Annotated in this window: 53 protein-coding genes and 2 tRNA genes (2 of these 55 running past the window's edge); 14 read left to right on the forward strand and 41 right to left on the reverse strand. The window is 70.6% G+C overall.

Features of this window, described 5'->3' with window-relative positions; all coding sequences use genetic code 11:
- Positions 1-561, forward strand: partial view of an MBL fold metallo-hydrolase gene (locus ACYVJJ_RS13115; protein WP_460834199.1) — the final stretch only. Its footprint begins 618 nt before the window's first position; 561 of the gene's 1179 nt are visible here — the last part of the coding sequence; the start codon falls outside the window, past its left edge; the stop codon is at positions 559-561.
- 98 nt (positions 562-659) lie between these two features.
- Positions 660-1148, forward strand: coding sequence for a GNAT family N-acetyltransferase (locus tag ACYVJJ_RS13120; RefSeq protein WP_460834201.1), 489 nt, complete (start codon positions 660-662; stop codon positions 1146-1148).
- Between the two features lie 15 nt (positions 1149-1163).
- On the opposite strand, the gene ACYVJJ_RS13125 is transcribed toward ACYVJJ_RS13120, so the two are convergent.
- The 9 genes from ACYVJJ_RS13125 to ACYVJJ_RS13165 all read right to left on the reverse strand — a co-directional run bounded on the left by ACYVJJ_RS13125 (position 1164) and on the right by ACYVJJ_RS13165 (position 7625).
- Positions 1164-2330, reverse strand: a complete 1167-nt coding sequence (locus ACYVJJ_RS13125; RefSeq protein ID WP_460834202.1) for a glutathionylspermidine synthase family protein — start codon at positions 2328-2330, stop codon at positions 1164-1166.
- Positions 2331-2397: 67 nt separating this feature from the next.
- Complete coding sequence (locus ACYVJJ_RS13130; RefSeq protein WP_460834204.1) at positions 2398-2967, reverse strand: DUF1190 domain-containing protein; 570 nt, start codon at positions 2965-2967, stop codon at positions 2398-2400.
- Positions 2968-3028: 61 nt separating this feature from the next.
- On the reverse strand, positions 3029-3682 hold the full coding sequence (locus tag ACYVJJ_RS13135) for a DUF1190 domain-containing protein (RefSeq protein ID WP_460834205.1): 654 nt from the start codon (positions 3680-3682) through the stop codon (positions 3029-3031).
- A complete protein-coding gene (locus tag ACYVJJ_RS13140; protein WP_460834207.1) occupies positions 3679-4086 on the reverse strand; it encodes a DUF350 domain-containing protein in 408 nt (135 codons plus the stop codon). Before ACYVJJ_RS13140 ends, ACYVJJ_RS13135 begins: the two co-directional genes overlap by 4 nt.
- A 71-nt stretch (positions 4087-4157) precedes the next feature.
- Positions 4158-4829, reverse strand: a complete 672-nt coding sequence (locus tag ACYVJJ_RS13145) for a YjfK family protein (protein ID WP_460834208.1) — start codon at positions 4827-4829, stop codon at positions 4158-4160.
- Positions 4826-5821: a potassium channel family protein gene (locus ACYVJJ_RS13150; protein ID WP_460834210.1), complete on the reverse strand. Its 996-nt coding sequence runs from the start codon at positions 5819-5821 to the stop codon at positions 4826-4828. Before ACYVJJ_RS13150 ends, ACYVJJ_RS13145 begins: the two co-directional genes overlap by 4 nt.
- A 64-nt stretch (positions 5822-5885) precedes the next feature.
- Positions 5886-6659, reverse strand: coding sequence for a PspA/IM30 family protein (locus tag ACYVJJ_RS13155; protein WP_460834212.1), 774 nt, complete (start codon positions 6657-6659; stop codon positions 5886-5888).
- An 8-nt stretch (positions 6660-6667) separates the two neighbouring features.
- A complete protein-coding gene (locus ACYVJJ_RS13160) occupies positions 6668-7087 on the reverse strand; it encodes a YjfI family protein (protein ID WP_460834214.1) in 420 nt (139 codons plus the stop codon).
- 453 nt (positions 7088-7540) lie between these two features.
- Positions 7541-7625, reverse strand: a tRNA-Leu gene (locus ACYVJJ_RS13165).
- A gap of 218 nt (positions 7626-7843) precedes the next feature.
- Here ACYVJJ_RS13165 and parC point away from each other — a divergent pair.
- From parC to ACYVJJ_RS13180, 3 genes are all read left to right on the forward strand, one after another.
- Positions 7844-10087, forward strand: a complete 2244-nt coding sequence (parC, locus tag ACYVJJ_RS13170; RefSeq protein WP_460834215.1) for a DNA topoisomerase IV subunit A — start codon at positions 7844-7846, stop codon at positions 10085-10087.
- 224 nt (positions 10088-10311) lie between these two features.
- On the forward strand, positions 10312-10968 hold the full coding sequence (locus ACYVJJ_RS13175; protein ID WP_460834217.1) for a thiopurine S-methyltransferase: 657 nt from the start codon (positions 10312-10314) through the stop codon (positions 10966-10968).
- Positions 10969-11019: 51 nt separating this feature from the next.
- A complete protein-coding gene (locus ACYVJJ_RS13180) occupies positions 11020-13371 on the forward strand; it encodes a penicillin acylase family protein (RefSeq protein ID WP_460834218.1) in 2352 nt (783 codons plus the stop codon).
- 210 nt (positions 13372-13581) lie between these two features.
- Here the strand turns inward: ACYVJJ_RS13180 and ACYVJJ_RS13185 are convergent, their stop codons facing one another.
- The 12 genes from ACYVJJ_RS13185 to ACYVJJ_RS13240 all read right to left on the reverse strand — a co-directional run bounded on the left by ACYVJJ_RS13185 (position 13582) and on the right by ACYVJJ_RS13240 (position 27876).
- Positions 13582-16902, reverse strand: coding sequence for an EAL domain-containing protein (locus ACYVJJ_RS13185; protein ID WP_460834220.1), 3321 nt, complete (start codon positions 16900-16902; stop codon positions 13582-13584).
- A 153-nt stretch (positions 16903-17055) separates the two neighbouring features.
- On the reverse strand, positions 17056-18732 hold the full coding sequence (gene asnB, locus ACYVJJ_RS13190) for an asparagine synthase B (RefSeq protein ID WP_460834222.1): 1677 nt from the start codon (positions 18730-18732) through the stop codon (positions 17056-17058).
- 259 nt (positions 18733-18991) lie between these two features.
- Positions 18992-19363, reverse strand: a complete 372-nt coding sequence (locus ACYVJJ_RS13195; RefSeq protein ID WP_460834223.1) for a VOC family protein — start codon at positions 19361-19363, stop codon at positions 18992-18994.
- A gap of 115 nt (positions 19364-19478) precedes the next feature.
- Positions 19479-20897: a UdgX family uracil-DNA binding protein gene (locus tag ACYVJJ_RS13200; protein WP_460834224.1), complete on the reverse strand. Its 1419-nt coding sequence runs from the start codon at positions 20895-20897 to the stop codon at positions 19479-19481.
- A 1-nt stretch (position 20898) separates the two neighbouring features.
- The gene (locus ACYVJJ_RS13205) at positions 20899-22131 is read right to left on the reverse strand and encodes a putative DNA modification/repair radical SAM protein (RefSeq protein WP_460834226.1); all 1233 of its coding nucleotides are present in this window, start codon (positions 22129-22131) and stop codon (positions 20899-20901) included.
- Positions 22132-22217: 86 nt separating this feature from the next.
- The gene (locus tag ACYVJJ_RS13210) at positions 22218-22934 is read right to left on the reverse strand and encodes a UdgX family uracil-DNA binding protein (protein ID WP_460834227.1); all 717 of its coding nucleotides are present in this window, start codon (positions 22932-22934) and stop codon (positions 22218-22220) included.
- Positions 22934-23767, reverse strand: coding sequence for a DUF3298 and DUF4163 domain-containing protein (locus tag ACYVJJ_RS13215; protein ID WP_460834228.1), 834 nt, complete (start codon positions 23765-23767; stop codon positions 22934-22936). The genes ACYVJJ_RS13210 and ACYVJJ_RS13215 overlap by 1 nt, the downstream gene beginning before the upstream one ends.
- A gap of 84 nt (positions 23768-23851) precedes the next feature.
- Positions 23852-24598, reverse strand: coding sequence for a pseudouridine synthase (locus ACYVJJ_RS13220; protein ID WP_460834229.1), 747 nt, complete (start codon positions 24596-24598; stop codon positions 23852-23854).
- A gap of 48 nt (positions 24599-24646) precedes the next feature.
- Positions 24647-24916: a GNAT family N-acetyltransferase gene (locus tag ACYVJJ_RS13225; protein ID WP_460834231.1), complete on the reverse strand. Its 270-nt coding sequence runs from the start codon at positions 24914-24916 to the stop codon at positions 24647-24649.
- Between the two features lie 64 nt (positions 24917-24980).
- Positions 24981-25577 (reverse strand): rhomboid family intramembrane serine protease, encoded by a 597-nt coding sequence (locus tag ACYVJJ_RS13230; RefSeq protein ID WP_460834232.1) that lies wholly within the window; start codon positions 25575-25577, stop codon positions 24981-24983.
- Between the two features lie 3 nt (positions 25578-25580).
- Complete coding sequence (locus ACYVJJ_RS13235) at positions 25581-27137, reverse strand: POT-type proton-dependent oligopeptide transporter (RefSeq protein ID WP_460834233.1); 1557 nt, start codon at positions 27135-27137, stop codon at positions 25581-25583.
- A gap of 106 nt (positions 27138-27243) precedes the next feature.
- Positions 27244-27876: a glutathione S-transferase family protein gene (locus ACYVJJ_RS13240; RefSeq protein ID WP_460834235.1), complete on the reverse strand. Its 633-nt coding sequence runs from the start codon at positions 27874-27876 to the stop codon at positions 27244-27246.
- A gap of 93 nt (positions 27877-27969) precedes the next feature.
- On the opposite strand from ACYVJJ_RS13240, the gene ACYVJJ_RS13245 reads away from it, so the two are divergent.
- Together ACYVJJ_RS13245 and ACYVJJ_RS13250 are read left to right on the forward strand one after the other, a co-directional pair.
- Complete coding sequence (locus ACYVJJ_RS13245; RefSeq protein WP_460834237.1) at positions 27970-29730, forward strand: M14 family metallopeptidase; 1761 nt, start codon at positions 27970-27972, stop codon at positions 29728-29730.
- A gap of 54 nt (positions 29731-29784) precedes the next feature.
- The gene (locus ACYVJJ_RS13250; RefSeq protein WP_460834239.1) at positions 29785-30819 is read left to right on the forward strand and encodes a YbaY family lipoprotein; all 1035 of its coding nucleotides are present in this window, start codon (positions 29785-29787) and stop codon (positions 30817-30819) included.
- A 233-nt stretch (positions 30820-31052) separates the two neighbouring features.
- On the opposite strand, the gene ACYVJJ_RS13255 is transcribed toward ACYVJJ_RS13250, so the two are convergent.
- On the reverse strand, positions 31053-31808 hold the full coding sequence (locus ACYVJJ_RS13255) for a DUF72 domain-containing protein (protein WP_460834241.1): 756 nt from the start codon (positions 31806-31808) through the stop codon (positions 31053-31055).
- On the reverse strand, positions 31805-32365 hold the full coding sequence (gene thpR / locus ACYVJJ_RS13260) for an RNA 2',3'-cyclic phosphodiesterase (protein WP_460834242.1): 561 nt from the start codon (positions 32363-32365) through the stop codon (positions 31805-31807). Before thpR ends, ACYVJJ_RS13255 begins: the two co-directional genes overlap by 4 nt.
- A gap of 92 nt (positions 32366-32457) precedes the next feature.
- Between thpR and ACYVJJ_RS13265 the strand changes: the two genes are divergently transcribed.
- Entirely contained in the window at positions 32458-33309 is an 852-nt protein-coding gene (locus ACYVJJ_RS13265; protein ID WP_460834243.1) for an SDR family oxidoreductase, read from the forward strand.
- An 81-nt stretch (positions 33310-33390) separates the two neighbouring features.
- Here the strand turns inward: ACYVJJ_RS13265 and ACYVJJ_RS13270 are convergent, their stop codons facing one another.
- Positions 33391-34014 (reverse strand): alpha-ketoglutarate-dependent dioxygenase AlkB, encoded by a 624-nt coding sequence (locus ACYVJJ_RS13270; protein WP_460834694.1) that lies wholly within the window; start codon positions 34012-34014, stop codon positions 33391-33393.
- A gap of 130 nt (positions 34015-34144) precedes the next feature.
- Between ACYVJJ_RS13270 and ACYVJJ_RS13275 the strand changes: the two genes are divergently transcribed.
- The 5 genes from ACYVJJ_RS13275 (at position 34145) to dxs (ending at position 40475) form a co-directional block, all read left to right on the forward strand.
- Positions 34145-34624: an LEA/WHy family protein gene (locus ACYVJJ_RS13275; protein ID WP_460834245.1), complete on the forward strand. Its 480-nt coding sequence runs from the start codon at positions 34145-34147 to the stop codon at positions 34622-34624.
- A 12-nt stretch (positions 34625-34636) separates the two neighbouring features.
- The gene (locus ACYVJJ_RS13280) at positions 34637-36430 is read left to right on the forward strand and encodes an acyl-CoA dehydrogenase C-terminal domain-containing protein (protein ID WP_460834247.1); all 1794 of its coding nucleotides are present in this window, start codon (positions 34637-34639) and stop codon (positions 36428-36430) included.
- A gap of 63 nt (positions 36431-36493) precedes the next feature.
- Complete coding sequence (locus ACYVJJ_RS13285) at positions 36494-37150, forward strand: HNH endonuclease (protein WP_460834248.1); 657 nt, start codon at positions 36494-36496, stop codon at positions 37148-37150.
- A 124-nt stretch (positions 37151-37274) separates the two neighbouring features.
- A complete protein-coding gene (locus ACYVJJ_RS13290) occupies positions 37275-38510 on the forward strand; it encodes a hypothetical protein (protein WP_460834249.1) in 1236 nt (411 codons plus the stop codon).
- Positions 38511-38573: 63 nt separating this feature from the next.
- Complete coding sequence (dxs, locus tag ACYVJJ_RS13295) at positions 38574-40475, forward strand: 1-deoxy-D-xylulose-5-phosphate synthase (protein WP_460834251.1); 1902 nt, start codon at positions 38574-38576, stop codon at positions 40473-40475.
- 3 nt (positions 40476-40478) lie between these two features.
- Here dxs and ACYVJJ_RS13300 read toward each other — a convergent pair whose 3' ends face one another.
- The 17 genes from ACYVJJ_RS13300 to moaA all read right to left on the reverse strand — a co-directional run bounded on the left by ACYVJJ_RS13300 (position 40479) and on the right by moaA (position 54952).
- The gene (locus ACYVJJ_RS13300) at positions 40479-41501 is read right to left on the reverse strand and encodes a TraB/GumN family protein (RefSeq protein WP_460834253.1); all 1023 of its coding nucleotides are present in this window, start codon (positions 41499-41501) and stop codon (positions 40479-40481) included.
- Between the two features lie 180 nt (positions 41502-41681).
- Positions 41682-41758 (reverse strand) — tRNA-Pro (locus ACYVJJ_RS13305).
- A 195-nt stretch (positions 41759-41953) separates the two neighbouring features.
- A complete protein-coding gene (locus ACYVJJ_RS13310) occupies positions 41954-42310 on the reverse strand; it encodes a MerR family transcriptional regulator (RefSeq protein WP_460834255.1) in 357 nt (118 codons plus the stop codon).
- A complete protein-coding gene (locus ACYVJJ_RS13315; RefSeq protein WP_460834257.1) occupies positions 42303-42608 on the reverse strand; it encodes an integration host factor subunit alpha in 306 nt (101 codons plus the stop codon). The genes ACYVJJ_RS13310 and ACYVJJ_RS13315 overlap by 8 nt, the downstream gene beginning before the upstream one ends.
- A gap of 20 nt (positions 42609-42628) precedes the next feature.
- Entirely contained in the window at positions 42629-45010 is a 2382-nt protein-coding gene (gene pheT, locus ACYVJJ_RS13320; protein WP_460834259.1) for a phenylalanine--tRNA ligase subunit beta, read from the reverse strand.
- A 61-nt stretch (positions 45011-45071) separates the two neighbouring features.
- On the reverse strand, positions 45072-46067 hold the full coding sequence (gene pheS, locus ACYVJJ_RS13325; RefSeq protein ID WP_460834261.1) for a phenylalanine--tRNA ligase subunit alpha: 996 nt from the start codon (positions 46065-46067) through the stop codon (positions 45072-45074).
- 247 nt (positions 46068-46314) lie between these two features.
- Positions 46315-46674 carry a 50S ribosomal protein L20 gene (gene rplT, locus ACYVJJ_RS13330; RefSeq protein WP_460834263.1) on the reverse strand — a complete coding sequence of 120 codons (360 nt, stop codon included), beginning with the start codon at positions 46672-46674 and terminating at the stop codon, positions 46315-46317.
- Positions 46675-46688: 14 nt separating this feature from the next.
- Entirely contained in the window at positions 46689-46886 is a 198-nt protein-coding gene (gene rpmI / locus ACYVJJ_RS13335) for a 50S ribosomal protein L35 (RefSeq protein WP_460834264.1), read from the reverse strand.
- A 608-nt stretch (positions 46887-47494) separates the two neighbouring features.
- Positions 47495-48022, reverse strand: coding sequence for a translation initiation factor IF-3 (infC, locus tag ACYVJJ_RS13340; RefSeq protein ID WP_460834695.1), 528 nt, complete (start codon positions 48020-48022; stop codon positions 47495-47497).
- Positions 48023-48082: 60 nt separating this feature from the next.
- Positions 48083-49981: a threonine--tRNA ligase gene (gene thrS, locus ACYVJJ_RS13345; RefSeq protein ID WP_460834265.1), complete on the reverse strand. Its 1899-nt coding sequence runs from the start codon at positions 49979-49981 to the stop codon at positions 48083-48085.
- 194 nt (positions 49982-50175) lie between these two features.
- Positions 50176-50499 carry a hypothetical protein gene (locus ACYVJJ_RS13350; protein ID WP_460834267.1) on the reverse strand — a complete coding sequence of 108 codons (324 nt, stop codon included), beginning with the start codon at positions 50497-50499 and terminating at the stop codon, positions 50176-50178.
- Positions 50496-51035: a molybdenum cofactor guanylyltransferase gene (gene mobA, locus ACYVJJ_RS13355; protein WP_460834269.1), complete on the reverse strand. Its 540-nt coding sequence runs from the start codon at positions 51033-51035 to the stop codon at positions 50496-50498. The genes ACYVJJ_RS13350 and mobA overlap by 4 nt, the downstream gene beginning before the upstream one ends.
- Positions 51032-51484 carry a molybdenum cofactor biosynthesis protein MoaE gene (locus ACYVJJ_RS13360; RefSeq protein WP_460834271.1) on the reverse strand — a complete coding sequence of 151 codons (453 nt, stop codon included), beginning with the start codon at positions 51482-51484 and terminating at the stop codon, positions 51032-51034. Before ACYVJJ_RS13360 ends, mobA begins: the two co-directional genes overlap by 4 nt.
- 1 nt (position 51485) lies before the next feature.
- On the reverse strand, positions 51486-51746 hold the full coding sequence (locus ACYVJJ_RS13365) for a MoaD/ThiS family protein (protein ID WP_460834272.1): 261 nt from the start codon (positions 51744-51746) through the stop codon (positions 51486-51488).
- Positions 51743-52987 (reverse strand): molybdopterin molybdotransferase MoeA, encoded by a 1245-nt coding sequence (locus tag ACYVJJ_RS13370; protein ID WP_460834274.1) that lies wholly within the window; start codon positions 52985-52987, stop codon positions 51743-51745. The genes ACYVJJ_RS13365 and ACYVJJ_RS13370 overlap by 4 nt, the downstream gene beginning before the upstream one ends.
- A complete protein-coding gene (gene moaCB / locus ACYVJJ_RS13375) occupies positions 52984-53970 on the reverse strand; it encodes a bifunctional molybdenum cofactor biosynthesis protein MoaC/MoaB (RefSeq protein ID WP_460834275.1) in 987 nt (328 codons plus the stop codon). Before moaCB ends, ACYVJJ_RS13370 begins: the two co-directional genes overlap by 4 nt.
- A 1-nt stretch (position 53971) precedes the next feature.
- Positions 53972-54952 (reverse strand): GTP 3',8-cyclase MoaA, encoded by a 981-nt coding sequence (gene moaA / locus ACYVJJ_RS13380; RefSeq protein ID WP_460834276.1) that lies wholly within the window; start codon positions 54950-54952, stop codon positions 53972-53974.
- A gap of 163 nt (positions 54953-55115) precedes the next feature.
- Here moaA and ACYVJJ_RS13385 point away from each other — a divergent pair, with 163 nt between their 5' ends.
- Positions 55116-55272: the 5' portion of a hypothetical protein gene (locus ACYVJJ_RS13385; protein ID WP_460834277.1), read on the forward strand. The gene runs 143 nt beyond the window's last position; the window shows 157 of its 300 coding nt (coding positions 1-157); the start codon lies at positions 55116-55118; its stop codon lies beyond the right edge, outside the window.

Below are 55272 nucleotides of genomic sequence, written 5' to 3' on the forward strand. Positions count from 1 at the left end.
ATCCGGCAGTTCGACTGGTGGCAGGGCGCGACGATCGACGGGCTCGCGCTCACCGCCACGCCCGCACAGCATTTCTCGGGGCGCACCCTCGCCGACCGCGACCGCACCCTCTGGACCTCCTGGGTGATCGAGGATGGCGACTTCCGCCTCTTCTTCAGCGGCGACACCGGCTACTTCAGCGGCTTCCGCGAGATCGGCGAGCGCTTCGGCCCGTTTGACGTCACCTTCCTCGAAACCGGTGCCTACAACGCCAGCTGGCCCGGCGTGCACATGCAGCCGGAGGAGACCGTCCAGGCGCACCGGGACCTGCGCGGCCGCTGGCTGCTGCCCGTCCACAACGGCACGTTCGACCTCGCGATGCATGCCTGGCAGGAGCCCTTCGAGCGCGTCACCGCGGTCGCGCGCGAGCGCGGCGTGCGGGTGACCACGCCGGCGTTCGGCGAGCGGCTGCAGCTCGACGCGCCGCATGCGGGTCGTCCGTGGTGGCGCGAGCCGGGCACCGCCAGCGACGTGGCGTCTCATGCGTCACCGGCGGTCGCCCCGCTGCGGGACGCGCGCTGAGGAACCGAGCGCCTCGCCGAGCGTGCCACGACGTACCCTTGGAAGCCCGACAAGGCGTCGACGCGAGCGACGCGAACCCGCATCGCGACGGAGCGAGCATGCCGAACGACCTGATCGTCCACCCCTTCAGCGACGCACTCGCCGCGGACTTCCGCGACATCAACGCCGAATGGATCACGTCGATGTTCCGGCTGGAGGACACCGACCGCGACGTCCTCGACCATCCGCGCGAGCGCATCATCGACACGGGGGGCGACATCCTCTTCGTCGAAGCCGCCGGCCTCGGCATCGTCGGCGCCTGCGCCCTGCAGAAGACAGGCCCCACCAGCTTCGAACTCACCAAGATGGGCGTGCGCGAGAGCGCCCGCGGCCGCAAGGCCGGCGAGTTCCTCCTCGCGGCCGTCATTGAGCGTGCCAACGCGCTCGGTGCCGACCCGCTCTACCTGCTCACCAACACCCGCTGCGCCGCGGCGATCCATCTGTACGAGAAGCTCGGCTTTCGGCACGACGCCGCGATCATGGCGCGCTACGGGGCGCGCTATGCGCGGTGCGATGTGGCGATGCGGTATGTCGGCCCGGTGCCGTGAACCGCGGCGCCCGCGTCAGTCGATGATCGCGTGCGGTACGAAGCGCGAGGTGTTCTGGGTGATCCGCGTCGCGTCCTCGCGCACACCCATGCCGACCGGTGCGTCGGCAACGACCCAGCTGCCGAGCAATGGAAAGTGGCCATCGAACTCGGGCAGCGGATGGTAGGCCTGCAGGATCGCCGCGCAGTCGTCGTACGGGCCCGGTGAACTGACGCGCTCGCCCGAGGGCGTCATGAGGTCGATGTTGGCGCCTTCGCGGGAAAACAGCGGCTTGCGCACCCAGCCGGGGCGCAGCCGGTGCGTCTCATCCTCGAAGAAGGCCGGCAGCAGGTTCGGATGCCCCTCGTGCCGCTCCCACAGCAGCGGGAGGATGGCCTTGTTGGACAGGATCGCTTTCCACGGGGGCTCGATGATCTGCATCTTGTTGGACAGCAGCTCCGGACCGAACCGCTCCACCATCATGAATTCGAGCGGGTAGAGCTTGAAGAGCGTCTGGATGACGTTGTCGCGATCGTCCGTGAACCAGCCCTCCTTGCTGATCCCGATGTCCTCGATCGCCACGTAGTCCGTCGCGATCCCCACCTGGTGCGCGCAGTCGCGCAGGTAGGCCACCGTGGCGCGATCCTCTTCCGAATCCTTCACGGCGGAAAAGTGGATCCCGGCGCCGATGCGCTTCTCGCGCGCGAGGAACGCGAAGGCCTCGCACAGCGCTTCCTGGATGCGGTTGTACTGGTCGGCCGCCGCGGGGAGCGCGCCCGACCGCGTCAGTTGTTCGAGCCACAGCCACTGGAAATACGCCGCCTCGTAGAGCGATGTCGGCGTGTCGTAGTTGAGCTCGTAGAGCTTGGCCGGGCCGGTGCCGTCGTAGGCCAGGTCCATCCGTCCGTAGACGTGCGGCTGGCCGCTCGCCCACGCATCACGGATCCAGTCCCAGTAGCGTGCGGGGATCGCGAGGCGCTCGAGGAGGTGTTCGGACTTGACCACCTCGTCGACGAGGTGCATGGCCATGTCGTGCAGCTCGCGCGTCGGCTCCTCGATGTCGTCTTCGACCTGCCGCAGCGTGAACGCGTAATACGCACGCTCGTCCCAGTACCGCTCCCCGTCGATGGTGTGGAACCGGAAGCCCAGGCGCTCGGCCTGCTCCCGCCAGTCGACCCGTTCGGCGATCGCGATGCGCTTCATGCAGTACCCGGCGGAGCGGAGAGCGCGACGCGCTCGAGTGGGTGAAATAGGGCCGATGCCGCGCCGATCAACCGCCCCAGCCTCGGCCGAAGGAATTGCGCGCGGAGGACGTGGAGCCGAAGCCGGAGCGCGACTCGGAGATGGCACGCGTCGGCGGCGCCGGCGGCGGCGTAGCGGTGGTCGGATAGCCGGGGCGGCCGGTCGTGGCCGGGTAGCCGGATCGATAGCCGCCGGCGCGGTAGCCGGCGTCGTACCGACGCTTCCGTGCATACGCGTCGCCGACCTCATCGAGGGCTTCGGCCAGCAGCATGCCACCGACGAAGCCCGTGACCGGGCCGATCCACAGGGCGCTGCCGTTCTCGTTGACCTGCCCGCACGGCGCACCCAGCGCGCCCTCGCAGTCACCCTGCGAGCCGTAGCGCGGCGAGGCCGCGAGCACGCGCTCGAGCTCGAGCTTGCAGTCCTCGGTCTGCATCCGCTCCGCCGTGGAGCAGTCCACGCCGGTCTGCGTGACCTGCGCGGTACCCCAGTCCTGATCGGCATTCTGCGCGCCGGTGATGCCCGGGTTGTCGCAACCTGCAAGGGCCATCGGCACAGTGGCGACGAGGGCGAGTCGGAGGTGCTTCGAGCGCTTCATGGCGTGTCCTCGCGTGGAACTGCTGCCGGCGGTCGTGTGACCGCCGCGGATCGTCGCGGCCCTAGCCGCCGAAGGAACTGCGTGCGCCTGCGACGCTACCGAAGCCCGAGCGGGAGATCGTGATCGCACGCGCCGGCGGGCTCGGATTGCCGGCCCTGCCGGTGACTTTTCCATAGCCCGAGCTGACGTAATCCCCCTTCGGATTGAGGTAGTCGCCGCTCCGCTCGCGGTAGAGCGGCAATGCGCCGGTATACCGGTAGCCGCCGTAATAGCCGCCGCCGCTGGCGCCGTCGTCATCGTCCCGCTGCCGGTAGCCGAGCAGGAAACCGGCCATGGGCGGGATCCAGTACAGCGCATTGCCGGGCGCCGGCATGCAGTTGCCGAACTGCTCGTCGCACTGGTAACGGTCGTCGAAGCGCGGCGCCAGGCGCTCGTGCTCGGCCATCGCCTGGTCGAACGCGCTCTGGCATTGCGAAAGCTCGACCTTGTCGACGCGCTCGCAGTCGCTGCGCGTGTACAGCAGCATTCCGGTCTCTTCCTTGGGCCAGGCCATCCAGGCCACGCCGCCGGCGATGAGGCCACCCCAGACGAGCGTGTTCCTGAGCTGCTCGCGCTTTTCCTGTGCCTCGATCCGGCGCAGCGCTTCGCCGGGGGACGCGCCCAGCGTCGGCGCATGCAACCGGCTGCTCGTCTTCCGGGACTTCCTCGAACTCACGGGGTCATCGCCGCCGCATTGATGAGGCCGACCGCGATCGACGTACTCGCCGCGAAGATGCCCGCCGCCGAGACGTTCTCGGTGATCTGCTTCGAGATGCCGCCGACCACGGCCCGCGCGAGCAGGTAGGCCACGATCTGGATGACCGCGGCGACCGCGCCCCAGATGGCCGCGTCCGCGAGGCTCACGGAATGCGTGATCGCCGCATGCAGTGGCAGCGCGAGGCCGATGAGGGTGCCGCCGAATGCGGTCGATGCGGCGACATTGCCCTGGCGGATCAGGGTGAAATCGCGATGCGGAGTGATCATCGCGACCGCCAGCACGGCGACGATCAGGATCCCGAGCCCGGCAGCGAAATAGGCCAGGAAGGCGACGAAGCTCTGGGCATTGATGACTGCATTCATGGGTGCGTCCTTGAAGAAATGGGAACAGATGCGTCGCCCGCGGGCGCGTGGCGGTACGGCATAGGCCGCGCTCAGGTGATGTCGAGGTCGGCCTCGGTGAGGTCCAGCCCCACCGCGTAGGTGACGCAGAAGTCGTTCGGCCCCGAGTCCTCGCCGGTCACCAGCAGGAACTCCTCGCGGTCGAGCTCCGGCACGTGGCGGCCGTACACCATCGCGTAGTGCGTCAGGTCGTCGTCGCGCCGTGGCGGCGTGCCACGGTAGAGCACCTCGTCGAACGCCGTCGGGGGGATCTGCGGCCCGCCGTCCGGGCTCGTGACGCGCTGCCAGCGCTTGCCGGCGAACTCGATCTCTTGCGCGCCAAGATGCGGATTGCTCGTCACGAACTGCTGGAAATGTGCCTTCGTCGGCGGGTTCACCGTGTCGAAGAACACGAAGGCCTTGATCGACTCGATCAGCTCGCCGCAGGTCATCACCTGCACGTAGGCATCGTCCTCGAGATAGAAGCGATGCATCGCATAGCCGTCGCCGAGATCGATGTGGCCGTAGCAGGCGACGCCCTGGTGCCCCGCGGGCAGCTCGGCGCTCATCGCCCCCGGCGCGACCCGGTACAGCGTGCGGTCGAACTCGATGCGCCCGCCGATGCGGACGCCGAGCGGCAGCGCGTGGCGAAGGTCGCCGGTGGCAGGCGGAACCGGCGGCGGTTGCCGGCCGCCCCGACCCGTCAGCTTGTCGAGCCAGCTCATGCGGGCACGCCCGCGAGGCAGCGCAGCAGCGAGGCGTCGATGCGGCGCGCGGCCAGGTAGTAGACGACCGTGCCCGCGGGCACGGTCGCCGTGTCGGCCGGGTTGATCTGGGCGGCGCCCGTGCCGTGTCGCATGCCGATGAAGATGCCGCCGTGGCCCTTCAGGCAGGCGGCGACCTGCTGCACCGTCGCGTCGACGCCGTCGGGCACCACGAGGCTGAACTGCGCCTGCCCCTCATCGCTCGACAGCAGGTCCTGCGTGAGCGCGGAGCTGCCCGGGTCCTGCGCGGCGCGCGCGATCACCTCGGCCGTCATCGGGCGGGTGCACTCGACCTGCGGGTAGTGGCTCTTCACCAGCTTCGACGCCGCATCGCATTCGAAATGCGCGACCACGTGCGCCGAAGGCCGATGCGCCATCACCGCGAGCACGGCGGCGAGCGTCTGGTCGTCGGTCGGCGGATTGATGATGATCCGGCGCGCACGGGAGACTGCCGCGCGCGCGAACGACGAGGCATCGGCATAGGTGGCGATCGCGACGAAACGCATCTGCTCCGGCCGATGGTTCTCCCGAAGCTCCTCCGCCACCAGCACGAGGCCCTCGTCGTCGGTCGCGGTGTCGCTGAGCAGCAGGTCGACCAGCCGATCGGTCTCCGTGCCCCGCCAGCCCACCAGTACGGTATGGCCTTCCATCTCGTCGTAACGCATGCGTCCCTCCCGGTGGCGACGCCAGTAAGCCGAAAGCCCGACGCTCGTCTTCGTGAGCACCGCCGCGAAGAAGGCGACGGAGCCCGGCATCAGCAGAAAGGCCACCACCATCCGGCCGAGCGTGGTCTGCGGCGAGAGATCGCCGTAGCCGATCGTGGTCGCCGTGGTCATGTAGTAGTACGGAAACGCGTTCGGGGCGACGAGCCTGTCCTCGCCCGCCACCACCAGCAGCGCCCACGTCAGCAGCATGTGCGCCACCAGCGCGAGCACCACGGCGAGCCAGCTCACCCGCCGGATGTGCCGGCCGAGCGCCTTCCCGAGCCGTCCGAGGACCCACACGACCGCAGCGCGCTCAGTTCGTCGAATCGGTGCGCGGCACGCCGACCGGCTCCTGGTTCGGCGACAGCGTGGCATGGATCGTCGGCACCTCGTGCGCGAGCTGCGCCGGCTTTCGGAAGCGCGCCAAGACTGCGTCGGCGCTCGAGCTGTCCTCGAGCAGGCCGGCCGCGGCCAGCTTGCGGTTGAGCTCGCCGTCGCCAGACGTGGCATCGAGCTCCTCCGCGGCCTCCAGGCGCGCGCTGGTCTCCAGCTGCCGCTGCTTGATGCGCTCGAGCGATTCCAGCGCATTGCTCATGCCGCTGGTGGCACCCGCCGTGCGCGAGGCGATGGCCATCTGCGCCTTCTGCACCGAAGCCGTCGCCTTGACCGTGTCGACCTGCGTACGCAGCGCCTTCACCTGGCCCTCGGCCTTCGTGATCGTCGCCTTGAGCGTCACGATCGACTTGTCCAGGTGCGCCTTCGCGGCGAGTTCGCCCTGCTGCTCGGTCTCCAGCGGCGCGAGCTTGCCGGCGACCTCGCGCGCGAGTGCCTCGTCGTTCTTCGCGAGGGCGCCCTCGATGTAGCGCGTGTACTCGGCGATCTTCTGCTGGCGCGCCTCGATCTTCTGGTCGGCGAGCTTGCTCTGCGCCATCAGCTTGGCGAGCTCCTGCCGCGACTGGTTGAGCTGCGTGCTCGTGTCACGGATCTCCTGATCGAGGATGGTGATCGCGTTCTTGTCGACGACGGCCTGGCCGGCCTCGTGGGAGGCACCGCGGAACAGCGTGAACAGCTTGGACAGGATTCCCATGGCAGGCCTCAGGCGAAGAAGGACTTGAGCGATTCGGCGGCGTCGATCGTGTTGATCGCGAGAGCCTGCAGCTCCTCGTCGACGTCATCGGCGCAGGACGCGGCCGACAGCTCGCCGAAGACGATGTAGGTGTCGCGGCCGTCGATCTGCGTCAGACCGAGGTTCGACAGCGGATTGATCGGATTGATCCGCATGCAGGCCTCGTTGAAGCCCGCGCGATCCTTCACCTGCGAGGCGTCGACGAGGATCGTCGACACGAAGATCTGCGAGCCCGATGCCGCGACGACCACCTGCATGTCGCCGTATTCGTGCATCGTCACGTTGATCGCCGGATCGGATGAATCGATCAGCTGCACGGTGATCTGCGGGTTGCCCTCGTACTTCTGGATGAGCTGCTCGTAGAGGTCCCGGGTGCTGCACTCGGTCATTGGAGGTTCCTGGTGGAGGGATCGGGCATGGGCGGACGGTGGACAGGTTAGCGGCGAAAGGCGCTCGCCGCAGCGGCCGTCCGATTGTGCAGCACGGATGCGTCGCGGCGCCTGTGGCGGACGGGATGGTCGCTCGGGAAGCACGCGACTCAGCGCGGCACGTGCCCTCCGGTGCTCCACCGGACGCCGCACGCATATCCGGCAGTCGGTGCAGGCGCTCGTCGGCTTGCGCAGCTTCCGATGCACCCACGTGATGGGCCGGGACAACTACGCGACGGATGCCGATCTCGCCGCGCGAGGTGGAGGGTGTCGAGCGTGTTCGACACATCGCTGATGATCAGCGGGCCGTCCGCCAGCAGCCGGGGCCGCGCCGCCGACAGGAAACAAAAAACCCGCCACAAGGGCGGGTTTCGTTCAGCCTCGAGGGATCTGCAGCATCTCGAAGCGATGTAGTGGTGCCCAGGAGAGGACTCGAACCTCCACGGTTTTACCCGCTAGTACCTGAAACTAGTGCGTCTACCAATTCCGCCACCTGGGCCCGGCCGGTGACGTGGTCGCCGGCGAGGGCGCAAATTCTCGCCCCGGCGGCCGGATGTGTCAATGGCGCGTGCACGTCGGCCCGGTCGCGGCCGCTGAGACCTCCCGGGGCGATGCTGGCCCGATCCCGCGCGCACGTAGAATCCCATGCGAAATCGCTCTCCCGCGGGCCGTGCCCGCGCCCTCGCGAGCGCCGCTCGCGTCGCCACCCGGACGTCCATGACCGACTCCCCCCGCTCCACGTTCCACGGCTTCGAGCAGATCCCGCTGCGCGAGTATGCCGAGCGCGCCTACCTCGATTACTCGATGTACGTGGTGCTCGACCGCGCCCTGCCCTTCATCGGCGACGGGCTCAAACCCGTGCAGCGCCGAATCGTCTACGCCATGAGCGAGTTGGGGCTCAATGCGGGCGCCAAGCCGAAGAAGTCCGCGCGCACCGTGGGTGACGTGATCGGCAAGTTCCATCCGCACGGGGACTCGGCCTGCTACGAGGCGCTGGTGCTGATGGCGCAGCCGTTCTCGTACCGCTATCCGCTGATCGAGGGCCAGGGCAACTTCGGCTCGCAGGACGACCCCAAGTCGTTCGCGGCGATGCGCTACACCGAGAGCAAGCTGACGCCGATCGCCGAAGTGCTGCTGGGCGAGCTCGCGCACGGCACGGTCGACTGGGATCCGAACTTCGACGGCACGCTCGAGGAGCCGAGCTGGCTGCCCGCGCGCCTGCCGCACCTGCTGCTCAACGGCACCACCGGCATCGCCGTGGGCATGGCGACGGACGTGCCGCCGCACAACCTGCGCGAGGTGGTGAGCGCCTGCGTGCGCCTGCTCGACGATCCCGATGCGACCACGAACGACCTGTGCGAGCACGTGCAGGGGCCGGATTACCCGACCACGGCCGAGATCATCACGCCGCGCGCCGACATCCTGCAGATGTACGAGACTGGCTGCGGCTCGATCCGCGCCCGCGGCACGTGGATCAAGGACGGCCCGAACCTCGTCATCACCGCCCTGCCCTACCAGGTCTCGCCGAGCAAGGTGATCGAGCAGATCGCCGCGCAGATGCGCGCGAAGAAGCTGCCGTGGCTCGAGGACATCCGCGACGAGTCCGACCACACGAACCCGACCCGGATCGTGCTGGTGCCGCGCAGCAACCGCGTCGACGCCGAGCCGCTGATGGGCCACCTGTTCGCGACGACGGATCTGGAGCGCACGTACCGCGTCAACTTCAACATCATCGGGCTCGACGGCAAGCCGCAGGTCAAGGGCCTGAAGGCCTTGCTGACCGAATGGCTGCAGTTCCGCAGCGACACGGTGACGCGCCGCCTGACGCATCGCCTCGAGCGCGTGGAGCGCCGCCTGCACCTGCTCGAAGGCCTGCTGGTCGCGTTCCTCAACCTCGACGAGGTGATCCGCATCATCCGCACCGAGGACGAGCCGAAGCCCGTGCTGATCGCGCGTTTCGGCCTGACCGAGGAGCAGACCGACTACATCCTCGAGACGCGCCTGCGCCAGCTGGCGCGGCTGGAAGAGATGAAGATCCGCGGCGAGCAGAAGGAGCTCGCCACGGAGCGCGAGCGTATCCAGGGGATCCTCGGCAGCCGCGCGAAGCTGCGCAAGCTGATCAAGGACGAGCTCCTCGCCGACGTGAAGAGGTTCGGCGACGAGCGCCGCTCGCCGCTGGTCTCGCGTGGCGCGGCGCAGGCCATCAGCGAGAGCGAGCTGGTCGCGAGCGAGCCGATGACGGTGGTGGTGAGCTCGAAGGGCTGGGTGCGCGCGGCGAAGGGCCACGAGATCGATGCGGCAGGCCTGTCCTACCGCGAGGGCGACGAGCTGCTCGCGGCGGTGCGCACCCGCAGTACGGCGCAGGTGGCCTTCCTCGATTCGACGGGCCGCAGCTATTCGGCCGTCGTCCATTCCCTGCCATCCGCGCGCGGCAATGGCGAGCCGCTGACAGGCCGCTTCTCGCCGCCGCCGGGCGCCTCGTTCCAGGCCGTCGCGAGCGGCGACGCGGAGCAGACCTTCGTGCTCGCCACCAGCCACGGCTATGGCTTCGTGACGAAGTTCGACAACCTCGTCGGCCGCAACAAGGCTGGCAAAGCGATGCTCTCGCTGACGCCGGGCGCGCACGTGCTGCAGCCGGCCGTGGCGCCGATCGTGAAGGGCTCACGCGTGGTGGTGGCGACGAGCGCCGGCCACGTGCTGGTGTTCCCCATCGGCCAGCTGCCGGAGATGGACCGCGGCAAGGGCAACAAGATGATCGACATCCCGAAGTCCAAGCTCGGTACCGAGCGCGTGGTGGACGTCGTCGTCGTGGCACCGGACAACTCGCTGCTGGTGCTCTCGGGCGCACGCACGATGACGCTCGGCTACAAGGAACTCGAGGCCTACATGGGCCAGCGCGGCGCGCGTGGCGGCCTGCTTCCGCGTGGCTGGCAGAAGGTGGAAGGCCTGATGGTCGAGTAGCGCCGCTGCCTGCAGGCCGCCATGCGGCATGGTGCCTCGAAACGACGGGGCTCGACGAGCGGCCCGCAGCGATGCGGGCCGTTCCGTTTCGTACGTCGGGTGCTCGTGATTCGACCGCGGGGCTCGTCGGTCGCAGGCAACGCGGGATACTGAAACCCGCGCACACCCCCTCCCCGCGGTGGCACCCGCATGCTGCAATGCCTCGTTCCCGACGGAGACGAGACATGGACGCGGCATTCTGGCATTCGCGCTGGCAGGAATCGCGCATCGGCTTCCACCAGGACCGGCCGACGCCGCTGATGCTCAAGCACTGGCCGTCGCTCGCGGCCACGGCCGGCGAGCGCGTCTTCGTGCCGCTCTGCGGCAAGTCGCTCGACATGGCCTGGTTCGCCTCGCAGGGGCTGCGCGTACTTGGGGTGGAACTGTCGCCGATCGCGATTGCCGAGTTCTTCGACGAGCACGGCTTGTCGCCGACCGTCGAGCGCTCGCCACTCGGCGTCCACCATCGCGCAGGCCCGATCGAGATCATCGAGGGCGACGCGTTCGCGCTCGACGCGGCCGCGCTCGCCGACTGCAGCCTGGTCTTCGACCGTGCCGCACTGATCGCGCTGCCTGCCGAGCTGCGCGTACGGTATGCCGAACGCCTGTACGCGCAGCTGCCCCCGGGCTGCCGCGGCCTGCTGGTCACCCTCGAATATCCGCAGCACGAGAAAGCCGGCCCGCCGTTCGCCGTGCACGCCGACGAGGTGCATACGCTTTTCGGTCGGGACTGGCGGGTCGACCGCCTCGAGCAGCGCGACATCCTCGACACGCAGCCGGCCTTCCGCGATGAGGGCGTGTCCGCCCTGTCGACGTCCGTCTACCGGATGGAGCGCCGCTGACGGAATCGCGCGGCTAACATCGCCGACAACGACACGGTGATGGACGGCGGCATGCGCATCGGCAGGATCCTCAAGCGGCTCGCGATCGTCGTCGTGGCGCTCATCGCGGCGGTGGTGCTCGCCATCTGGCTGCTGATGCGCGGCAGCCTGCCGCGGCTCGACGGTCGCGAGGCATTGGCCGGGCTCGGTGGACCGGCGCGCATCGAGCGCGATGCACTCGGCGTGGCCACGGTGAGCGCGGGGGGCGAGATCGACGCGATGCGCGCGCTCGGCTACGTGCACGGGCAGGAGCGCTTCTTCGAGATGGACCTGATGCGCCGACTCGCGGCCGGCGAGCTCGCTGCACTGTTCGGCGAGCGCGCGCTCCCGCTCGACCGCGAGCACCGCCGCGACCGCCTGCGTGCACGCCTGCGCGCGACGCTGCCGGCAACCCTCGGCGCGGAGGCGGCCCTCGTGCGCGCCTATGCGGAAGGCGTGAACGCCGGTGTGGGCGCGCTGCGCACCCGGCCCTGGCCCTACCTGCTGCTGCGTCGTGAGCCCGCGCCGTGGCGCGAGGAGGATTCCGCCCTCGTCGTCTATGCCATGTACTACGACCTGCAGGACGCGGCCGGCCGCCAGGAGCGCCTTCGCGCGGACGCACGGCCGCACCTGCCGGCGGCGGTGTACGCGCTGCTGACGCACGCCGGCAGCAGCTGGGATGCGCCGCTGCAAGGTGCGTCGCGCGGCGATGCCGTGCTCCCGGGTCCCGAAGTCGTCGACCTGCGGCGCACGCCCGCGGGCTCCAGAACCGCGCCGGCGCGACGCGAGCGCGCCGAGGTCGGCAGCAACAACTTCGCGGTCGCCGGATCACTCACCGCGGACGGCCGCGCGATCGTGGCCGACGACATGCACCTCAAGCTGCGCGCGCCGAACATCTGGTACCGCGCGCGCCTGCGCTATGCCGATCCGCGCGCGCCCGGCGGCCGGGTCGACGTCGCCGGGTTCAGCCTGCCCGGCGTGCCGGGCATCGTCGTCGGCAGCAATACGCACGTGGCCTGGGGCTTCACCAACAGCTACGGCGACTGGGTCGACTGGCTGCGGATCCCCGACTGCACGCGCGCGCGGTGCGCCGGGCGGCGGATCGTGCAGGAACGCATCGACGTCGCCGGCGGCGCGAGCGTGATCGAAGCGGTGCACGAGAGCGACTGGGGCCCGATCGAGGCGTATCGCGCCGACGGCACGGCTCTCGCGCGGCGCTGGGTGGCGCATGTGCCGGGCTCGGCGAACCTCGGCGTACTCGCGATGGCACGCGCGCGGTCGCTCGACGAGGCCATGGCGGTGGCCGACCGCGCGGGCATGCCAGCGCAGAACCTCGTCGTGGGCGATCGCGACGGGCGCATCGGCTGGCGCCTGATCGGGCCGGTGCCGCAGCGCGCAGCCGGCTGCCGGCCGACGGAGCTCTCCGATCCGCGCGCCTGCCCGCCCTGGGGGATCGCATCGAAAGGCGCGCCGGCCGTGCTCGATCCGGCGGACGGCCGCGTGTGGACCGCGAATGCACGCGTGGTCGATGGCGAGATGCTCGCCCGCATCGGCGACGGCGGGTACGTGACCGCGGTGCGCGCCCGGATGATCCGCGACGGCCTGCAGGCGCGCACGCGCTTCACCGAGCGCGACCTGCTGGCGATCCAGCTCGACGACCGCAGCCTGTTCCTGCAGCGTTGGCACGCGCTGCTGCAGGCCTCGGCGCGACGCGGCGCCCCCGGCAGCGCCCTGCGCGCGCTGGCCACCGCGGCACCGACGCTGGAGCCGCGCGCCGCGGGCGAGGCGGTGGGGTATCGGCTGGTGCGCGCATGGCGAGAGCGCGTCAGCGCACGCATGGCCGACGGCCTTCTGGGGCCTGCGCGCCGCGCGCTCGGCCCGAAGGCGGAGCTCCCGGAGCCGCTGCAGTTCGAGGGCGTGGCCTGGCCGCTCGCGACGCAGCGCCCGCTGCACCTGCTGGATCCCGCCTACGCCTCGTGGGATGCGCTGTTCGAGGCGGCAGCGGCCGACGTGCGCGACGAGCTCGCCCCGCGCGGTGCGCTGGCAGCGCGGACCTGGGCCGAGCGGAACACGGCGTCGATCTGCCATCCGCTCGCGGACGCGCTTCCCCTCGGCAGGCGGCTGCTCTGCATGCCCGCCGATCCGTTGCCCGGCGACACACTCACGCCGCGTGCGCAGGGGCCGGACTTCGGCGCGTCGCAGCGCATGGTCGTCGCACCGGGCCACGAGGCCGACGGCATCGTGCACATGCCGGGCGGCCAGAGCGGAAACCCGCTCTCCCCGTTCTGGGGCGCGGGCCATGCCGACTGGGTGCAGGGCCGACCGACGCCGTTTTTGCCAGGCGCGACGCGCCATGCGCTGGAGCTGGCGCCGGCGGCACGCTGACGCCCTGCCGGCGGGCGCATCGGTGCGCGGAGCTGATGCGAGCAACCCGTCTCCCGATGCCGTCCGCCCGTTTGCAAGCCCGCGCGGCACGCCGACCGCAACCCGTCTTCGGGTCGACCGTCATCCCACGTGGCTGCGTGACGCAACGGCAGCTCTACGTGGCAGCGCCGACCCGCGCGACGAGACGACAGGCCGCGTGACGGATGACCCTCAGCCCACCTTCAACGCGGCGTGCGCCTCGCCCTGCGCGCGCTCGTTGCAATGCACGAGCAACGGCAGCAGCTCCTGGAACGGCATCGGGCGGCCGAGCAGGTAGCCCTGCACCTCGTCGATGCGCCGCTCGCGCAGCCAGTCGAGCTGGAGGGCGGTTTCCACGCCCTCGGCCACCGTGCGGATGTCGAGCGCATGGGCGAGGCCGATGATCGAGTTGCAGATCGCGGCATCGTCCTCGTCGGAGCCGAGGTCGCGCACGAACGAGCGGTCGATCTTCAGGCGGTCGATCGGGAAGCGCTTGAGGTAGGCGAGCGACGAATAGCCGGTGCCGAAGTCGTCGATCGAGAAGCTCACGCCCATCGCGGCGATCTGGCGCATGAGCTCGATCGCGCGCTCCGGGTCCTGCATCAGCAGGCCCTCGGTGATCTCGAGCTCCAGCACCTCGGCCGGCAGGCTGTGCTGCTCGATCGTCTCGCGGACGTGGCGCACGAGCTCGTCGTTGAACTGCGCCGGCGAGACGTTCACCGCGACGCGCAGGTGGCCGAGCCCCGCGCCGGCGAGCTCGCGGTAGTGGCGGGCCGCCTGGTGCAGCACGCGACGGCCGAGCTCGACGATGAGCCCGCTCTCCTCGCAGACCTGGATGAACTCGCCGGGCAGCACCAGCCCGCGCTCGGGATGCTGCCAGCGCACCAGCGTCTCGAGCGCGACGGGTCGCTCGTCGCTGTCGAACAGCGGCTGGAAGACCGGCACGAACTGGTCGAGCTCGAGTGCCTGGCGCAGCTGCGCCACCAGTTGCACGCGGCGCGAGACGCCCTCGACGAATTCGCTCTGGAACGAGACCGCGCGGTTGCGGCCCTGGCGCTTGGCCTGGTGCATCGCGAGGTCGCCGTGCTTGAGCAGCGTCTCGACGTCGCGGCCGGCGTCCGGGAAGCGGCACCAGCCGATGCTCGCGGTGAGCGTCTGCGGCGAGCCGGCGACGTCGATCGGCTCGGCGAGCGTCTGCGTGATGCGGCGGATCACCTCGCAGGCGCCGTTCTCGCCCTGCTGCTCGGTCAGCACGATCACGAACTCGTCGCCGCCGAAGCGCGCGACGGTGTCGGTCTCGCGTGCGACCGCACGCAGGCGCGAGGCCACCTCGCGCAGCACCTGGTCGCCGGCGCTGTGGCCGAGCGTGTCGTTGACGAGCTTGAAGTCGTCGAGGTCGACGAAGATCAGCGTGACCTCGCGGCCGTAGCGCTGCGCATTGAGCAGCGCCTGCTGCAGACGGTCCTGCAGCAGCTGGCGGTTGGGCAGGTCGGTGAGCTCGTCGTGCGTGGCGCGGTAGGCGAGCCGCGACTCGTAATCCTGGCGCTCGCTGAGGTCGATCATGCCGCCGACCATGCGGATCGCCCGGCCGGTGGCGTCGCGGAGGATGAAGCCACGGTCGAGCACGACGGCGTAGCTGCCGTCGCCGCAGCGGTAGCGGTACTGCTCCTGCCATTCGGCGGCGTCGCCGTCGATCGCGCCGTAGACACCGCCGACCACGCGGTCGCGGTCGCTCGGGTGGATGCGCGTGGACCATTCCTCGGCCGTCTCGACCGGCGACGGGAGCGTGCCGAACTGCGTGTAGTAGCTCTCGCTCCACCAGATCGTGCCGGCGACGAGGTCGTAGTCGTAGACGGCGTCGCTGGTGGCTCGCGCGACGAGGCGGAAGCGCTGCTCGGCCTGTTCGCGCTCGGTGACGTCCTGCGCGGCGACCAGGCGCGCGTTGCGGCCCTCGAACTCGATGTCGTGGCTGAAGACCGCCATGCGCATCGAGCGGCCGTCCTTGTGCAGGTGCGTCCACAGCTGGCCCTGCGGACGCTCGCGCGAGGGCATGCCCGCGGCCACGCGCAGCGCCTCGAATTCCTCGGGGGGCCGGATCGACAGCATGCTCGCGCCGACGAGCTCGTCGTGCGCATAGCCGTAATGCGCGACCATCGCATCGTTCACCGCGAGGAATTCGAGCGTGTCGCGGTCGAATACCCACATCGGCAGTGGGTTGTGCTCGAAGAGGAAGCGGTATTCGGCTTCGACCGCAAGCGCGCGCTCGCGCGCGGAGACCGTCTCGGTGATGTCCTGCTGCACGCCGCGGACGCTGACGCGGCCGTCGTCGGCCACGACGCGCTGGCCCCGCGAGATGATGCGCCTGCGCTCGCCGTCGAGCCGGCGGATGCCGAACTCGGCCTGCTGCATGCCACCTTCGGCCAGCAATGCCTCGATCTGCACACGGATAGCGGGGAGATCCTCGGCATCGATCCGTTCGAAGATGCGGTCGATGTGGACGGCCATCGGGGCGTTTCCGAACCCGAAGTTGCGGGCCGCCTCCGGGGAAAGCCGTGTCTCGCCCGTTGCCACGTCCCACTCGTACTCGCCGACGCAGGCGAGGGCCTGCGCCTGCTGCAGGCGCTCGTCGTTCACGCGGAGCGCGCCGAGGGTGGCCTGCAGGCGCGCGATCAGCCGCGACTGCTCGGACTGCGCATGGTCGAAGCGGCGCACCAGCCAGCCCCAGGCGGCCGCCATCAGCAGCGCGATGCCGAGGGTGCCGGCGGCCGTCCGCATCCACATCGCGAAGATGCTGCGGCGCTCGGTGCCGACGAGCACCGCGAGCGGCAGGCCCTCGAGCCGGCGGAAGAAGTAGTCGCGCTCCAGGCCGTCGACCACGCTCGGGCCGGTGTACTGCCCCTCGACGAGGCGCAGGTGCTCGGGCGCGAACATGCCCGAGCGGTCGAGCGACCGCCCGAAGAATTCGGCATTGCGGCTGGAGCGGCCGAGCAGCACGCGGTCGCGGTGCACCAGGCTCACGAAGTCCCCTGGCCCGAGGTCGTAGCCGGATACGGCATCGGAGATCAGCCAGGGATCGATGCGCGCCGAAACCACACGGTCGCCGACGCGGCGCGCGACCGGCACGCGCCAGGCCTTCCCCTGCCGGACCGGCAGGCCGATCCAGATGCCCCGCGCCGGCACGTGCGGCGCAGCCGACGCCGGGCGTACGGCCGCATCGTGCATCGGGATGGTCCAGCGCGCCGACGGCCCCGCGGTGGGCACTGCCGCGAGCTGCGATTCGACGAGGAACAGCCGGTCCCGGAGCTGGCGCTCCACTGCATCGGCCACGAGCCGCGTCTTGATGTCGCGCGCGGCCTGGAACTGCCGGTATTCGGCTGTGATCAGCAGCACCGCCATCGCCGGAAGCAGCGCCGCGAGCCCCCAGCCGATCGCGAGCAGACGCATGCGCTGCAGCTCCCGGGGCGCCTGCGGGCCGCCCTCGGCGATGCCGCGATTCGCGTCGGTCGTGGTCATCCGGTACGTGCTCCCTTCCCTCGCCCAACCCGCGGCGGCCGCCGGCGGGTCGCCGGGGGTCGCGCGGGCTGCGCAGTCCCCGTCGTTAACGGAAGCGGGCGCACCGGCTTGAGGCCCGGTGCCGACGCCGCGGCGCGCACCGGGCGACCGCCGTCACACCGCGGCGAGGTGGACGCCGGCCACGGAGCGGCCCGAAGGGTCCGCGGCCGCGGCGAAGGCGGCATCCCAGGCGATGGCCGCGGGCGACGAGCAGGCGATCGACTTGCCGCCCGGCACGGTGCGGGCGCAGGCCTCGCCGGGGAACAGGTCGTCGAAGATCCGCCGGTACAGGCAGGCCTCCTTCGTGGCCGGTGGGTTCACCGGATAGCGCACCGGCGCCTCGGCGAGGTCGGCATCGCCGACCTCCGCCTCGGCATGCGCCTTGAGCCCGTCGATCCAGCCGTAGCCGACGCCGTCGCTGAACTGCTCCTTCTGGCGCCACAGGATCGAGTCGGGCAGCCAGCCGGCGAAGGCCTCGCGCAGCACCGCCTTCTCGATGCGCCCACTGCCGGCCATCTTCGCGCGCGCGTCCATCGACATCGCGACGTCGAGGAACTCGGTGTCGAGGAACGGCACGCGGGCCTCCACGCCCCAGGCCATCATCGACTTGTTCGCGCGCAGGCAGTCGTACTGGTGCAGCGCGTCGAGCTTGCGGACGGTCTCGGCGTGGAATTCGCGGGCGTCGGGCGCCTTGTGGAAATAGAGGTAGCCGCCGAAGACCTCGTCGCTGCCCTCGCCCGAGAGCACCATCTTCACGCCCATCGCGCGGATCCGCCGTGCGAGCAGGTACATCGGCGTCGATGCGCGGATGGTGGTGACGTCGTAGGTCTCGACGTGCCGGATCACCTCGGCCAGTGCGTCGATGCCCTCCTCGACCGTGTAGTGGAAGGCGTGGTGCACGGTGCCGAGCGCGTCGGCCGCGATGCGCGCGGCAGCGAGGTCGGGCGAGCCCGGCAGGCCGATCGCGAACGAATGCAGGCGCGGCCACCAGGCCTCGCTGCGGTCGTCGTCCTCCACGCGCTGGCGTGCGAAGCGCGCGGCGACGGCGGCGACCAACGACGAGTCCAGCCCGCCGGAAAGCAGCACGCCGTAGGGCACGTCGCTCATCAGCTGGCGGCGCACGGCCTGCTCGAACGCGATACGCAGGTCCTCGAGGGCGACCTCGCGCCCTGCCGTGGCGTCGTAGTCGCGCCAGTCGCGATGGTGGAAGCGCGCCGGTGTCCCGGTGGCGCTGTCGAGGTAGTGGCCCGGCGGGAACGGCGCGACGTCGGCGCAGGTACGCGCGATCGCCTTCATCTCCGAAGCGACCCACGTGCGACCGTCCGCATCGTGCCCCCAGTAGAGCGGGCAGACACCGATCGGGTCACGTGCGATGAGGTAGCGGCCCTCGGCCGCGTCCCACAGCGCGAAGGCGAAGATGCCGTTGAGGCGGTCGAGCCAGGTCGCCGGCTCCTGGCCCGTGGCATGCAGCGCGTTGATGACCTCGCAGTCGGATTCGGTGCGGAAGTCGTAGTCGGCCTCGTGCGTACGGCGCAGCTCGCGATGGTTGTAGATCTCGCCGTTGACCGCGAGCACGCGACGCCCGTCCGCCGAGACGATCGGCTGCGCGCCGCCGACGGGGTCGACGATCGCGAGGCGCTCGTGCACCAGCAGCGCGCGCGGCTCGGCGTGCACGCCGCTCCAGTCGGGGCCGCGGTGGCGCTGGCGCGCAGACATCGCGAGGGCCAGCGGGCGCAGCGGGCGCAGGTCGGCGCCGGGGCGGAGGTCGAAGCAGGCGAGGATCGAACACATGGCGGGCGTCCTTTTCGGGGGTCGGGAAAAACGAAAAGGCCCGCACTTTTCAGTGCGGGCCTTGGTGGTCGATGAGCGTCAGGTATGCGCGCTAATCGCCGGCCCGCGGGCGGCTGGCGTTATTGCGATTGTTATTGACGCGCGCGACCGGCTGCCCCGGGTGGGCAGTCGAGAGGTCGCGGGCGGCGAAAGACGTCATGGGCCCGATCCTGCGCCCGATCGCGTGGATACGCAATTCACGGCGCGGCCGTCCGTCGGCTCAGGCCATCGAATGCAGGCCGACGAGATTTCCCTCGGTGTCCTTGACCAGGACGATATGGCCGTACTCGCCGATCGACATCTTGGGCCGCACCAGCGTGCCGCCGGCCGCTTCGGCGCGCGCGCCCTCGACGGCGCAGTCGTCGCAGCTGAAGTAGACCAGCGTGCCGCCCACGCCCGCGCGCATGCCGTCGAACTTCACCAGCGCACCCGACGCACCCCAGGTCTCCTGCGACATCTCGAAGGCGTACATCTCCAGGCCGTCGGCGGTGAGCAGGTGCAGCTGCGTCTGGAACACCGCCTCGTAGAACGCGCGGGCACGCGCCATGTCGTCCACGTAGATCTCGAACCAGCCGACGGGATTGGCCTTCATCGCGACACTCCTTGATGGGAGCCCGGATGCTAGGGTCGGGAAGGACGCGCCGGAACGCCGTCGGTCGCCGCCACCTTCCGCGTGGTGCGCGGGCACCGCCACTGTCCCGTGGTCGTCAGGCGGCGATCGCATCGCCGGCATGGGGGAGCACCCGCGCGAGGTCCTCGATGAACCCCGCATACGCGGCCTCGCCGTCACCCATCGGCTGACGGAGCACCCACGACGGATGCACCGTCGCGAGCAACGGCACCCCGCCGGGGCCCTGCTGCCAGGTCCCGCGCTCCCTCATGAGCGCGAAGCTCCGGCCCATGAGGGCCTGCGCGGCGGTCGCGCCGAGGCAGACGATCGCGCGCGGCCGCAGCAGCGCGAGCTCGCGCTCCAGCCACGGGCGGCACGCCTGCTGCTCGGCGGCGTTCGCGCGCTCGTGCAGGCGCCGCTTGCCGCGCTGCTGGAACTTGAAGTGCTTCACCGCGTTGGTGACGTAGCAGCGCCCGCGATCGACGCCGATGTCCGCCAGTGCGCGATCGAAGAGGCGGCCGGCCGGGCCGGTGAACGGCCGACCGGTCAGGTCCTCCTCGTCGCCCGGCTGCTCGCCGATGAAGACGATCGGCGCATCGGCCGGTCCCTCGCCTGCCACCGCCTGCGTCGCCGGTTGCCAGAGCGGGCAGCCGCGGCACGCGCGAACCGCGGCGGCGAGCCCGGCGAGGCCCTCGGTCGGAGCCGGCGCGAAGACGGGTGCGGGCAACACGCGACGCGGCGGCTCGGGTGCGCGCTCGACCATCGCATGCACGCGCTCACCCGCCTCGCGCATCAGCCGCGGCAGCTCCTGCGCCTCGGGCAGGCCGCGCCAGAACCGTTGCGGCATTTCCGCACGCATCGCTCTCGGATTCAGCCGCGCCGGATTGAAGATGCTCGCGTAGTAGCGGCGCCAGAGCGCCTCGCCGGCATCGTCGGGCGGTACGTCGCCGCGTGAACCGCCCCCGCCCATCGCGAGTTCCGTGCCGTCCCATGTCGCGCTCCGCTCGGGGGTCACGATCGCCCAGCGCATGCCGGCGAAGCGACGCATGAAGAACGGCGCGACGAGGTCGAGGACCTGGTGGTCGGGCTCGTACCAGGCGACGAACGTGTTCGCCTCGCCGGGCACTTCGCGAAAGCGCACGAAGGCCTTGGCCTTGTGCGCATCGCGCGTCACCGCCTTCTCCAGCTGCTGGGCGCGGCGCACGTCGGGGTCGGCGGCGAAGTCGAGCAGGTCGCGCTCGCCTTCGGCGATGCGCCACAGCAGGCGGTACATCAGCGCGTGCCGATCGCCATCGCGATGCGCGAGCACGTGCCGCGCGAGGTCGAGGAAGGCGCGTCCTACGCGGGGCGCCTCACGGATCGCGGGGGCGGTCTCGACCGGCGTCGCCGCGAGCAGCCCGCCCGCCGACACGCTCCAGTCGAGCATTTCCGGCGCGATCCCCGCCATGAGCGCGGCCCGCGCCTGCGCGCGCCAGGCATCGACGTCCCACGGCGGATCGACCGTCGCGCGCCACATGTCAGAACAGCGACGCCTGCAGCGGCTGCGGCGCGAGCCGCGCACGCAGCTGGTCGGGGCGATCGAGCAGGCCCTGCGGATGGTGGTCGAGCGTCTGCACCCAGGGCGACACGCGCTTGAGGCTCACGCCGAGCCGAGCGAGATCGGCCAGCCGCAGCCGCGCGAAGCGCCGGGAAGCGAGCACGCGCTTCACGGTCTTCGTGCCGAGCCCCGGCACGCGCAGCAGGCGCTCCTTCGCCGCGGTGTTGACGTCGATCGGGAACACCTCGGGATGGCGCAGCGCCCAGGCGGTCTTCGGATCGATGTCGAGGTCGAGCATGCCGCCGGCCTCGCGCGGCGCGATCTCGCCGACCTCGAATCCGTAGAAGCGCATCAGCCAGTCGGCCTGGTAGAGCCGATGCTCGCGCACCAGCGGCGGCGACTTCGACGGCAGCGCGACGGACGCGTCGGGAATCGGGCTGAAGGCCGAGTAGTAGACGCGCCGCAGCCGGTAGTTGCCGTAGAGATTCGCGCTGGTGTCGAGGATGGCGCGGTCGTCCGCCCCGTCGGCGCCGACGATCATCTGCGTGCTCTGCCCCGCCGGCGCGAACGCGGGCGCGCGTGACGGCGCCCTGGCGCGCTCCTCCTTCGACTCGTCGATGCGCCAGCGCAGCTGTCCCATCGCGCCGCGGATGCTGCCCACCGACTTCTCCGGCGCGAGCGTGGTGAGCGCGACCTCCGTCGGCAGCTCGACGTTGATCGACAGGCGATCGGCGTACTTCCCTGCCTGCGCGAGCAGCTCGGGCGAGGCCTCGGGGATCGTCTTGAGGTGAATGTAGCCGCGGAAGCCGTGGTCCTCGCGCAGGGCGCGCGCGACCTCCACGAGCAGCTCCATCGTGTGGTCGCCGTTCTTGATGATCCCGCTGGAGAGGAACAGGCCCTCGATGTAGTTGCGGCGGTAGAAGTCGAGCGTGAGCTGCACGACCTCGGCCGGCGTGAACTTCGCGCGCCGCACGTTGCTCGTGCGCCGGTTGATGCAGTAGGCGCAGTCGTAGATGCAGAAGTTCGTCAGCAGGATCTTCAGCAGCGAGACGCAGCGCCCATCGGGCGTGTAGGAATGGCAGATGCCCATGCCGCCCGTGCTGCCGATGCCGCCGGTGCCCAGCGAGTCACGCTTGATCGCACCGCTCGAGGCGCAGGAGGCGTCGTACTTGGCGGCGTCCGCGAGGATCGAGAGCTTCTCGATGACGTGCATGCCCACCCCGCAAGCCGTTGATGCGCAAGGTTAATCGGGCGCGATCTCAACCTCTGCGACGGCGGAGCCACGGCCGCATGCCCCGTTCAGCGATCGAGATCGAGGTCGGCGATCAGGCCGAGGTCGTCCCGGAAGCCGCGGTAGGCGACGTCCCGGCTGTCGCTGTCGCGCTGGCGCAGCACCCAGGAGGGATGCACCGTCGCGAAGCCGCGGCGGCCGCCCGGCAGCGCCTGCCACTGGCCGCGCTGCTTCATCAGCCCGAACTTCGGCCCGAACACGGCCTTCGCGGCCACGGCGCCCATCGCGATCACGACGTCGGGCCGCACGGTCGCCAGCTCGCGCTCGAGCCACAGGTGGCACGCCTTCTGCTCGGCGGGCGTCGGCGTCTTGTGGATGCGCGCCTTGCCGCGCGGCTCGAACTTGAAGTGCTTGACCGCGTTCGTGAGGTAGATGCGGTCGCGCTCGATCCCGAGCTCCTCGAGGGCGCGGGCGAAGAGCTGCCCCGCGGGCCCTACGAACGGATGCCCGGCCAGATCTTCCTTGTCGCCGGGCTGCTCGCCCACGATCATCACCCGCGCCCGTGCCGGCCCTTCGCCGAAGACCACCTGCGTGGCCGGCCGCCACAGGTCGCAGCGCTTGCAGCCGGCGGCCGCCGCGCGGAGCGCCCGCAGGCCGCGCCCGGCGGGCTCGGGCGCCGTGCCCTCGGGCACGCCGGCGTGCGGATCGGCCGGTGCGCGGCTGCGCGCCTGGCGTGCCGGCGCCGTCGCCCTGCCCTCGCGGCCGGTCGACGCGCCGGTGGGCATCAGGACGTTACCTCGAACATCGCCCGGTAGGCCGGTGCGACGTGCTGCACGAGCCGGGTCGACGGCAGTTCGACGGTGCGCATGCCTTCCGAGTAGCTGCCGATCTGGTACGGCGGGAACACGAAGCGCAGCGCGGTGATGCGGCCGGTCGCCCCGAGCACGGGCTCGAACACGGCGAAGTCGCCGGGCCCCGGCTCGGTGCCGCCGTCGATCATCGCGTTCGCCGTCCTGATCAGCTGCGAGCGCTCGCCGCCGGTGACGCCGTCGGCGTCGAGGCGCTGCGCGAGCTCGGCCTGCAGTTGCGTGCGCACCTCGTCGGAGATCGCCTTCCAGCTGGCCGGATCGGGGAACAGTTCGCCCACCGTGAGCCGGCGACCGCGGTCGGGCAGCCAGACCCAGCGCTGGATCATCGGTGCGCCGTGCGCGCCGCCCGTGTAGCTGCTGCCGTCGACCGCGAGCACCACCATCGACGGCGACTCGTGCTTGATCTTGAACTCCAGCGAGAGTTCGTACGGGCCGTCGCCGGCCGCCTTCGATCGCTCGCCGGCCGCTTCGACCACCTGCTGCCGCGCGTTCTCCGCATAGCGCCGGGCCTCGGACGCGAGGCCGGGATAGCGCGCGAGTTCCTTCGGATAGCTGATGCCGATGATGTGCGTGCCGGTGGTCTCCAGCACGTCCTCCAGCATCGGCCGAGGCGTCGTCGCGATCGGGGGTGTTGCACGCGAAGCGGCCGGTGCCTTGGCGGCCTCGCGCTCGCTGCAGGCGGCCATCAGGCACAGGGAAACGGCTCCTGCCAGGAGCGGCAGGCGGCGGCGGAGGGTGGGGTGCGGCATCGTGGACTCGGTCGAACGCGTCCACGCCAAATTAATGAGCCGCGTGTGATGCCCGCATCCACGCGAGCGCTTTTTTCGCGCGCTTTACCAGTCGGTGCGCGCGGGCAGCAGTGCGCGCAGCTCGGCGTCGGTGAGGTTGCGCCAGCGGCCGGGCTTGAGATGGCCGAGCTGCACGCTGCCGATGCGCACGCGCACGAGCGTCTTGACGCGATACCCGAAGTGCGCCGCCATCAGCCGGATCTGCCGGTTCAGGCCCTGCACGAGGATGATGCGGAAGCCGTACGGCCCGAGCTTGCGCACCTTGCACGGGAGCGTGGTCTGCCCGTGCACCGGCACGCCGCGCGCCATCGCGCGCACGAACTCCTCGGTTACCGGCTTGTTCACCGCGACCAGGTACTCCTTCTCGAGCTTGTTCTCGGCGCGCAGGATCTCGTTGACGATGTCGCCGTTGCTCGTGAGCAGGATCAGGCCTTCGGAGTCCTTGTCGAGCCGCCCGATCGGGAAGATGCGCTGCTCGTGCCCGACGAAGTCGACGATGTTGTCCTTGACGTCGCTCTCGGTCGTCGACGTGACGCCCACCGGCTTGTGCAGCGCGATGTAGACATGCCGGCGCTTGCCCGGCGCGGCCTTGCGCACCTGCAGCTTCTGGCCGTCGACGAGCACCTCGTCGCCTTCGGCGAGCTCCGCGGCGAGCCGCGCACGCAGTCCGTTGACCGTCACCCGCCCTTCCGCGATCAGCCGGTCCGCCTCGCGGCGCGAGCAGAAGCCGGTGTCGGCGATGTACTTGTTCAGGCGCATGGACGGATCAGACGGCGGCGTGCGGGCCGGCATGCTGGCACAACCGGCCGCGGGCTGCAGGCGCGGGACGCACGCGTCAGCTCACGCGAGCACGTCGTCGTAGTCCGGATGCCGCCTGGACCAGGCGGCCGCGTACGAGCAGACGGGCCGCACGCGCAGGCCTTCGGCGCGGGCGTGCTCGAACGCCGCGCGCACCAGGTCCCCCGCGATGCCGCGGCCGCCGATCGCATCGGGCACGCCGGTGTGCGTGAGCTCGAGCACGTCGCCGCTGCGGTGGTAGCTCACCTCGGCATCGTGGCCGTCGACCTGCACGTGGAAGCGGGAGGCATCGGGTTCGTGCTGGACCTGCATGGCGTTCTCGCATGGCGGGAAAGGTCGCCGGTGTAGCAGCCCGGCCCTGCAGGCCGGGTGATCGTCAGCCCAGCGGTGACATCAGCTCGCGCAGGAAATGCTGGCCGACACGTGCGTCCATCAGCAGCATGAACAGCACGCCGTACACCGCGCCCGACAGATGGGCATTGTGGTTCACGTTGCCGCCGCCGCGCCGGTCCATCCACCACGAATAGCCCACGTAGCCGAGGCCGTAGAGAACGGCCGGGATGGGGATCGGGATGAAGATGAGCATCCACGGCTTGAGCAGGATCGAGGCGAACAGCACCGCCGAGACCGCGCCCGACGCGCCGAGGCTGGCATAGCGCGCATCGCCACGGTGCCGCAGGTAGCTCGGCAGGATCGCGACCACGATCGCCGAGAGGTAAAAGAGAACGAAGCCGACGGGCCCGATGATCCCGCCGATGGCCTGCTCCGCGAGCCGGCCGAAGAAGAACAGCGTGATCATGTTGAACAGCAGGTGCTGCCAGTCGGCATGCACGAAGCCATGGGTGACGAGTCGGTCGAACTGGCCGCGCGCGACGCCGGGCGGCCACAATGTGAGCCGGTCGAGCAGCTTCGTGCGCTCGAACGCGGCCCAGGAGATCGCGACGGTGATGCCGATCAGGAGGTAGGTCAGCATCGGTCAGGCCGCCGCCCGGTAGTGGTCCTGCATCGGGTAGCGCTTGGCGTACAGCCCGAATATCGCGGCCACCACCAGTGCGAAGCCGGCGAAGAAGAACATCAGGAAGGCGTTCTCGCTCAGGCCCATGGCGGCGACCTGCGCGGAGACCGTGTCGTTGCGCAGCGCCGTGTTGGTCAGCAGCACCCACAGGTTGCCGACGGTCACCGACAGCAGCCAGAAGGACATGATCGTGCCCTTCATCGGCTGAGGCGCCTGGCTGTAGGCAAACTCCAGCCCGGTCGCGGAGACGAGCACCTCGCCGAAGGTGAGCAGCGCGTACGGCAGCACCTGCCAGACGATCGACACCGGGTCGCCGCCGTCGAGCGCGAGCTGCAGCGCGCCGGCCACGATCCAGGCCAGCCCGGAGAACGCGATGCCCCAGCCCATGCGGCGCAGCGCGGTGACCTCAAAGCCCATCCGGCGCAGCGCCGGGTACAGCACCAGGTTGTTGAAGGGGATGATCAGCATCACCAGCAACGGGTTCAGCGCCTGCATCTGCGCTGCCTGGAACCACTCGGGCTTGGTCATCTCCTGGCCCTGCAGCACCCAGGTGGAGGCCTTCTGGTCGAACAGCGACCAGAACGGCGTGACCAACGCGAACACGATCAGGATGCGCAGGACCGCGCGCACGCCGTCGACCGCCGCGTCAGGATGCCGGCCGCGCGCGAGCTGCAGGTTGCGTGAGGCGCCCCAGCCACCGAAGGCGATGAGGAAGACCAGCGCGAGGCAGAACGACGATACGAAGCCGAGCGTGCCGATGAAGGCGAAGCTCACGATCGACGCCAGCACGCCGACCATCGCGATCATCATCCCGCCGCGACCGCCCGGCGCGGTGAGCGCCGTGCGCACCACGTTGGCGAACGAGTCGGGATTCGGTGGCGCCGGCTGCATGCGCACGTACTTCTCGCGCCCCATCCAGAAGATGATCAGCGCGACCAGCATCAACAGGCCCGGGATGCCGAAGGCGACCGACGGCCCGTAGTTCTTCAGGAAGTACGGCATCAGCAGCGAGGCGAAGAAGCTGCCGAAGTTGATCGTCCAGTAGAAGGCGTCGTAGACGATCTTCGCCTTGGCCTTGTTGGTCTGGTCGAACTGGTCGCCGACGAAGGCCGAGACGAGCGGCTTGATGCCGCCGGAGCCGATCGCGATCAGCAACAGGCCCGTATAGAAGCCCGTGCGGTTGTCCTCGAACAATGCGAGGCAGGCGTGGCCGATCACGTAGACGACCGACAGCCAGAAGATGGTGTTGTACTTGCCGAAGAAGCGGTCGGAGATCCAGCCGCCGATCAGCGGGAAGAAGTACACGCCGATCACGAAGGTGTGGAAGATCTCCTTCGCGAGCCCCTCGCGCTCGGCCAGCGGCGCGTAGGCCAGCATCATGCTCGTGACGAGGAACGGCACCAGGATGTTGCGCATCCCGTAGAAGCTGAAGCGCTCGCACGCCTCGTTGCCGATGATGTAGGGGATCTGGCGGGGCATGCGCCCCTGTGCGGCCTGGGCTTCGACGTTCTGCGCCATGGAGCGGTCCTGCGGATGCGAGGCGCCAAGCCTAACGCAGGCCCGGCCGCTAACGACCGGGCCCGCCCTGGCGGGCGCCGCGGGATCGTTCAGGCGGTTGCGGGGCTCAGGCCCATTCGGTGAGGCCTTCGTGCGCGTAGAGCGTCGCGAAGGAGGGCCGCGCCTTCAGGCGCGCGGCGAGCGCGCCGAGATGCGGCCAGGTATCGCCCGGTCGCGGCATGCCGCGCGACCAGCGTAGCAGCATGGCGAGGTAGAAGTCCGCCGCGGAGAGCCGCTCGCCGAGCAGGTACGGCCCGTTCGCCGCAAGGTGGTCGTCGAGCCGCTGCCAGGCCGCCTCGATGCGCGGGATCACGTGCTCGCGCACCGCGGTCGCCTGGTCGGGGCCGGCCGGCTCGTGCGGGTACCACCAGATCCGGAACAGGGGCTGCACGGCATTGGCGAGGTGGAACATCCACTGCACGTAGTCGGCGCGGGCGGGATCGTCGAGCGTCGGCGCGAACCCGGCCTGCGGATGGCGGTCGGCGAGCATCATCGCGAGCGCGGCGGCCTCGAAACGTGCGCGACCCTCCTCGACCAGTGTCGGCACCACGCCGTTCGGATTGAGCGCAAGGTACTCCGGGCTCTTCTGCTGGCCGGCCTGGGTGTCGACGAGGCGAAGCTCGTGCGGCAGGTCGAGCTCGATCAGCAGCCAGTGGACGACGAGGCTCGCCGCGCCGGGCGAGTAGTACAGGACGGGCATGTCGCGGCTCCGGAAACGGTGTCGCGATGATGGCATGCGGCCACGCCGCATCGCTCCGCTACCATCGGACGATCCCCTCGCCGGTCGTCCACGATGCCCCGTCTGCTGCACGTCGCCCTGCTCGCCACCCTCGCACTGCCCGCCTTCGCCGCCGACCCGCTTGCGACGACCGCCGAGCGGACCGGCTTCGCCCGCACGGGCCGCTACGACGAGGTCATCGCGCTATGCGACGCCTATGCGCAGCGCTATCCGCAGGCCGTGCGCTGCGAGACGTTCGGCACCACGCCCGAAGGCCGACCGATGAAGCTGCTGGTCGCCACGCGCACCGGTGCGTTCACGCCCGAGGCGGCGCGCGAGCGCGGGCTGCCGGTCACCCTCGTGCAGGGCGGCATCCACGCCGGCGAGATCGACGGCAAGGACGCGGGCTTCCTCGCCCTGCGCGACATGCTCGACCGCCGCGCTGCGAAGACCGCGCTCGACGGCCAGGTCTTCCTGTTCGTGCCGGTGTTCAACGTCGACGGCCATGAGCGGTTCAAGGCCTGGAACCGCCCGAACCAGCGCGGACCCGAGGAGATGGGCTGGCGCGCCACCGCGCAGAACCTCAACCTCAACCGCGACTACATGAAAGCCGACGCGCCCGAAATGCGCGCGATGCTCACCCTCATGGAGCGCTGGGATCCGCTGGTCTACGTCGACCTGCACGTGACCGACGGCGCCAAGTTCGAGCACGACGTCTCGATCCAGGTCGAGCCGATCCACTCGGGCGACGAACAGCTCCGCGCCGCCGGCCTCGCCCTGCGCACCGGGACGATCGGCCGGCTCGCGCGGCAGGGCTCGCTGCCCCTGCCCTACTACCCGTCCTTCGTCGTCAACGACGATCCGACGTCCGGCTTCGTCGACGGCGTCGCCACGCCGCGCTTCTCGCACGGCTACATGCCGCTGCGCAATCGCATGGGCATGCTGGTGGAGACGCACTCCTGGCGCCCGTACGCACACCGCGTGAAGGTGACGCGCAACACCGTGCTCGCGGTCGCCGAGCAGGCCGCGCGCGACGGCACACGCTGGCGCGACCTCGCTCGAGGCGCGGACGAGCGCGCCGCCCGCCTCGCCGGGCAGGCCGTGCCGCTCGACTACCAGGCGACCGACGCGAGCCGCATCGTCGACTTCCGCGGCTACGCCTACACGCGCACGCCGTCCGCGGTGTCCGGCGCGCTGATGACGCGTTACGACGAGACTAGGCCGCAGGTCTGGAAGATCCCCCTGCGCGACACGATCACGGCGGGTACGACGGCGATGGCTCCGGGTGCGGGCTACGTCGTTCCCGCGGCCTGGGCGGCGCGCGTGGCCGATCTGCTTGACGTCCATGGCGTTCGCTACGAGCGCCTTGCCGGCGCGCGCGACATCGCCGCACAGGGCTGGCGCGCGGCGACGATCCGCTTCGCGGCCGATTCCGTCGAAGGCCACCAGCGCCTGACGCTCGACGGCGGCTGGGCACCCACGCAGGCGACGGTGGGCCCGGGTGCGCTGTTCGTCCCGATCGACCAGGCGAAGTCGCGCCTCGCGATGGGCCTGCTCGAGCCGAACGCGCCCGATGCGATCGCCGGCTGGGGCGGCTTCAACACCGCCTTCGAGCGCAAGGAATACATGGAGGACTACGTGGCCGAGGAAGAGGCGGAAAAGATGCTCGCCGCCGACCCCGCCCTGCGTTCCGCCTTCGAGCAGCGCCTGCGCGAGGACGCGGAGTTCGCGAAGAGCCCGCAGGCGCGCCTGGAGTTCTTCTATCGCCGCCACAGCGCCTGGGACGATCGCTACGGGCTCTATCCCGTGCTGCGGGTCGACACCGCGCCGCGGTGACGCCCGCTCAACGCGGTTCCCGCTAGCGTGGCGCCTCGTTTCCGGAGGTCCGCCATGAAGAGCCTCGCCGCCGTCGCCGGCACCGTCCTGCTTGCCGCCTGCCAGGCGGGCGGCCCCGGGACCGACCGCGTACCCGCGCCCATCGTCGATCGCCCCGCCCCCGGCGCCGCGGATGCGCCGCGGGAGCGCCCGTCGGACTTCGTCATCCTCGGCGAAGCCACCTATCGCGAGCGCATCAAGACGCCCCCGGGCGCGCGCCTCGACGTCGAGCTCGTCGACGCGGCATCGGGCGCGGTGCTCGCGAGGACGTCCGTGCGCGACGTCGCGGGGCCGCCCATGCCGTTCTCGCTCCCGTACCAACCGGCGCGCGTGCCCGCCGCCGGCCGCTACGCGTTGCGCGCGATGCTGGTCGGGCCCGACGGCGAGCGCTGGTTCGCCACGCCCGCACCGGTCCCGGTGGTGCCCGGCGAGGGCACCGCGGTGGAGCTGCTGATGCATCGTGCAGCGGACGCGGCTGCCGGCGGCGGCCTGGCCGCCGGCCCTGCGGCCCTCATGCACTGGGAATGCGGCGACCTCGGCGTGATGGCGCGCCGCACGGGCGATGCGATGGAACTCGCGGCCAACGGCGCGCGCTGGCGCATGCAACGCGGCGCGGACGGCGGGTTCACGGATGCGGGCGGCAGCGCGTTCCGCACCTCGGGCGACACCGCGCAACTCTCGCTGCGTGGCGAGCCCGCACGCGACTGCGTGCCCGCGCGCCAGCCCTCGCCCTGGAATGCCGCGCTCGCCTCCGGCATCGACTTCCGCGCGGTGGGGAACGAACCCGGCTGGTTCGTCGAGGTCGATCGCGACGCGGCGCCGGCACTGCGCGCCACGCTCGACTATGGCGAGCTCCAGCTGCTCGCCACCCGCGTCGAGTCGAACGCGTCCGGTTTCACGGCGGTCGACGCGTCCGGCACGGCGATCGAGCTCGCCGTGCAGCGCCGGCCGTGCACCGACGGCATGAGCGGTCAGCGCTTCGAGACCACGGTGAGCCTGCAGGCGGGCGGCCGCCGCTACGAGGGCTGCGGCGCGTATCTGGCCGACTGAGGTCGGCCCCCAACACCGCGGTTGCCGGACGGGCGGGCGAATGCTGCACGACGTTGCACGCTCCCCGTGCCGGGGCATGCCGTCGCCTCCGCCGACAGGACCCGCCCGCCCGCTCGCGCCGGCGGTGGCATCGTCCTCGCGTACCGCTTCGTCGATGCCCAATACGACCCCGAATTCGCGACCGCTTCAGCCGGTGTCCGCAGCGACACTGCACCACGACACAGTGCATCCGCTCAGCCGCCGCCCGCCTCCAGCATCGCCTGGAGCCGCATCGCGTCGACCGGCGCGTGCCCGAGCGCGGTGTTGTCGAGGATCACCCAGCACTCGAAGCCCGCATCGCGTGCAGCGCGGATATCGTCGGCCCAGGGCGCGAGCCGGGACTCGCCATAGGCGTCGTAGTACACCGCGGGCGAGCCATGGAGGCGCCAGTAGCGCACGGGCCCTGCGCCCGCGGCGATCGCCGCCTCGGGGACGCGTGCGGGGTCCGCGGCGACCCGCGCCACCGCATGCCGCACCCAGAACGCGTCGAGCTCCGGCGCGAACCACGAGGCATGCCGCGGCTCGCAGACCACCGGCGTGGCGATCCGCTCGCGGATGGCGGCGAAGAACGCGTCCGCGACCGGCGCATCGAAGTGCAGGCTCGGCGGCAACTGCACGAGCACCGGCCCGAGCCGGTCGCCGAGCTCGGCCACCTGCAGGGCGAAGGCGTCGACGATCGCGCCCGGCTCCCGCAGCCGCGACTCGTGCGTCGCCGCGCGGGGGAACTTGACCGCGAAACGGAAGCCGTCCGGCACCTGCGAGGCCCACTTCGCATAGGTTTTTGGCTGGTGCGGGCGGTAGAACGACGAATTGATCTCGACCGCGCGGAAGCGTCGCGCATACCGCTCCAGGTGCGTGCCCGGCCCCGGGAACGCCGTGGCCAGCGCGCCCGGGATGCTCCAGCCCGCGCAGCCGATCGCCGCCTGCATCATGGGCGCCGCGACGCTCATGCGGGCTCCAGCGGCCAGCGCTCGACGACGTCGTAGCGGCCGCCGTGGCTGTGGACGAGCACGAATTCCTGCACGGGCCACGAGATCGGCTCGATCGGCACGTCGTCGACGCGGCCGTGGAACGCACGCAGCACCGTGACGTGCGGCGCGAAGCGCTCGTGCCGCCGTGCCTCGATGCCCGCCGCGTCGAGCACATGGCCGAGATCCGACCAGAGCGCGTCGAGCCCCGAGTTGCCGCCCGGCGCCAGCCAACCGACGCGGGCGCCGTGGAAGCTGCCGGCATGGTCGATCACGAGGTGGAACCCCCGCGCACACACGTCCCCCACCGCGGCACGCACACGCCCGATCGTTGCCTCGGGCGAAGCCGGCCCGCCGCCCAGGAAGTGCAGCGTGATGTGCAGCTTCGCGGTCGCGACGCGTCGGCCCTGCCCGCGGAACGCGTCCACGGCGTCGGTCGCGCGATCGAGCGCGGCGCGGACGTCGTCGTCGGGCCACAGGGCGAGGAACAGGCGATGCGCTTCGCCCGGCCGCTCCACTGCGCTGGGGTCGTCGGTCATGCGGCCAGTCTAGGCAGCCGCATGTCGCGACGGCTTCATGCGGCCCCGACGACGCGGTTTCCATGATCGCGCCGACCACCGGAGGGATACGCATGGCCACCAGCAAGAAGTCCGCCGTCAAGAAGCTCACCGAGCCGGGCCGCCAGCGCCCGATGGGCCCGCAGCCGGAAACGATCCGCGACAGCTATCGCGGCAGCGGCAAGCTCGAGGGCCGGGTCGCGCTGATCACCGGCGGCGACAGCGGCATCGGGCGCTCGGTCGCCGTGCACTTCGCGCGCGAGGGCGCGGACGTGGCGATCATGTATCTCGACGAGGACGACGATGCGCGCGACACGCTGCGCATGATCGAGGCCGAGGGCCGTCGCGGCCTGCTGCTGCGCGGCGATGCGCGCAGCGAGGCGCGCTGCCGCTGGGCCGTCGAGCAGACCGTCGGCAAGCTCGGCGGGCTCAACGTGCTGGTCAACAACCTCGCCGACCACGTGCAGCAGGAGGCGCTCGAGGACGTCAGCGCCAAGCAGCTGAAGACCACCTTCGAGAACAACGTGTATCCGTACTTCTTCATCACCCGGTTCGCGCTCGAGCACCTGAGCGAGGGCGACGCGATCATCAACACGGGCTCGGTGACGTCCTTCCGCGGCAGCCCCGACCTGCTCGACTACTCGAGCACCAAGGGCGCCATCGAGAGCTTCACGTACTCGCTGGCCAAGAACGTGATCAAGCGCGGCATCCGCGTGAACGGCGTCGCGCCCGGGCCGATCTGGACGCCGCTGATCACGTCCACCTTCGACAAGAAGAAGCAGAAGGAATTCGGCAAGAACACGCCGATGGGCCGCCCGGGCCAGCCGAGCGAACTCGGCCCGGCATACGTCTTCCTGGCGAGCGAGGACAGCAGCTACATCACCGGCACGTTCATCCACGTCAATGGCGGCGACTACTCCGGCTGACGCCGAGGAGCGCATCGGCATCGCGGCGTCGGTGTAACCGCGCGCAGTGCGTCGCGCAGGCCGTACGCAGCCCGCGCGCCGCTAAGCCTGCGCGCGATAGCCGCGCAGCAGGTCTCCGCCCGGACGCCGGACCCGGAATGCGAGGCTGATCCGCGCCCCCGTCGGATGCCGCGTCTTCGGCACCCCGTGGTCGTGCGTCAGCTGCGCCGCATGGCTCATCAGCAGCAGGCTGCCCGGCTCGAGCGGCAGGCGGACGCGGCGTCCCGGCACGCCCGGCTTGGGCGAGATCACCATGTCGCGCACCGCGCCGAGCGAGAGCAGCGCGATCGGTTGGCCGGGTGCGAGCGCATGCAGCGTGTCGTTGTGCGGGGCCACGCTGTCACGCCCGTCGCGATAGAGGTTCAGGCCGACGCTGTCGAACGGCGCATCGACGGCGCTCCGCACGGCGCGCTCGGCGGCGAGCAGCGCTGCGGGCGCATCGGCGGCCGGCAGGTTGTAGGCCGCGATCAGGCGCGGCACGTCGACCGTGCGCTCGTACATCTCGCGCTGCAGGGCCCGCCAGCGCACCTGCCCGTGCAGCGTCTCGAACCATTCCCGCGCGAGGCCCGCGTCCACCAGCCCGGGCCGGTAGCGGATCCCGCATTCGGCGTCCTCGAACAGCACCTGCTCGGGCACGGCGAAGAGGGCGGGCTGGCTCGGCTCCATGGCCGGAGCATCGCCCGGCGACGGCGTCGCGCCGGTGAACGGACCGTCCCGTGGACGCGGCGCAGCGATGCGCGCGACGTCCATGCGCGCGGGTATGCTCGACGCACCCTGCCCCCGCGGAACCTCCCGAATGCGTCACGTCCTGCACAGGCTCGTCGTCCTCTCCGGTCTCGCCCTGCTGCTCGCGGCCTGCGCCAGCGGCCCGGTGCGCCGCGTCTCCGAACCCTCGGCGCAGATCCAGCAGCTCACCGTGCGCGCCGACGGGCGCTGGGACGTCGCGCTGCGGCTCGACAACTTCAGCAGCATCCCGATGCGCTTCGACCGCGTCGCCCTCGCGCTGACGATCGCGGGCGAGTCCGCCGGCGACGTCGGCGCCGCGCCGGCCGTCGGCATCGGGCCCGAGGCCGCCGACGTGGTCAACCTCGTGCTGCAGCCGTCCGCGGGCGCAAAGCTCGCGGTCGCCGACGCCCTCGCCACTCGGCGCGACGTGCCCTACGTGCTCACGGGCGAGATCGTGGCCACGCCCGACGAGGGCCGCGCGCGCACGTTCCGCATCGACCGCCGCAATTCACTGAGCCCCGCGCCCGGCCTGCCCGGCGTGCTGCGCTGACGGAGACCCCGCATGAGCCGCTATGACGCCCCGCTCGCCGACATGCGCTTCGTGATGTTCGACCTGCTCGGCGCCGAGCAGGTGTTCGCACGCCTCGGCTTCGCCGATGCGACCCGCGAGCTGCTCGACGCCGTCCTCGAGGAAGGTGCGCGCTTCGCGACCACCGTGCTCGCGCCGCTCAATCGCGTGGGCGACGAGATCGGCTGCAGCTTCGACGCCGCCACCGGGCAGGTCACCACCCCGCCCGGCTTCCGCGAGGCGTATGCACAGTACGTCGAAGGCGGCTGGACCGGCCTCGTCTCGCCACCGGAACTCGGCGGCCAAGGCCTGCCGCACGCCGCTGGCTTCCCGCTGAAGGAAATGATCGACGCCGCGAACCTCGCCTGGGGCAACTTCCCCCTGCTCTCGCACGGCGCGACGGAAGCCCTCGCCCATTACGGCACCGACTGGCAGCGCGAGGTCTTCCTCAAGCCGCTGGTCGAAGGGCGCTGGACCGGCACCATGTGCCTCACCGAGCCGCACTGCGGCAGCGACCTCGGCCTGCTGCGCACGCGTGCCGAGCCGCGCGGCGACGACACCTATGCGATCACCGGCACGAAGATCTTCATCACCGCCGGCGAGCACGACTTCACCGACAACATCCTGCACCTGGTGCTCGCGCGCCTGCCCGACGCGCCGGCCGGAAGCCGCGGCATCTCGCTCTTCATCGTGCCGAAGGTGCGCGTGGCGCGTGACGGCTCGCTCGGCGGGCGCAACACGCTGCGCTGCGGCAGCCTCGAGCACAAGATGGGCATCCACGGCTCCGCCACGTGCGTGATGAACTTCGACGGCGCCGACGGCTTTCTCGTCGGCGAGCCGCACAAGGGCCTCGCGGCGATGTTCGTGATGATGAACACCGCGCGCCTCGCAGTGGGCCTGCAGGGCCTTGGCCTGTCCGACCGCGCGTTCCAGAACGCGCTCGGCTACAGCCGCGATCGCCTGCAGATGCGCGCTGCCGGCGGCGCGAAGCGCCCGGACAAGCCCGCCGACCCGATCATCGTCCACCCGGACGTGCGCCGCATGTTGCTGACGTGCAAGGCACTGGTCGAGGGAGGCCGCGCGCTCGCCTACGACGCCGCCCTGCAGATCGACATCGCCGCGCACGGCCCGACCGAGGAGGAGCGCGCCGAGGCCGACGCCCTCGTCGGTTTCCTCACGCCGATCGTGAAGGCCTGCCTGACCGAGTGGAGCATCGAGTGCACGTACGATGCGCTGCAGTGCTTCGGCGGGCACGGCTACATCCACGAGCACGGCATGGAGCAGCTCGCGCGCGACGCCCGCATCACCACGCTCTACGAGGGCACCACCGGCATCCAGGCGCTCGACCTGCTCGGCCGCAAGGTGATGCTGCAGAAGGGCGCCGGGCTGCGGGTCATGATCCAGCGCATGCGCGCCTTCGCCGAGGCCCATCGCGACGATCCCGCTCTGGCCGCCCATGCGCAAGCCCTGCTCGACGTCGCGGCCGAGTGGCAGGGCCTGAGCGTCGAGATCGCGCGTCATGCGGAAGCCGATCCCAACGAGCTCGGCGCGGCGGCATTCGACTACCTGATGTATTCCGGCTACGCCTGCCTCGCCTACTGGTGGCTGCGCAGTGCGGTCGCCGCCCGCGGCACGACGACGGAGGCATTCGCCCGTGCCAAGCACGAGACCGCACGCTTCTATTTCGACCGCCTGCTGCCGCGCCGCCTCACGCATGCCGCGGCGATCCGGAGCGGCGCCGCGCCGTTGATGTCGCTCGACGACGAGGCCTTCGACCTCGGCCGCTGAATCGAACAGTCCGTGGCGGCCGTCGCGCGCACGACCGTCACGGACGCGTTATAAGCTCGGGCCATGGACGCCCGCCCCGCGCGCCTCTGGACGATCGACCGCGACGCCGCGTCGCCGGCCGATGCATCGCCGCGGCCCGCCACGCTGCATCCGCTCGACGGCGTGCGACTGCTCGCGCTCGACGCCCACGGCCATGTCCTCGACTGGCTGCACTGGCACGACGCCACCTGCCTGTACGCCCGCGGCGCCGTCGCCTGGACACTCGGCGAGCCATGCCTGCGCGTGCATGGCGGCCAATCCCGGCGCACCGGCGCGCAAAGCCTCATCGAGCTGCATCCCATCGTTGCCACCCGCGGCCGGGCCCGCGCGCACGCGCTCAACCCGACGCCGACGCTGACCAACCCCGCGCTGTTCGCCCGCGACGCGCACCTGTGCCTGTACTGCGGCCACCCGTTCAGTCGCACGCTGCTCACCCGCGACCACGTCATGCCATTGTCCAAGGGCGGCCGGGATGTCTGGGAGAACGTCGTCTCCGCGTGCTTCCCGTGCAATTCGCGCAAGCGCAACCGCACACCGCAGCAGGCCGGCATGCCGCTGCTCGCGGTGCCCTACCGGCCCAGCTGGATCGAGCACCTGATCCTGTCGAACCGGCACATCCTCGCGGACCAGATGGAATTCCTGAAGTCGCAACTGCCGCGCCACAGCCGGATCGCCGTCTGAGCGATTGGGAGCGCTCTCACACTTTCGCCGCGCCGGCCGCCGAAGCCCGTATCCCGCGTTCAGCGCGCGTTGACGTACGGGCGTCGCGGCCGCGACACTCGGGTCAAATCCCAGGCAGAGACGTATGGCCGTTCTGACTCTCGGCTTCACCGGCATGGACGCATCGACGGAGAGCGAACTCCGGCGCGCGTTCGAACAGGCGCTGCCCGTCGCCGGCGGCGGCTGGCAACTCGTGCCGGACACGCATGCCGACTACGTCGTCGTGGACATGGACAGCATGTACGGCCCGATGAGCTGGCTGCGCCTGCATGCGGCCGGTAAGCAGGTGATCGGGCTGACGTCCTCCGCGCGAACGCAGACACCGTTCCGGCTGGGCCGGCCGGTCCATGCCGACGAACTCGCGGCGCTGCTGCGCGAGATGCGCGGCGACACGCCGATCGATACGCCCGTGCCGCCAGCAGTGGTCGAAGCGCCGGCGGCATCGGTGCCCTCCGGCATGACGCCCTCGCCGCAGCCCGGTGACCAGCTCCCCGAGGAACTCCCGATCGCGGCCCGCTCGGCGGAGCTCCCGGTCAATCCGGAGGCGATCGTCGAGCCTGCGAAGCCCGCGATCGAACCGCCCAGTTCGGCGGTCGCGCAGGTCGTGCCACCCGCCGCGACGGTCGAGCCGCACGTGCCGGCCACGCCGTCGCCCGTCGCGCCACCGCGCCCGAGCGAGCCCACCCCACCGGCGGCGCCCGCGCCCGCCCCCGTCGCCGAACCGGCGCGTGCACCTGCGCCGGCACCGACACGCTCCGCCGAGCCGCAGTCCCTTACCGAGTGGCTCGCCTCGGGTCGCCTGCGTGGACGCTTGCGCTTCGCCGCCGAGAGCCAGTCCGTGCTGGTGGATGCCGAGCAGCGCCAGTACTACGGCCCGACCGCGCTCAAGCCGCTCGCACCGCTGTTCGCGCGGACCGTCTCGCTCGCGGACTTCGAGCCGGTGAATCCCGACGTCTGGTCCGCGCAGACCGCCGCGCTCGGTGCACCGCAGCCGCTCGCACGACTCGTCTGGTACGGCGCGTTGCTCGCCGGTGGCGGGCGCCTCGCCCCCGGCTACGACGCGGGCGACCGCTTCCGCCTGCTCAAGTGGCCGCAGACCGAACGCGAGTTCCCGAAGCACTTCCGCATCGCGACCGCGATGATGAAGGGCCCGGCGACGATCGCCGAAGTCGCGCAGGCCAGCAGCGTGCCCGATTCGGACGTCGCCGACTTCGTCAATGCGAGCCTGGCGACCGGGTTCGCGGAACCGTACCGCGAACCGGAACCCGAGCCCGAGGCGACGAAGTCCGGCGGCCTGTTCGGGCGACTGCGCGGCCGCTGACGCCGCCTTGCCCGGCCCGGGCGGCGGCGGGACAATGAGCGGTTCGTTTTTCCGGCTGCTCCGATGATCGACCCGCAGCGTTACCCGCGCCTCTCCCGCATTGCCGTTCCCGCCGACCTGCGCCAGTTCGGCGAGGACGAGCTGCCGGCCATCGCGGACGAGCTCCGTGCCTACCTGATCGAGCAGGTCGCCCTCGTGGGCGGCCACTTCGGCGCCGGCCTCGGGGTCATCGAACTCACCGTGGCGCTGCACTGGCTGTACGACACGCCGGTCGACCGCCTGGTCTGGGACGTCGGCCACCAGACGTATCCGCACAAGATCCTCACCGGCCGCCGCGACGTCATCCATACCGTCAAGCAGGCCGGCGGCGTCGCGCCGTTCCCCAAGCGCGAGGAATCCGAATACGACACGTTCGGTGTCGGCCACTCGTCGACGTCGATCTCCGCCGCGCTCGGCATGGCGATCGCACTGCAGCGCATGAACGACGAGCGCAAGGTCGTCGCGGTGATCGGGGACGGCGCGATGACGGCCGGCATGGCCTTCGAGGCGATGATGCACGCCGGCGGCATGGAGCCCGAGCCGAACATCCTGGTGATCCTCAACGACAACCAGATGTCGATCAGCGAGAACGTCGGCGCGCTGACGAAGATGCTCGGACGCCTCACCGGCAACCGCACGCTCAATGCGATCCGCGAGGGCGGCAAGAAGCTGCTCGGCGACAAGGACAGGCCCGCCGCGAAGTTCGTGCGCCGCTGGGAAGAGCACTGGAAGGGCATGTTCGTTCCGTCCACGCTGTTCGAGGAGATGGGCTTCCACTACACCGGCCCCATCGACGGCCACGACATGGCCGCCCTCGTTTCCACGCTCAAGACGCTGCAGGGCCTCAAGGGCCCGCAACTGCTCCACATCATCACGACCAAGGGCAAGGGCTACGAGCTCGCCGAAGGCGACCAGATCGGCTACCACGCGGTCTCGCCGTTCGATCCCGCCAAGGGCCTGGTCGCCAAGGGTGGCGTGAAGAAGCCGGCGTACACCGATGTGTTCGGCGACTGGATCTGCGACATGGCCGCCGCCGACCCGCGCCTGATGGGCATCACGCCCGCGATGCGCGAAGGCTCGGGCCTGGTGCGCTTCTCGCGCGAATTCCCCGAGCGCTATTTCGACGTGGCCATCGCCGAGCAGCATGCGGTGACACTCGCCGCGGGCATGGCGTGCGAGGGCGCGAAGCCGGTCTGCGCGATCTATTCCACTTTCCTGCAACGCGGCTACGACCAGCTCGTGCACGACGTCGCGATCCAGGACCTCGACGTGCTGTTCGCGATCGACCGCGGAGGCGTCGTTGGCCCCGATGGCGCGACGCACGCCGGCAACCTCGATCTCTCCTACCTGCGCTGCGTGCCGAACATGCTGGTCATGGCGCCGGCCGACGAGAACGAATGCCGGAAGATGCTCACGACCGGCCACGAGTACATGGGCCCGGCGGCCGTGCGTTACCCGCGCGGCACGGGTCCGGGGGTGACCGTCGAACCGACGCTCGAGGCGCTGCCCATCGGCCGCGCGGAAGTGCGCCGGCGCGGCGGCAGCATCGCCCTGCTCGCCTTCGGCGCGATCGTGCCGGCGGCCGAAGCGGCCGGCGCCGAGCTCGGCCTGACCGTCGTCAACATGCGCTTCGTGAAGCCGCTCGACCGCGACCTCATACTCGAGCTCGCGCGCACGCACGAAGGCTTCGTCACGCTCGAGGACAATGTCGTCGCGGGCGGCGCGGGCTCGGGCGTCGCCGAGCTGCTCGCGGCCGAAGGCGTCACGTTGCCCGTTCTGCACCTCGGCCTGCCGGATGCCTTCCAGCACCACGCGAGCCGTGAGCAGCTGCTCGCCGAAGCGGGCCTCGACGTCGCGGGGATCCGCGACGCCGTACTGCGGCGCTGGCCGATGCTGTTCACCGGGCCGCGCGCCGCCGCCTCCTGATTCTCAAGGCGCCGCCGCGCTCGGCGGCGCGGGTTCCTCCACGACGTAACCGCGCGCGGCGAGCGTGGCCAGGGCACCGCCCGAGCCGAGCAGGTCGCGCATCCGCAGCGTCGCGAAGGTGACGCGATTGCGGCGCAGCGCCGATTCCGCCGCGGCGAGCCACTTCTGGCGTGCCTGTGTCTCGGCATCGTCGATCCCGTACTTCTCGGCGAGCGCGCTCTTGAGGATCGCGTTCTTGCAGGCCTCGAACTGGTCGGGCCGCTGCAGTGCGCGCAGGCGCGCGATGTCGCCGGTCGCCCACGCATTCGCACGCAGGCGCATCGCGCCGACGTCGGTCTCCAGGCGATCGAGCGTCTTCTCGAAGCAGTCGAGGTCGGCGAGGTGCGCCGCGCGCAGATCGCGGACCGCGCCCTTGATGTCGGCGATCTTGATCTCCACCCGCGGTGACGTGGGCTTGAGCCCGCGCTTCTTCACCGCACGATCGATCTCGCGCTGCACGCGCTCGGGACCGTCGAGCCCTGACTTGCGGATCGCCGCCATGAACAGCTCGTTCGCCGCGACCATCGGGCGCTTCTTCTCGACACCGTTGCCGCTGCCGAGGTAGCGGCGCTTGAGCACCAGCCAGCGCGCATACGAGGCGGCGGGCACCATGTCCTTCAGCTTCTTTCCCTCGGGGTTGTTGCCCATCTTCAGGAGCGACGGCACGAGCGCCATCTTCGCGAAGAAGCCGAGGTCGCTGCCCACGCTGATGCTCGGCTCCCCGATCACTTCGTTGGCCTTCGCGATCACCGCGCGCACCCTCCCCGCGTTCCAATCCATGCGCTTGGGCAGCGGCGACTGCAGGCCGAGGATGTAGAGCGTGTTCTCGCCCTTGCGAACCTTCCACAGCCCCGGGCCCGGCACGACGCCGCGCACGACGGCACTGTCGAGCACCCGCTCGGCCGCGGGTGCGGGCGGCGCCTGCGCATGGGACGCGGCGGAGGCGAGCAGCGCGATCGATACCGCGGTGGCGAAGAACAGACGCATGGAGATTCCTTGTCGTGGGCACCGGCGAACGGCCGGTGCAGCGCCGCTCTGACCGGCCGGTCGCGCAGGAAGTTCCGTGAAGAGTGCGTGATCGGCAATGGAGACGCCACATCCATTCGCGACGCAGGTGACACGGAAACGAAAACGCCCGGCAGTGCCGGGCGTCGTCGTGATCATGTTTGGTCGGGGTAGCCGGATTCGAACCGACGACCACCAGTCCCCCAGACTGGTGCGCTACCAGGCTGCGCTATACCCCGAGAGGCCCCGCCGGAGCGGGCGCGCAGTATAGCGCGTCGATGCGATGGCGGCACTCCACGGCGCATGACCGCGGCTGGGTCCTGATGTCGCGAGCCGGCGTATCGTCCGCATCGCACGGCCGCCTCGCTTGCGGCGACGCGATCGCCGCGACCTCGCGCAGTAGCGGATGCGCCTGCGCGCGACGAATCCGTCGCTCAGCGCTTGAGGAGCTGAAGCACTTCCTCGAGCTCCATCCGCACCTGCCGGATGATCTGCGAGCTCAGTGCCGATTCCTGCTTCTGTCCGTCGCCCTCGAGGCGCAGCCGTGCGCCACCGATGGTGTAGCCCTGCTCGTACAGCAGCCCGCGGATCTGCCGCACCATCAGCACCTCGTGGCGCTGGTAGTAGCGGCGGTTGCCCCGGCGCTTGACCGGATTGAGCATCGGAAACTCCGTCTCCCAGTAGCGCAGCACGTGCGGCTTCACGTCGCACAGCTCGCTCACTTCGCCGATGGTGAAGTAACGCTTCGCCGGGATCGGCGGCAGTTCCTTGTTACTGCCGGGATCAAGCATGGTCGACCGCCCCCGTGTAGGCCTCGACGCGCTCCTTCAGCTTCTGGCCCGGGCGGAACGTGACCACGGTGCGCGCCGAGATCGGGATCTCCTCGCCGGTCTTGGGATTGCGACCCGGCCGCTGGTTCTTGCGGCGCAGGTCGAAGTTGCCGAACCCCGACAGCTTCACCTGCCGGCCGTTCTCGAGCGCACCGCGCAGCACGTCGAAGAACGAGTCGACGAACTCCTTCGCCTCGCGCTTGTTGAGGCCGACCTCGTCGAACAGTCGCTCGGCCATCTCGGCCTTGGTCAGCGTCATCGGTGTGCGTCCTTCGGGTATCAGCTACGGATCGTCGCGCCGTGTTCACGCTGCAGTGCGGCGACCACGTCGCCGACGACGGCGTCCACGTCGCGGTCGGTCAGAGTGCGGGTTTTCTCCTGCAGGATCAAGCCCATGGCGACACTCTTGAAACCGGTTTCGACGCCCTTGCCCTGGTAGACGTCGAACAGGACGAGGTCGCGCAGGGCCTCACCGGCCGCTGCCCGGACGGCGGCCTCCAACGTGCTCCAGGCCGTGTGCTCGGAGACGACGAACGCGAGGTCGCGGCGCACCGACGGATACCGCGACAGCGCCTGCGCACGCGGCAGCGCGCGCACCTGCACCGCGTCGAGATCCACCTCGAAGGCGATGACGTCGGCATCGAGTTGCAGCGCCTGCTGCAGGCGTGGATGCAGCTGGCCGATCCAGCCGACCACCTGCCCATCGACCTGCACGTCCGCGGAGCGGCCGGGATGTGCCCAAGCGCGGCGCGACGGCACGAACTCGAGCCGCGCGCCCGCGAGCACGGCGAGGCTCTCGAGGTCGCCCTTCACGTCGTGGAAGCCGACCGGCCGCGCGCGCGTGCCCCATTCCTCCACGCCGACAGGACCGCACGCGACGCCTGCGATTCGGCGTGTGTGGCGCGGTGCCTCGCCGTCGACCGCCGCGCGATGGAAGACGTTGCCGACCTCGAACAGGCGCACGCGCGCCTGCTGGCGCGCGACGTTGCGTCCCACGGCGGCGACGAGCCCGGGCAGCAGGGAGGTGCGCATCACCGCGAGCTCCGCGCTCAGCGGGTTCGCCAGCGCCACGGCGCCGTCCTCCATCGACCAGGCCGCGAGCCACGCGGCGTCGATGAAGGCGTAGTTGATCGCTTCGAGATAGTCGCGCGCGGTCATGCGCTGGCGCAGGAGCGCCGGCTCGACCGTGCCTTCGGCGGAGGGCGCGAGCGGCACTACGCCCGCGGGCAGCGTCGCGGGAATCGCGTCGTAGCCGTGGATGCGCGCGACCTCCTCGATCAGGTCCTCCTCGATCGCGAGGTCGAAGCGACGCGTCGGCGGCGTGACGCTCCAGCCGGCGTCGGCGGCCTCCACGCGCAGGCCGAGCGCGCCCAGGATGCGTTCGACCTCGGCATCCGCTACGCGCAGGCCGAGCACGCGCGCGAGCCGCTCGCGGCGCAGTCGGATCGGCTGCGGCGCCGGCAGGTGCTCATCGAGAGACGCCTCGACCACCGGCCCCGGACGGCCGCCGGCGATGTCGAGGATCAGGCGCGTGGCGTACTCGATCGCCTGCCGCGGAAGCTCGGGATCGACGCCGCGCTCGAAGCGGTGCGAGGCGTCGGTATGCAGGCCGAGCCTGCGGCCGCGGCCGATGATCGCCGACGGCGCGAAGTGCGCGGATTCGAGGAAGACGTCGCGCGTCGCCTCGGTCACGCGGGTTTCGAAGCCGCCCATGATGCCGGCGAGCGCGACGGCGCGATCGGCGTCGGTGACCACGAGGAACTGCGGATCGAGCGCGACATCGCGGCCGTCGAGCAGCTTCAGCGCCTCGCCGCCGCGCGCATGGCGCACGCCGATCGGCCCGCGCAGCGCGGCACGGTCGAAGGCATGCATCGGCTGGCCGAGCTCGATCATCACGTACTGGGTGACGTCGACCAGGAACGACACCGGGCGGATGCCGCTGCGGCGCAGGCGCTCGGCCATCCATGCCGGCGTCGCGCGCGTGCCGTCGACGCCCTCGATCACGCGGCCGCAGTAGCGCGGCGCGTCCGCGCCGGCATCGAGCGTTACTCCGATTTCCGATACGCCCTCTGGCGCGACGGCCGGCGTCTCCAGCGGCGCGACCTGCGCGCCCGTCGCCGCGGCCACGTCGAAGGCGATGCCACGCACGCTGAAGCAGTCCGCGCGGTTCGGCGTGAGCTTGATCTCGATGCTCGCGTCCGGCAGCGCGAGGTACTGCGACAGGCGCGCGCCGACCGGCGCGTCACCGGGCAGCTCGAGCAGGCCCGAGGCATCGGCGTCGATGCCGAGTTCCTTCGCCGAGCAGAGCATCCCGTGGGACTCCACACCCCGCAGCTTCGCCGCGCGGATCTCGACGCCGCCGGGCAGCGCGGAGCCCACCGTCGCGAGCGGCGCCAGCAGCCCTTCGCGCGCATTCGGTGCGCCGCAGACGATCTGCACCGGCTCGCCGCGCCCGATGTCGACGCGGCAGACCTGCAGGCGGTCCGCTTCCGGATGGCGCTCAGCCGCGATGATCCGGCCGACGACGACGCCGTCGAGCGATTCGCCGAGGGGCGTCACCTCTTCCACCTCGAGCCCGATCGCGGTCAGCGTGGCGGCGAGCTCGTCGCGCGACGCGCCGTTGGGGACGTGCTGTCGAAGCCAGTTCTCGGAGAATTTCATCGGGGCTCGGAATACGGGATGCGGGGAAGACGGTTCGCGGCGCGGGACGGTGGCGTGTCGCTCAGGCGAACTGCCGGAGGAAGCGCACGTCGTTCTCGAAGAAGCTGCGCAGGTCGTCGACGCCGTAGCGCAGCATCGCGAAGCGCTCGACGCCGAGGCCGAACGCGAAGCCGGTGTGCTTCTCCGGGTCGATGCCGACGTTGCGCAGCACGTTCGGATGGACCATGCCGCAGCCGAGCACCTCGAGCCAGCGCGTGCTGCCGTCGGGCTGCTTCCAGGCGATGTCGACCTCTGCCGACGGCTCGGTGAAGGGGAAATAGCTCGGACGGAAGCGCATCTCGAGGTCGTCCTCGAAGAAGGCGCGCACGAACTCGACCAGCGTGCCCTTCAGGTCGGCGAAGCTCGCGCGGTCGTCGACGAGCAGGCCTTCGACCTGGTGGAACATCGGCGTGTGGGTCTGGTCGCTGTCGGACCGGTAGACCTTGCCGGCGGCGATCATCCGCAGCGGCGGCTGGTGCCCGAGCATGTAGCGCACCTGCACGCCCGAGGTATGCGTGCGCAGCAGGCGACCGTCGCCGAAGTAGAACGTGTCGTGCATCGCGCGCGCCGGATGGTGCGGCGGGAAGTTCAGTGCTTCGAAGTTGTGCCAGTCATCCTCGATCTCGGGGCCGTCCGACAGCTGGTAGCCGAGCCGGCCGAAGATCTCGGCGATGCGCTCGAGCGTGCGCGTGACCGGATGGAGGCCACCGTGCGCGCGGGCCAGGCCGGGCAGCGTGACGTCGATCGATTCGGACGCGAGACGCGTCTCGAGTGCCGCCGCGTCGAGCAGCGCACGCCGCTCGGCGAGCGCGCCGGTCACCGTATCGCGCGCGGCATTGATCGCTTCGCCTGCGGCCTTGCGGGCGTCGGCGGGAAGCGCCCCGAGCTGCTTGAGCTGCCCCGTGATGCTGCCCGACTTGCCGAGCAGCGCGACGCGCAGCGCCTCGACGGCCTCGGGCGAATCGGCTGCGGCGATGTCCGCGAGCGCCTGGTGGGTCAGCGACTGGATGTCGGTCATGGCATTGGAACTCCGCGTGATGGGCGCACCGCCTGCGTGATCGCCGCGCCGGCAGCGGGACGGGCCGCCGGAAGTCGCGCCCGGCCATCGCGCGCGGCGCGACGGCGTTCTGCCCGGCATGCGGCGTCGTCGCTCGCGTGCCGTGCATCACCCCTGAAACGAACATGGGGAAGGACTTGCGCCCTTCCCCATGCGTGAGGCTCTTCGCGGGGCCCACGCATGGCGCGCGGGCTCCGCTATGTGCTTCTTACGCCGCGAGCGCGCTCTTCGCCTTCTCGGTCAGCGCGGTAAAGCCCGCCGCGTCGTGCACGGCGATGTCCGCCAGCACCTTGCGATCGAGCGTGATACCGGCCTTCAGCAGACCGTTGATGAAGCGGGAGTAGCTCATGCCGTTCTGACGGGCCGCCGCGTTGATGCGGGCGATCCACAGGGTGCGGAACTGGCGCTTTTTCTGCTTGCGGCCGATGTAGGCGTACTGCAGCGCCTTCGTGACCGCCTGCTTGGCGACGCGGAAAACCTTGCGACGCGCGTTGTAGTAACCCTTGGCCTGGGTCAGGACCTTCTTGTGACGGCGACGCGCCATCACGCCACGCTTAACTCGTGCCATTGTTCAGCCCCCCCTCAGAGATACGGCATCATGCGGTCCAGACGGCCCGCGTCCTCGGCACGAACGTGGTTCGTCTGCCGCAGGTTGCGCTTCCGCTTGGTCGCCTTCTTGGTGAGGATGTGGCTCTTGTTGGCGTGGCCGCACTTGTACTTGCCGGAAGCGGTCTTCCGGAAGCGCTTGGCCGCCGCCCGATTGGTCTTGATCTTGGGCATATCGATGTCCGTTCGGAGTTTCTGACTGGCTGGGCGGTGGCTCGCGCCACGCTTTCCGTCCTGCCCATACCGGCGTGTGGTCTACGGTCCGGCGAGCCGGTCGTGACGGGTCCTGATGTGCCTCGCGGCACGCCCGGCGCAAACCGGGCCGCGTATTGTGCACGAGGCGTTAAACCTGTGCAAATTGAACCGGTTACGCCGAACAGGCCGAAGCCCTGAGTTCCGGCGGACCTGCCCGGCCCGGCCGGCGCTGGTCGCACTCCGCGCCGGCAGCGTGCCTGCCGTGAGCGGGACCGCATCGGCGCGGCGTCCGCGCAACCCGGCTGCCAGCCCGCGCCGTCGGGGCGCCAAGGCAGACGTGTCGGCCGGTGGCCCGGTCCGGCCAGCGACCGCGGGACAACCGCGAGGCTCAGTTTCCGCGCGGCAGCCGCGCGAAGTCGTCCTGCATGCGATCGGCCGGCGCGCGCGGACACACTCGGCGACCCCGGCGTGCCGCCACTTCGCCAGACACGCGTGGGCACCCGTCCCACAGCCCTCGCAGCACGAGGAGCCGCCCCGCCGGAAAAGCGAAAGGCCCGCCGAAGCGGGCCTTCCTGCCGATGCAGCCCTTACGGCTGCTTCTTCTTCGGCGCGATCATCATCACCATCTGCCGGCCCTCGAGGCGCGGCCGGGACTCGATCACGATGTCCTCGCCCAGGTCCCGCTCGATGCGCTCGGCCATCTGGCGACCCAGCTCCTGGTGGCTCATCTCGCGGCCGCGGAAGCGGATGTTGACCTTGATCTTGTCGCCTTCCTCGAGGAAACGGCGCATGTTGCGCAGCTTGATCTGGTAGTCGCCCTCGTCGGTGACCGGCCGGAACTTCATTTCCTTGATTTCGACCTGCTTCGACTTCTTCTTGGCCTCGTTGGCCTTCTTCTGCTGTTCGAAGCGGAACTTGCCGAAGTCCATGATCTTGCAGACCGGCGGATCCGCGTTCGGCTGGATCTCGACGAGGTCGAGACCCTCGTCCTGGGCCATCGTCAGCGCTTCGTCACGCGTGAGCACGCCGATCATCTCGCCATCGCTCCCGATGACGCGGACGCGCGGTACGCGGATTTCAGCATTCTTTCGATTGGGCTTTTCGGCGGTACTGATGTCGCAGTCTCCAGGTTGGAACCGGCCGTGCGCACGGCCGGTCGAATCCGCAGCGGCCCGTTAGAGGCCTTCGCCCTGCAGTCTCGCGGCGAACTGGTCGATGCTCATCGAGCCCAGGTCCTCCCCTCCGCGGGTCCGCACGGCGATCATGCCGTTTTCCTTCTCGCGGTCTCCGACCACCAGCAGGTACGGCACGCGCTGCAGCGTGTGCTCGCGGATCTTATAGCCGATCTTCTCGTTCCGCAAATCGGAATGGACCCGGAAGCCTTGATTCGTAAGGGTTTTCCGGACCTCGTCGACCCAGTCGGCCTGGGCGTCGGTGATGTTCATCACGACCGCCTGGACGGGCGCCAGCCAGCTCGGGAAAACGCCGGCGTGGTGCTCGATCAGGATGCCGATGAAGCGCTCCATCGAGCCGACGATCGCCCGGTGGAGCATCACCGGGTGGCGGCGCTGGGAGCTCTCGTCGACGTACTCGGCCCCGAGGCGCCCCGGCATCATGAAGTCGACCTGCATCGTGCCCAGCTGCCAGGTGCGGCCGATGGCGTCGCGAAGGTGGTATTCGATCTTCGGGCCGTAGAAGGCGCCCTCGCCCGGCAACTCCTGCCACTCGACGCCTGCCGCGCTCAGCGCGTCGCGCAGGGCGTTCTCGGCCTTGTCCCAAGTCGCGTCGTCGCCGAGGCGGTTGTCCGGGCGCAGGGCGATCTTGATCTGGATGTCGGTGAAGCCGAAGTCGGAATAGACCTTCAGCGCCTGCGCATGGAAGGCGCGGACTTCGCCCTCGATCTGGTCCTCGGTGCAGAAGACGTGGCCGTCGTCCTGAGTGAAGCCGCGCACGCGCAGGATGCCGTGCAGCGCGCCGGACGGCTCGTTGCGATGGCAGGCGCCGAACTCGCCGTAGCGGATCGGCAGGTCGCGGTAGCTGTGCAGGCCCTGGTTGAAGACCTGCACGTGGCCCGGGCAGTTCATGGGCTTCAGCGCGTAGGTCCGCTTCTCGGACTCGGTGAAGAACATGTTGTCCTTGTAGTTGTCCCAGTGGCCGGACTTCTGCCACAGCGACACGTCGAGGATCTGCGGGCAGCGCACTTCCTGGTAGCCCGAGTCGCGGTAGACGCGGCGCATGTACTGCTCCACCACCTGCCAGATCGACCAGCCCTTCGGATGCCAGAAGATCAGGCCCGGGCCTTCCTCCTGCAGGTGGAACAAGTCCTGCTGCTTGGCGATCTTGCGGTGGTCGCGCTTCTCGGCTTCCTCGATGCGCTGGATGTAGGCCTTGAGCTGCTTGGAATCCGCCCAGGCGGTGCCGTAGATGCGCTGGAGCTGCTCGTTCTTGGAATCGCCGCGCCAGTAGGCACCGCTGATGCGCGTGAGCTTGAACGCTTTGAGGAAGCGCGTGTTCGGCACGTGCGGGCCGCGGCACATGTCGACGTATTCCTCGTGGTGGTACAGGCCCATATGTGTCTCGTCGGGCATGTCTTCGACGAGGCGGAGCTTGTAGTCCTCGCCGCGCGCCTTGAACGTCGCGATGACCTCGTCGCGCGGCGTCATCTTCTTGATGACGTCGTAGTCCTTGTCGATCAGTTCCTGCATCCGCTTTTCGATCGCGGCGAGGTCGTCGGGCGTGAACGGGCGCTCGCTCCAGATGTCGTAGTAGAAGCCTTCCTCGATCACCGGGCCGATCACCATCTTGGCGTTCGGATAGAGCTGCTTCACCGCGTGGCCGACGAGGTGCGCGCACGAGTGGCGGATGATCTCGACGCCCTCGGGATCCTTCGGCGTGATGATCCGCAGCGTGGCGTCGTGGTCGATGACATCCGAGGCATCGACGAGCTTGCCGTCGACCTGCCCGGCCACGGTGACCTTCGCGAGGCCCGGGCCGATCGATGCGGCGACCTCGGCGACGGATACGGGGTTCTCGAACTCGCGGCGCGAGCCGTCGGGGAGCGTGATGGCGATCATGGGGTTCCGGTCGAACGATGCCGGCAGCGCGGCACGGAGATGCGGTGCCGGCATGGGCCGGCACGGGGAGGTCAGCGTCGGGCGGTGGTAGTGCTCATGTCGCACGCTCGGCCGGCGTCACCGCGGGCCACCTCGGCTGGTGCGCGACGGGCGCGTCGCACGGACCGCAATGGTTCGCCAGCGGCCCGACCAAGTCAACGCGTGGTGCGGCGGCCGTCGCGGATGTCGACCTCCACCACGATCCGGACCGGACCGGTGGGCCCGTTCGCGACGTATTCGAGGCCGTCACGACAGGGCAGGCGCGCGTCGAGCGCGGCGAGGTCCGCTGAGGGCAAGCGCAGCCGCAGGCCGGTGCCCTCCGGCACGGCGAACACGTCGCCGGACTCGACACGCATCTCGAACGGCGCCCGGTGCGGCAGCGGCAGCCGGGCCTCGACGGCGTCGCCGGCGCGCAGCCGGGCGAATTCCGCCGTGGTGAGGCGCAGGCGGAGGACGTCGGTCGCGAGCTGGAGCTTCATGGACCCAGCGCCTCCCAGTCCGCGGGGGTATTCACGTTGACGAAGCCGGCCTCCCCGCCCGCCGGCATCGCTAGCGAGACGGTCGCGAGCCGCATCTGCAGTTCGCGCAGCGAGCGCCCTCGGTCGTCAGCGGGGACGACGGCAGCGACCGCGTTGCGCGCCGCGCCGTCGACGCGAAACGCCCAAGGCAAGGGATGGCCTTCGAACCGCGCCGAGCGGGTCAGTGCCGCGGCATCGGCGAGCCTTCCAAGCAGCACCGGATCGAGCCGCGGCATGTCGACCGGGACCACGAGCACGAGCCCGTCGTCGAGCTCCGGCAGGCAGGCCTCGATCCCGCCGACGGGGCCGAGGCCCGGACGGCGATCCGGGACGCCGCCCGCGCGATCGCCGCTGACGATGACATGCGTCGCGCCGGCCGCGCGGAGGGTCGCTTCCATGTGGTCGAGCAGGGTCCGCCCGCGATGCACGAGCGCCGCCTTGTCGTGTCCCATCCGCGAGGAGCGCCCACCCGCGAGCACCAGCCCGGCGAATCTCATCTCGCCCCGTCGCACAGCGAGCAGCCCTCGCTCCATTCGCTGCTGCCGTCGGCGTAGTGCTCCTGCTTCCAGATCGGGACAGTGTGCTTGACCGCTTCGATCACCTGCCGACAGGCTCGGAAGGCCTCGTCCCGGTGCGGCGTACCGGCGGCGATGACCACCGCGACGCCGCCCACGCCAAGCCGCCCCTTGGCATGCGCGATCCACAGCCGCAGTTCCGGGCCGACGAGTGTTTCCGCATCGGCGGCGATCTCCTCGAACCGCCGCAATGCGAGGGCGTCGAACAGGTCGTAGCTCACGCCGGTGACGCGCCGCCCATGGTTGAGGTCGCGGATGCGCCCGACGAACGCCGTGGTGCCGCCGAAGCCGGGATCGGCGACGTGCGCGAAGGCTGCGTCGATGTCGAGAGCGCCCGTCGCCGCATCGAGGATCTCGAGGTGATGGCGCACGTCAGCCCCCGCTCACCGGCGGCAGCAGCGCAAGGCGTCCGTCGTCGGGCAGCGCGTCCGCGTCGCGCAGGACATGGGTCGTGCTGGCGAAGGCCGAGCGCGCGACGAGGGCGATCGCGGCCTCGCCCCAGGCACACTGCGCATGTGCCTGCACTGCGGCGCGCAGGTCCCGCACCTGCCCGCCGTCCACCGCGAGCACGAGGCGCGCACCGGGCTGTGCGTCGCGGAACGCACCGAACAGCTGCAGCTCCACCTGCCTCATGCGACCTCCAGCGGATCGAGATGGCCGCGGCTGTAGACGGCGACCGGCGTTCCCGCGGCGAGCGCGTCGTGCTCGGCCTCGATCACGGCCCAGGCGTTGGCGTCCAGCAGCGGGCGGATGCGGAACGACTCCTGTCCACCGAGCACGGCGACCTCGAGGCGACCGTCCGATGCCATGGCGACCCGCGCCTTCAGATGCATGCGCAGTGGGACCCGCTTGGCATACGCCACCGCGAGCGGCAGGCGCCGCACCGGCTCGGGCGGAAGACCGAGCATCGCGCGCAGCACGGGCTCGACGAAGAAGCGCAGGCCCACCGCCGTGGACGCGGGATTTCCCGGCAGCCCGAAGAACAGGCGGTCGCCGGGTAGGCGCGCGGCGAGGATCGGCTTGCCGGGGCGGATGCGGACCCTGTGGAACAGCACCTCGGCGCCGAGGCGCTCGAGCGCCTGCGGGATGAAGTCGTAGCGGCCCATCGACACCGCGCCGGTGCTGACCAGCACGCGCGCGCCACGGTCGATCGCACCGCCGAGCTCGGCGAGGAAGGCGTCGGCCGCGTCGCCGACCGTCGCCCGATGCACGACGCGCGCGCCGGCGTCCTCGAGCCGCATCGCGAGGAACGGGCCGTTGGTGTTGCGGATCTGGCCATCGCGCAGCGGCGCTGCCGGATCGTCGACGAGCTCGCGGCCGGTGGTCACGAGCCCCACCGGGGCGGCCGCAGCGACATCGACGTCCGCGACGCCGAGCCCGACCAGCAGCATGCAGGCCGCCGCATCGAGCCGCCGGCCTGCAGGCAGGACCCGATCGCCGGCTGCGACGTCTTCGCCCGCGCGGCGCACATGCTGCCCCGCGGCCACGTCGACCTTCAGGCGGATGCGCGCGGGTCGCCCGGTCGCGTCCGTCGCGACCACGTCGACCTGCTCGACAGGCACGATGCCGTCGAGGCCGGACGGCACTGGCGCGCCGGTCATGACCTCGCAGGCACCCTCGCCCATCGGACCCCGCGCGTCACCCGCGGCGCGTTCGCCGCGGACATCGAGCTCGGCTCCGGCGGCGAGACCCACATCGCCGCAGGCCAGCGCGAACCCGTCCATCGCCGAGTTGTCGAACGGCGGCAGCGATTCGAGGCTGCGCACGTCACGGGCGAGGATGCGGCCGCGCGCCTGCATCGTCGCGATGCGTTCCGTGACCGGCGCCGGCGCGACGGCCAGCAGGCGCTGCAGAGCGTCGGCGTAGTCGATCATGGGTGACCGTCGCCACTCGCCATCGACAGCGCATGCGTGAGCAACGGCGCGAGGATCTCCCAGGCCTGCGCCACCGCGCGTGGACTGCCGGGCAGCGCGATCACCAGCATCCCGTCGAGCTGCACCGCGCGCGCGCGGCTCAGCCAGGCGAGCGGCGTGAAGTGCGCGCTCTCGCTGCGGAAGAGCTCGGCCACGCCGGGAACGTCGCGCGCATCGTCGAGATCGAGCGCCTCGGGCGTGAGATCGCGCGGCCCGAGGCCCGTACCGCCCGTGCAAAGGCAGAGGACCTGTCCCTGCGCCGCGAGCGACCGCAGGTGCGTACGCAGCGGCTCCACGCCATCGGGCAGGCAGGCCGAGGTCACCACGGCACCGGCGTCCTGGAGCAGCTTCGTCAGCGCGGGGCCGGAGACATCCTGCACGGAGCCGGCATGCGCGCGATCGCTGAGCGTCACCACCGCGCAGGCGATGCCGTCGAGTCGCACCGGACTGCGGGGCCGATAGTGCGTGACCTCCTCGTCGGTCATCCCGTCGGGATGCCGCCATGCGCCCTTCTTGCCGCCCTCCTTGAAGAGCAGGCGCACCGCTTCGATCGAGAGCGCGGGCTCGACCGGCTTGGTGAGGTCGTAAAGCGTCAGCAATGCGGCGGATGCGCCGGCGAGTGCTTCCATCTCGACGCCCGTGCGCGCCTCGGTGGCCACCTCGCAGTAGACACGGATCGCATGACGCTCCGGGACCGGCATGCAGCGCACCCGCACCAGTTCGAGCAGCAGCGGATGGCAGAGCGGCATCAGCGCCGAGGCCTGCTTGGCGCCCTGCAGTCCGGCGATCTCCGCCATGACCAGCGCATCGCCCTTCGGCAGGCGGCGCTCGACGATCGCCGCGAATGCCTCCACGCCGGCATGGAGTTCGCCGACCGCGACGGCACGACGCCGCGTCGGCCGCTTGCCGCGGATGTCGGCCATGTGGAATGCCTCGCCGCTCAACTCAGCCTCCGATCGACGCGAGATGCGGTGTGATGCCGCTGTCGCCCTGGTGCAGGCCATGCCCCGCCGCCTTGAGGCGCAGCTGGCGCGCGATCAGGTCGACGAGCGCGTCGCGGTCCTCGTCGCGCTGCAGCAGCGGGCGCAGCGGGACGCCGAAATCGCCGAACAGGCAAAGGCGCAGGTCACCGCGCGCGGTGACGCGCAGACGATTGCAGCCCGCGCAGAAGTCGCGCGAATACGGCGCGATGATGCCGATGCGCCCCGCATGGTCGGCATGCACGTATTCGATCGCCGGGCCCGCATCCGGCGCGCGCACCGTGCGCACCCAGCCCGCGTCGCGCAGCCGATGCTCGAGGGCTTCGGCGCGCACATGGTGGCGCTCGAAATATGCGACGTTGTCGCCCGTGCGCATCAGCTCGATGAAGCGCACCGCGACCGGGCGCGTGCGAAGGTAGCCGAGCCATGCGGGCAGCTCGTCGTCGTTGAGGTCGCGCAGCAGCACCGCATTGAGCTTGACCGCGTCGAAGCCCAGGTCGAGCGCCCGCTCGATACCGCGCAGGATCTCGGGCAGGCGGTCGTGCCCGGTGATCGCGTGGAAGCGCTTGGCATCGAGGCTGTCGACGCTCACGTTGAGCGCGGTCAGGCCCGCTTCGCGCCACGGCCCGACGTGCTCGGGCAGCCGCGTGCCGTTGGTGGTGAGAGCGACGCTCCGAATACCGGGCACCGCGGCGACCGTCGCGATGACGTCGCGGAGGTCCTTGCGCAGCGTCGGCTCGCCGCCCGTCAGGCGCACCTTGCGCATCCCCACGGCGGCGAAGGCACGCACGAGCCGGCCGACCTCGTCGGGCGCGAGGAACACCGGGCGGCCGTCGGCGGCATAGCCGTTCGGCAGGCAATAGCCGCAACGGAAGTTGCAGGCTTCCGTCAGCGACAGCCGCAGGTAGGGAAAGCTTCGACCGTGGGGGTCGGTCAGCACGCGCATCGCACTCCATTCGGCCGTCCGGATGGGATCCGGCAGCGCAGCGGGCAGCTTACCGCGCCGGCGGGTGCGACGAGTTCAACATGTCACACAAGCTTCAGATCCGGCTCACCGCCTTGTCACCGCGGCTGCCGAAAATGCGCGCAAATCCGCAATGGATCTGCCGATGGACACCGCGCCCACCCCGCGTCGCCAGTTGCGCCGCATCCGTACCCTGCTCGCCCTGCTCGCCGGTGCGACCGCGATCCTCATCGCGGCCGCGTGCCGGCTCGAATCGACCGCCCGCGCGTTCGCGGCGCTCGCGACGGTGGGCTGCCTGGTGG

The sequence above is a fragment of the Lysobacter humi (ex Lee et al. 2017) genome (genome assembly GCF_054781815.1).

What these genes read in the sequence shown, in the direction of transcription:
- ACYVJJ_RS13120 (WP_460834201.1), top strand. Translation starts at nt 660, where the DNA reads ATGCCGAACGACCTGATCGTCCACCCCTTCAGCGACGCACTCGCCGCG.
- ACYVJJ_RS13125 (WP_460834202.1), bottom strand. Translation starts at nt 2,330, where the DNA reads ATGAAGCGCATCGCGATCGCCGAACGGGTCGACTGGCGGGAGCAGGCC.
- ACYVJJ_RS13130 (WP_460834204.1), bottom strand. Translation starts at nt 2,967, where the DNA reads ATGAAGCGCTCGAAGCACCTCCGACTCGCCCTCGTCGCCACTGTGCCG.
- ACYVJJ_RS13140 (WP_460834207.1), bottom strand. Translation starts at nt 4,086, where the DNA reads ATGAATGCAGTCATCAATGCCCAGAGCTTCGTCGCCTTCCTGGCCTAT.
- ACYVJJ_RS13145 (WP_460834208.1), bottom strand. Translation starts at nt 4,829, where the DNA reads ATGAGCTGGCTCGACAAGCTGACGGGTCGGGGCGGCCGGCAACCGCCG.
- ACYVJJ_RS13155 (WP_460834212.1), bottom strand. Translation starts at nt 6,659, where the DNA reads ATGGGAATCCTGTCCAAGCTGTTCACGCTGTTCCGCGGTGCCTCCCAC.
- ACYVJJ_RS13160 (WP_460834214.1), bottom strand. Translation starts at nt 7,087, where the DNA reads ATGACCGAGTGCAGCACCCGGGACCTCTACGAGCAGCTCATCCAGAAG.
- parC (WP_460834215.1), top strand. Translation starts at nt 7,844, where the DNA reads ATGACCGACTCCCCCCGCTCCACGTTCCACGGCTTCGAGCAGATCCCG.
- ACYVJJ_RS13175 (WP_460834217.1), top strand. Translation starts at nt 10,312, where the DNA reads ATGGACGCGGCATTCTGGCATTCGCGCTGGCAGGAATCGCGCATCGGC.
- ACYVJJ_RS13180 (WP_460834218.1), top strand. Translation starts at nt 11,020, where the DNA reads ATGCGCATCGGCAGGATCCTCAAGCGGCTCGCGATCGTCGTCGTGGCG.
- ACYVJJ_RS13185 (WP_460834220.1), bottom strand. Translation starts at nt 16,902, where the DNA reads ATGACCACGACCGACGCGAATCGCGGCATCGCCGAGGGCGGCCCGCAG.
- asnB (WP_460834222.1), bottom strand. Translation starts at nt 18,732, where the DNA reads ATGTGTTCGATCCTCGCCTGCTTCGACCTCCGCCCCGGCGCCGACCTG.
- ACYVJJ_RS13195 (WP_460834223.1), bottom strand. Translation starts at nt 19,363, where the DNA reads ATGAAGGCCAATCCCGTCGGCTGGTTCGAGATCTACGTGGACGACATG.
- ACYVJJ_RS13200 (WP_460834224.1), bottom strand. Translation starts at nt 20,897, where the DNA reads ATGTGGCGCGCGACGGTCGATCCGCCGTGGGACGTCGATGCCTGGCGC.
- ACYVJJ_RS13205 (WP_460834226.1), bottom strand. Translation starts at nt 22,131, where the DNA reads ATGCACGTCATCGAGAAGCTCTCGATCCTCGCGGACGCCGCCAAGTAC.
- ACYVJJ_RS13210 (WP_460834227.1), bottom strand. Translation starts at nt 22,934, where the DNA reads ATGCCCACCGGCGCGTCGACCGGCCGCGAGGGCAGGGCGACGGCGCCG.
- ACYVJJ_RS13215 (WP_460834228.1), bottom strand. Translation starts at nt 23,767, where the DNA reads ATGCCGCACCCCACCCTCCGCCGCCGCCTGCCGCTCCTGGCAGGAGCC.
- ACYVJJ_RS13220 (WP_460834229.1), bottom strand. Translation starts at nt 24,598, where the DNA reads ATGCCGGCCCGCACGCCGCCGTCTGATCCGTCCATGCGCCTGAACAAG.
- ACYVJJ_RS13225 (WP_460834231.1), bottom strand. Translation starts at nt 24,916, where the DNA reads ATGCAGGTCCAGCACGAACCCGATGCCTCCCGCTTCCACGTGCAGGTC.
- ACYVJJ_RS13230 (WP_460834232.1), bottom strand. Translation starts at nt 25,577, where the DNA reads ATGCTGACCTACCTCCTGATCGGCATCACCGTCGCGATCTCCTGGGCC.
- ACYVJJ_RS13235 (WP_460834233.1), bottom strand. Translation starts at nt 27,137, where the DNA reads ATGGCGCAGAACGTCGAAGCCCAGGCCGCACAGGGGCGCATGCCCCGC.
- ACYVJJ_RS13240 (WP_460834235.1), bottom strand. Translation starts at nt 27,876, where the DNA reads ATGCCCGTCCTGTACTACTCGCCCGGCGCGGCGAGCCTCGTCGTCCAC.
- ACYVJJ_RS13245 (WP_460834237.1), top strand. Translation starts at nt 27,970, where the DNA reads ATGCCCCGTCTGCTGCACGTCGCCCTGCTCGCCACCCTCGCACTGCCC.
- ACYVJJ_RS13250 (WP_460834239.1), top strand. Translation starts at nt 29,785, where the DNA reads ATGAAGAGCCTCGCCGCCGTCGCCGGCACCGTCCTGCTTGCCGCCTGC.
- ACYVJJ_RS13255 (WP_460834241.1), bottom strand. Translation starts at nt 31,808, where the DNA reads ATGAGCGTCGCGGCGCCCATGATGCAGGCGGCGATCGGCTGCGCGGGC.
- thpR (WP_460834242.1), bottom strand. Translation starts at nt 32,365, where the DNA reads ATGACCGACGACCCCAGCGCAGTGGAGCGGCCGGGCGAAGCGCATCGC.
- ACYVJJ_RS13265 (WP_460834243.1), top strand. Translation starts at nt 32,458, where the DNA reads ATGGCCACCAGCAAGAAGTCCGCCGTCAAGAAGCTCACCGAGCCGGGC.
- ACYVJJ_RS13270 (WP_460834694.1), bottom strand. Translation starts at nt 34,014, where the DNA reads ATGGAGCCGAGCCAGCCCGCCCTCTTCGCCGTGCCCGAGCAGGTGCTG.
- ACYVJJ_RS13275 (WP_460834245.1), top strand. Translation starts at nt 34,145, where the DNA reads ATGCGTCACGTCCTGCACAGGCTCGTCGTCCTCTCCGGTCTCGCCCTG.
- ACYVJJ_RS13280 (WP_460834247.1), top strand. Translation starts at nt 34,637, where the DNA reads ATGAGCCGCTATGACGCCCCGCTCGCCGACATGCGCTTCGTGATGTTC.
- ACYVJJ_RS13285 (WP_460834248.1), top strand. Translation starts at nt 36,494, where the DNA reads ATGGACGCCCGCCCCGCGCGCCTCTGGACGATCGACCGCGACGCCGCG.
- ACYVJJ_RS13290 (WP_460834249.1), top strand. Translation starts at nt 37,275, where the DNA reads ATGGCCGTTCTGACTCTCGGCTTCACCGGCATGGACGCATCGACGGAG.
- dxs (WP_460834251.1), top strand. Translation starts at nt 38,574, where the DNA reads ATGATCGACCCGCAGCGTTACCCGCGCCTCTCCCGCATTGCCGTTCCC.
- ACYVJJ_RS13300 (WP_460834253.1), bottom strand. Translation starts at nt 41,501, where the DNA reads ATGCGTCTGTTCTTCGCCACCGCGGTATCGATCGCGCTGCTCGCCTCC.
- ACYVJJ_RS13310 (WP_460834255.1), bottom strand. Translation starts at nt 42,310, where the DNA reads ATGCTTGATCCCGGCAGTAACAAGGAACTGCCGCCGATCCCGGCGAAG.
- ACYVJJ_RS13315 (WP_460834257.1), bottom strand. Translation starts at nt 42,608, where the DNA reads ATGACGCTGACCAAGGCCGAGATGGCCGAGCGACTGTTCGACGAGGTC.
- pheT (WP_460834259.1), bottom strand. Translation starts at nt 45,010, where the DNA reads ATGAAATTCTCCGAGAACTGGCTTCGACAGCACGTCCCCAACGGCGCG.
- pheS (WP_460834261.1), bottom strand. Translation starts at nt 46,067, where the DNA reads ATGACCGACATCCAGTCGCTGACCCACCAGGCGCTCGCGGACATCGCC.
- rplT (WP_460834263.1), bottom strand. Translation starts at nt 46,674, where the DNA reads ATGGCACGAGTTAAGCGTGGCGTGATGGCGCGTCGCCGTCACAAGAAG.
- rpmI (WP_460834264.1), bottom strand. Translation starts at nt 46,886, where the DNA reads ATGCCCAAGATCAAGACCAATCGGGCGGCGGCCAAGCGCTTCCGGAAG.
- thrS (WP_460834265.1), bottom strand. Translation starts at nt 49,981, where the DNA reads ATGATCGCCATCACGCTCCCCGACGGCTCGCGCCGCGAGTTCGAGAAC.
- ACYVJJ_RS13350 (WP_460834267.1), bottom strand. Translation starts at nt 50,499, where the DNA reads ATGAAGCTCCAGCTCGCGACCGACGTCCTCCGCCTGCGCCTCACCACG.
- mobA (WP_460834269.1), bottom strand. Translation starts at nt 51,035, where the DNA reads ATGAGATTCGCCGGGCTGGTGCTCGCGGGTGGGCGCTCCTCGCGGATG.
- ACYVJJ_RS13365 (WP_460834272.1), bottom strand. Translation starts at nt 51,746, where the DNA reads ATGAGGCAGGTGGAGCTGCAGCTGTTCGGTGCGTTCCGCGACGCACAG.
- ACYVJJ_RS13370 (WP_460834274.1), bottom strand. Translation starts at nt 52,987, where the DNA reads ATGATCGACTACGCCGACGCTCTGCAGCGCCTGCTGGCCGTCGCGCCG.
- moaA (WP_460834276.1), bottom strand. Translation starts at nt 54,952, where the DNA reads ATGCGCGTGCTGACCGACCCCCACGGTCGAAGCTTTCCCTACCTGCGG.